Raw genomic sequence first — 45,071 nt, 5'->3', positions numbered from 1 at the left:
GGCGCGGGACGCCGTCCGCGCGCGGGCGAGTTCGCGCTCGACATGCGCGCGCATCGAGCCGGCCACCTGCTCTATCCCCAAGGCGGCGGCGTCTTCGCCCTTTGCGCGCAGCCGCCGGGCCTCTCCCAGCAGCGCCTGCAAGGGCGTCTTGAGACCATGGGCAAGGTCACCGGCGCGCGCCCGCGCGTTCTCGATGTCCGTCTCGCGTTGCGCGACAAGCCCGTCCAGCTCGGTGGCCAGCGGCTGCACCTCGCGGGGCCACTTCGTCCCCATGCGCGCACCACGATCCCGGCGCAACGCGGAGACCCGCGCCCCGAGACGGCGCAGAGGCGACAGCCCGAGGGTGACCTGCACCCATTGCGCGGCCACGAGCACGAGCAGGAGCAGGCCGAGATACGGCATCATGTCGGCCACGAAAGCGCGCGTCGCCCGGTCGAGTTCGCCGGCATCCATCGCGACGGCGGCGCGCGCCGAGCCACCGCCGAGCCGGGGCGGCAGCGCCACGGTACGCTCCAGCGCCAGCAGACCCGGCAGTTCTGGCTCCTCGATGCGGTGCACATGAGCCTCTCCGTCGCCAAGAACATCCTCTGGTAGCGCGAGATCATGATCCCAAAGCGAGCGTGACCGCAGCAACGTCTCCCCCGTGGAAACCTGCCAGTACAGGCCACCATAAGGGCGGGCAAAACGCGGGTCGGCCGGCGGGTTCGCAAGTACCAGCTGCCCGTCCCGCCACGCCAGCCCGGCAATGATCTCGTCCAGCTGCACGGTCAGTTCCGACAGCGCGCGCCGTTCGACATGCGTGGCGAAAAGCTGCGCCAGCCCCGCCGCCGCCAGACCGAGCGCGACGATCAGCGCCGCGACCCCGGCGGCCAGCAACCGCCAACGCAACGACAGCGCGCTCACGCGCCGCCCCCGTCCACATAATAGCCAAAGCCGCGCCGCGTGCCGATAACGCCGGCGCCGAGCTTGCGCCGCAGCCGCGCGATCACGGCCTCCAGCGCATTTGCCTCGCGGGCGTCGTCGTCGCCGTAAAGATGTTCCAACAGTTCGCCCGGCGGGATGATCCTGTCCCGGTTCAGCACGAGATAGGCCAGCAAACGGTATTCAAGCGCCGTGAGCGGCACCGGCACGCCGCGCACCGCCGCGGTCATCCGGTTGGTGTCGAGCCTCAGCTCGCCGATGACCTGCACCGCCCCGCCGCGCCCGGCCGCCCGGCGCACCAGCGCCCGGGCGCGCGCCACCAGCTCCTCCATCCGGAAGGGCTTGGGCAGGTAATCGTCGGCTCCCGCCTCGATCCCCTCGACGCGTTCCTGCCACTCGCCGCGGGCCGTCAGCACCAGAACGGGTGTCTCGCAGCCCCCCGCGCGCCAGCGCTTGAGAACGGACAGCCCGTCCATTCCCGGCAAGCCGAGATCCAGCACGATCAGGTCGTAGGATTCGGTATCGCCCAGGAACCACGCCTCTTCCCCGTCGGCGCAGGTTTCGGCTCGAAAGCCCGCGCCGTCGAGCGCCGCCGCGACGTCGGCGGCGATGCGCGGATCGTCCTCAACCGCGAGCGCGCGCATCAGTCATCATCCCCTTCGGCGTCTTCCCGCTCCAGTATCCGTGCGGTCGCCGCGTCCACTTCCAGCTCCACCAGACTCCCATCGGGCAACAGCAGTTCCAGCTCGTAGACCCATCTGCCGTCGTCGCGTTCGAATTCCACCTCGATCACGCGGCCATCCGTTTCCTCCTCGACGATCGAGAGGATGCGGGCAAGCGGCAGCACCTCTCCCCTCTGGAGGGCACCGCGCGCCCGGTCGTGATCGTCGCGGTCCGCAACGGCCGGCAGCGCGGTTGCGAGGACGAGGCCCACGAGCATCATGGAAATCCGCCGTTTCATGGGCACAGTCTCTAACGGCACGACGCTGACAGCAAGCTGACAGCACCCGTCAGGCTGCGATCAGGCGAGTCGGTGCAAAAGGGGTTTGCCAACCGCGGCGACGACGCCGCAACTTGAAAAGGAGCACACCAATGAAGACCCTGAAAATGTCCGTGACCGCCCTGGCCATCGCCGCGGGATTCGCTGCCGCCGGCGCGCAGGCATCCGAGGACGAGAACAGCATGACGGGCGACGTGCCGCCGCGCTCGGAATGGATGAGCGTCAGCGCGCTTGCGCAGAAACTCGAAAAGCAGGGCTATACCGTGCACGAGATCGAAGCCGAGCACGGTGTCTACGATGTCGAGATGACGGATGCGCAGGGGATGCGGGTGGAAGGCTACCTTGACCCGGTGACCGGCGACCCGGTTCGGCGCGGAGGCGATGACGACTGATGCCGCAATCACGCGACAACGCAACGATCCGGGTCTGGGACCCGCTGGTCCGGATCGGGCACTGGGTGCTGGTGGCGGCATTCGCCACCGCCTACCTGACAGAGGGAGAGCCGGAGTGGCTGCACACCTATGCGGGGTACGCCATCGCCGTCACCGTGGCCTTGCGCGTGGTCTGGGGCCTTGCCGGCCCCCGCCACGCCCGGTTTGCCGACTTCGTGACCGGGCCGCGGCGCGTGTTTGCCTACCTGCGCGGCCTGGCGACCGGCCGGGCCGAGCGCCATGTCGGCCATAGCCCGGCGGGCGGCGCCATGACCGTGGCACTGCTCTTCATGCTTGCCGTGACGGCGGTCTCGGGGATGGGCACGCTGGCCGTCGAAGAGGGACGCGGCCCGCTGGCCGGGTTCGTGGTGTCCGCCCCCGAAACCGGCGGCATCCGCGCATCGGGCGAGAACGAGGAGGACTACGGCGAGGACCATGAGGACGAAGCCGGCGAGGCATGGGAAGAGATCCACGAGCTCGCCGCCAACGCGACCCTCCTGCTCGTGTTGCTTCACGTCGGCGGGGTCATTTGGGCCAGTATCGCCCACCGCGAAAACCTTGCCCGCGCGATGGTCACCGGCCGCAAGCGCGCCTGACACACTACCGCTTCCCGGCGGTCCTCCCTAGGCCGCCGGGCATCGCGATCATCGCCCGGATATTTCGCCGGCCCTCAGCGCAGCACGTGCACCGCACACGGCGCATGACGCACGACGCGCGCCGCCGTCGTACCGAGGAAGTAGTCGCTCAGGCCCGGCTTGTGCGAGCCGACGACAATGCAGTCCGCCCCAATCCTGGCCGCATGGTCGTTTATGCTGCGGGCGGGATTTCCCGACAACAGGACCGAGCCGATCCCGGGGTGCTGCGCCACGCGCTCCGCAAGCTTGCGCTCGGCGTCGGCGCGCACGCTGGCGATGGTTTCATCGTCGAGATACGTGCGGACGGAACTGCTGGGCGGTTCGTAGACATGCACCGCCGTGATCTTGCCGTCGGGGCTGAGCAGATGCTGCGCGACCGCGAGGGCCCGGGCGCTGATACCATGGTCAAGCGCAAGACAGATGATGATGTTTTCATACATGGCGCGGTCCTCTCTCCTTGCTTCGGGGCCGGCCCGTTTCCCCGTCTACCAGTTCACGTTGTTCGGCAGCCACGTGGCGATCTCCGGGAAAAGGAAGATCAGGGCGAGCCCCAGAAACTGCAGCGCCACGAAGGGGCCCACCGAACCGTAGATATCCTTCATGCTGACATCATAGGGCAGCACGCCCTTGAGCCAGAACAACACGAACCCGAATGGCGGCGTGAGATAGGCGATCTGGATGTTCACGATCAACAGCGTGCCGAACCACAGCTTGTCGATGCCAAGGCCGTCGATGATCGGGATGAAAAGCGGCGTGCACAGCATGATGATCGCCCAGTCATCCATCACCATGCCCAGCACGAGGATGATGAGCATCATCATCAGCATCACGCCGACCTCTCCCCCGGGCATGGACAGGACCAACTCGGTCAACAGGTCCTGGCTGCCCATCGTGTTGAACACGTTGAGATAGATCGTGGCGCCGATCAGGATCCAAAGGCCCATGCCGCTCAGCTTCAGCGTGGAAATCAGGGATTCCCTGAGCACGTACCAAGTGAGACGGCCATACAGCAGGTTGATAAGAAAGGCCCCGGCGGCACCGAACGCAGCGGCTTCGGCCGGCGTTGCGACGCCGCCCCAGATCACCCCCAGGACGATCACGATAAGCACCGCGAACGGCCAGATGTTCACCACGGCACGCGCCTTTTCCGCGGGGGTGAATTTCATCTCATCCGGCAGCGCGGGCCCCAGATGCGGCTGGAGACGGCACCGCAGGCCGATATACAGCATGTAGAAACTGGCCAGCATCAGGCCCGGCACGATCCCGGCCATGAACAGATCCCCGATCGAGACCTTGGCAAGCAGGCCGTAAAAGATGAACGGAACGCTTGGCGGGATCAGCGCCCCCAATGCGCCGCCGGCCGCGATGGACCCGATGGCGATGGACCTGTCGTACTTGTATTTCATCATCGACGGATAGGCGATCTGGCCCATCGTGATCGTCGCGGGTGGGGTGATGCCCGTCACCGCGGCAAAGACGGTGCACACCTGCACCGTTCCCATCGCCAGACCGCCATGCACATGCCCGATCAGCTTGTAAACCGCGTCATAGGCCGCCTCGGCGATCCCCGAGAAGCGTATGAGCCCGCCCATGAAAAGGAACAACGGCACGGTCACGAGAACCGAATTCCACGGCGTGGAATAAAAGGCGCTTGGCACCGCCAAGAGCGCCCTTGGCTCCATCACGATCGCGAAGAGAACGGCGGTCCCGCCCAGCCCGAAGGCAACCGGAAGCCCCATGAAAAGCAGCGTGAAAAGCAGGATGAAATACAGCGCGGTTACAAGTTCGAGGCTCATGGGCGGTCCTGATCCGAAAGTGGCAGACCGATCGCGACGTGCGCACCGCGGCCCCCGGAATGGCCCCGCATCCGCTCAACCGGCCTTGTTGTTCCTGATGATCGACCGGACCCCGGGCGCGTCCCGGGAGAACCGGAGCATCGTGCTGGGCGCGCGCCCCGCGGGGCGCGCGCCGCCGGAAGTGCCGGCATTCAGTAGGCGCCGATTTCCTTGAGATACGCCTTCCAGAGCTCGACGCCCTTGGCGTTGCCCGCGGACTTCTCGGCGATCTGCGGCCAGACCTCGTTGATCGATTTCTCGCGCATGCGCGCGATTTCCTCGTCGGACAGCTCGATCACCTCGCCGCCCTCGTCGCGAAGGTCCTGCAGCGCGTCTTCCACGCCCTCGGCATGCATCCGGCTGGTCTCGAAATACACGTCCTTGAACACGCCCTCGATCTGGTCACGCTGCCACTGGGTCAGCGCGTTCCACTTGTCGAGGTTGACGTATATCTCCTGGTGCTGTGCAGGGTTCCAGCCCGGCATGATCGCGTAGTCGACCACCTCGGTGAAAGACATGTCGTCGATGCCGCCGGTATCCCAGTAGGTGCCCTCGATCGTGCCCAGCTTTATCGCGGTATAGATGTCGCCCGCATCCATCGACACCGGCGAGCCGCCCATGGTCGAGTGGAACAGGGCCTGCGGCCCGCCCGCGCGCATCTTGTGACCGGCAAGATCCTCGAGCTTGCGAACGGGGAACTTGGTGAACATCGCGTTCGGGCCCTGGTTGCTCCAGCCAACCCAGTGCAGGTTGCGCGCATGCGCGGCCTCCTGCACGATTTCGCCGATGCGGTAGTCCGGGTCGCCCCACATGGCTTCCCATGCCTGTTCCGCGCTGTTGGCCCCCATCGGCATGCCAAAGGCCAGCATTCCCTCGGGCATGTCGCCGCCATACACGGTGGCCCAGCCGGCATAGCCATCGGTCTGGCCGGCCGCGGCGGCCGCGAATGCCTCGGATCCGCTGGTCAGGGCGCCCACGGGTTCGACGCGGACCTTCACGGTGCCTTGCGTCGCTTCCTCGACGGCCTCCACCCACGGCATCACACCGTTATCCCAGCCGGCATCCGTCTGGTCGAAGGCAGGCTGGAAAACCCACTCCGTCACCTCGTCGGGGGGGCCGTCCTGCCCCGCGGCGATGGTTCCCGTCACCGCAATGGCGCCGGCGAGTATGGATGAAACCAAGAATTTTTCGTGCTTCACAGTCTTTACCTCCTACTGTTGGATTGACGTGCTGGTTGTTCTTTTTGTTTCTGGATATCCGCCCGTTGACCTCATGCTAGGCTGCTTCGTCCGCCTGCCCTCCGAATACCGTCCGCAAGTCGATCAGGAAGCGCTTGATGACGAGCATCGCCACGATCACGCCCGTGAACGGGATCGCGAACTTGATCGGGTATATCGGGATCGGCACCGCCGTCGGTGTTGTCTGGTTCAGCATCAGCGAAAACATCGCGGCGTCGTATCCTTTCCAGATCAGGACACCGAGAAAAAGAAAGGTGAACGGCGCCGTCATGACATCAAGGATGGCCTTCGTGCGGGGCTTGGCGTCCGCGTAGAAGAGATCGAGCTTGACGAACGCATCGTGCTTTAGCGCGAACACGCCGCCGGCGCAGGCCAGCAGAACCATCGCCGCCTGCATCGACGTGCCGATCCACATCGACGGTGCATTCAGCACGTACCGCATGAACACGTCCGTGACGCCGAAGATCATGCAGTACAGAACGATCACCCAGCCAATTCGCCCCATGAGTTCGGACAAGCCGTCGATGAAGATACGCAGGTGCCGCCCGATCATCGTGCAATCTCCGTAATGCCCGGCCCGATCCGGGCCGTTCCTTGCGTCACGATCAGCTTGACCGCCCGCGGTAGCATCAATCGGACGGGTCAGCATGAGAAAAGTCTGACCCAGCCTCTCGCCGGAAATATAGAACCAGTTCAGGATCACAGTACATCCAGTTGACTGCGCTCCCGGGCGCAAGAGCGGCCATATCCAGCCCGAAAGGCAAGAAAATCGGGGTGTCCACGGCCAAATCTCCCCACGCGGCGGGGGGCGGCCCGGCAGACTCCGGTGCCGGGTTGATATGGTCAATCCCGCATCGGCACATCGCGGCACGGCCTGTCCGTCGACGCATGGCCGTCATTTTGATGCACGCGCCACCCCCGCGATGCCGTGGGGGCCGCGTAGCGTTATGCCTTGGCGACCCACGCGCGCTGGTCGGCATGGCCCATGCCGGCCAGGATCGGCGTGGCGTTCTGGTGTCGGGTGAAATCCTGTTTGCTGCCGAGCCCGCGCCAGCCGGCCAGCACCAGCGATTGCGCCACCGCGCCCCCCAGCGAGGTGCCGGGGCCCGTGACGATGAAGAGGTCGGGCGCGAATTCGCGCGCCGCGACGGTGACGGCACGGGTGAAATCGTAAGTCTCGGTCACCTGGTGGCCCAGCGTGTAATCCCACAGCGCATGGGTGTCGGTGGCGCCGGGCCACCAGATGGCGCCGCGCCCGTCGATCATCGGCAGGCGGGGCTGGGTGAAGAGGGCGGGCGGCAGGGCGGCGCGGCCGTTTTCGGCGACGGGGCGTTGCAGGTGGGTGTGGAAGGCCGCGTGGCCCGCGAGGCGGAGGGGGAAGCGGCCGTCGATCTGCGGCACGGCCTGTTCGAAGGCGCGCAGGCCGTTGGTGTCGCCCGCCAGCACGAGCATGCCGCCCAGGTCGATGGAAAGGGCGAGGCTATGGTCGTCGCGGGTGTTTATGTCGGCGACTTGCGCCAGCAGCTCGGATTTGCGGGCGGGGTCGGGGTGCCAGTCGTTGTCGAGGAAGGGATAGACGAGCTGGCCGCCGATCAGCGCCGCGTGCATGAGCGTGCCCATCGTGTTGGCGATCTCGAAGCCGCCCTCCGCGGTGACCGCGCCGCCGCAGGCCAGCGCGGAATACCAGCCCATCGAGTTTCCGGTGACCGCGACGGGGCGGATTTCCTCGGTGTTGATGGAGAGAAAGTCACCCAGCGTGGCCGCATAGATGAGACCCGAGGCGTTGTCGCCCCGGGTGAATTCGGCTGGCGAGAAGCGGGCGGCGCCGTCGAGGGCGGTGAGGGGTTTCTGGCCCGCGGCCTGTCGGATGGCGTCGAAGCGGGCAAGCAGGGCCGCATCGGGGAAGTGGCGGGAGAGGTAGCCCAGTTCCGCCTTGTTGTAGGTGCCCCGGCCGGGGCAGACGATGACGGCCGTTTTCATGGTCTGCCCCTCACCAGCTGCGTGGCGGCCGCGACGATGCTGTCGGCCGAGGGCATGGTGGCGGCATAGGCGGGGCCGGTGGCGATGAAGCTGTCATGGGCCGTGAGGCGGGCGTGGGGCAGACCGGTGCGTTCGGTGAGAAGCGCCATCAGCGCCTCGGCCACGCCGCCGCTGCGGCGGGTTTCATCGACGATCAGCACGCGTTCGGCCCCCTTGATGGCGTCGAGCAGCGCGTCTTCGGGCAGGGGGGAGAGCCAGCGCAGGTCGATCACGCGGGTCTCGATGCCGTCCTCTTGCAGCCGTTTGGCGGCCTGGCGGGAGAGGTAATGGCCGTTGCCGAAGCTGACGATGGCCACGTCCGCGCCGGCGCCATGCACGCCCACCGAGCCCAGCGGCAGGGTTTCGCCGCGTGCGGGGTAGGCGCACAACCAGCCGCCATCCCCATCCTCGTGCAGATCGCGCATGGGGTAGAGGGCGATGGGTTCGAGAAAGACGACGACGCGCTGTTCTTCCCGCGCCAGCCGCACGCATTCGCGCAGCATCCGCGCGGCATCGGCCCCGTTGGAGGGGCAGGCGAGGATGACGCCGGGGATGTCACGGATCACGGCGACGGAGTTGTCGTTGTGGAAATGCCCGCCGAAGCCCTTCTGATAGCCCAGCCCGGCGATGCGCACGACCATCGGGTTGGTGAACTGGCCGTTCGAGAAGAAGGGGAGGGTGGCCGCCTCGCCCCGGATCTGGTCCTCGGCGTTGTGGAGGTAGGCGAGGAACTGGATCTCGGGGATGGGCACAAAGCCGTTCTGGGCCATGCCGATCGCCAGCCCGAGGATGGATTGCTCGTCCAGAAGCGTGTCGATCACCCGGTCGGGGCCGAAGCGGGTGACGAGTTTCTGCGTGACGCCGTAGACCCCGCCCTTGGCGCCGATATCCTCGCCCATCATGACGATCTCGCCATGTTCGAGCATCAGGTCGGTGAGCGCCCAGTTGATGAGGCGCGACATGATCTGCGGCTCTTCCCGCGCCTTGAGGTCGGCGCCGAAGGCCGCCTCGCGCGTGGCGGCGTCGGGGCCGTTGGTGGGGGCGCAGGGGCGCGGCGGGGGGACGAGGCTTTCCATCACGTCGCCGGCGGTTTCCAGGCGCGGGCGGGTCACGGCCTCTTGCGCGACACGTTCGACGCGGGCGCAGGTGTCGTTGTAGATCCCGAGCGCCTCGGCCGGCTCCAGCGCGCCGGATTCGGAGAGCAGGCGGACGGAGTGGAGGAGCGGATCGTTGGCTTCCTCGGCCTCGACCTCGGCGCGGGCCATGTAGGTGGTGGGCATGTCGGCCCCGGCATGGCCGTAAAGCCGCACGGTGCGGACATGCAGGAAGGCAGGCCTGCGGCGGGTACGCACGTAGTGGGCGGCCTGTTGCGCCGCGCGGTAGGTGTCGAAGATGTCGAGCCCGTCGCAGGAGACATATTTGAGCCCCGGGCGGTTGGCGAAGCCTGAGGCGATCCAGCCCTTCGGGGTTTTAACGGAAATGCCGATGCCGTTGTCCTCGCAGACAAAGAGAAGCGGCAGGGGAACCGACTGGTAGGCGGTCCACCCGGCGGAGTTGAAAGCCCCCTGCGCGGTGGAGTGGTTGGCCGACGCGTCGCCGAAGGAGCAGATGGCGATGGCGTCCTCGGCATACTGGCGGTGTTCGGGCGGGCGGCGGCGGGCCAGCCCGATGGCATAGGCCGCGCCCACCGCCTTGGGCAGGTGGCTGGCGATGGTCGACGTCTGCGGCGGGATGTTGAGCGCCTTTGAGCCCAGCACCTTGTGCCGGCCGCCCGAGATCGGGTCTTCGGACGAGCAGGCGAAGGACAGGAGCATGTCCCATGTCGTTGTCTGGCCGGGGACCTGGGCGCTGCGGGCGATCTGGAAAGCGGCGTCGCGGTAATGCAGGAAGGCCGGGTCGGTGGGGCGCGTGGCGGCGGCGACGGCAGCCATACCTTCGTGGCCGGAGGAGCCGATGGTGTAATAGCCCTGCCCCGCCTTCTGCATCGCCCGGCTGTGCCGGTCGAGCGCGCGGGAGAGGCACTGGGCGCGAAAGAGCGCCACCGCCTCCGTACCGGTCAGCGGACCGGCGGGCTGCGCCCCCGCGGGCAAATCACCTGCCGCCACCCGCCGCAGGAAGTTGTCATGCACGATCTGGGCCCTGTCCATTGTCCCTGTCCATCTCGTTCTCATCACATCGTCAGGCCGGGCAGTCGGCCAGCGCGATTGGCACAGGCCCCTGCCCTGAACCGGCAAGATCACGTCGCGGGCAATGCAGGCCTGCCGCCCTCCTTCTCATACCCGCGACGCCAGCGTGTCCTGCTTTCATCGGCTCGGCCGGGCACCCTGCCCCGTGGCATACTGCCGTGCTTTAGGGGGAGGAAAAAGGCGAAACCTGCACCCCGACACCGAAGAAAATCGCCGCGTGCCGGCGCGCCGCCACGGCCTGCCTCTGTTCACTCGATCACGCCGGTCAACGCGGGATGCCTGTCCTTTCCAGCGCGTCCGCCATCGTGCCGCGCAGGCTTGCGTCGGTGAACGGAAACGCCTTGAAGAAACGATCGACAGACGCACCCGGCCTGCGGGCACTGGCATGACCCGCCCAGTAGGCCGCCGCGCCTTCATTTCCGTCGAGCTGGTGCGCCATGGCGGCGATCAGGCCGATCAGGTAGTGCGCGCCGGGCGCGCGTGCCGCCTGATCCGCCCAGCTTGCCGCCGCCGCGGTGTCCCCCTCTATCAAGTGGGCAAAGGCGCGCGTGGCCTGCATCGCGTACTGGAACGGATCGAGCGGGCTGAGCTGGAGCGCGGTGTCGATATCGCGCCGGGCGTCTTGGCTGCGCCCGGCCATCGCCGCCGACCACCCGCGCGCGTAATGGCCGTGCGCAAAGCTGGGGCTGTAGTCCACGGCCCGGTCGAGCCAACCGCGCCCGTGCTCGGGATCGCCCTCAAGCCAGTAGGACCGCGCGAGCGTGAAGTTGCCGAACGGGTCCAGCGGATCGAGCTCGACGCTGTGCTCGGCAAAACGGCGGGCATCGGCGACCTGTGCCGCCCTGTCCGCGGTGTAGTTCAGAAACGCGTTCTGAAAGCTGGTAAAGGATCGCGCGGCCTGCACACGCGCGAAACCGGGCTCAAGCGCGGCGGCGCGCGCCAGATACGCCGCGGCACGTTCGTTGTCGGCCTTGTTGAAGCGGTACATGTGCTGAAGGCCGATATGATACAGCCCCCAGGCGTCGAGGTGCTTCGGCGCGCGCAGGCGGGCCGCCTCTGCCTCGTGCATCGGAATGTGCAGGTCCATGGCCGTCACGACGTGGCCGGTGATGGTGGCGCGCATTTCATGAACATCGTCGAACACGCCGGTGATACGGTCACACCAAACGACGCTCTTGCTGCAGGTATCGGTGAGCTCCACGGTGATCGCGATATCGCGCTCGAACATCTCGATGACGCCGGACAGGCAATAATTGGCGCCGAGCGCGGCCCTCACGGTGGCCGGATCCGTGGGATCGTCCCGGAACCGGAAACACGAGCCGCGGGCGAAAACCTTCAACCAGCGCAGCCGCGACAGCGAGCTGATGAGTTCCGCCGGGATCGCATCGGCGATCGCCGCGCAGCTTCTTGACGGGCCGACGAGGTGGAAAGGCAGGATCGCGATCGACGGCCGCCCCGCCGCGCCGCGCCCGGCCATCAATGGCGCGGTATCCTCGGCCGGCTTGGGGGCATGGGCAATCATCCGGACGGGCGCGACGAAACGGTATCCGCGGCCGCGCAATGTCTTGACCACATTCTGGCGCCTGCCGTCGTCCCCCATTGCACGGCGCAATTCCTTGATCGCCGTCGAAATCGCGTCGTCCGAGATGAAGCGGCCATCCCATACCGCCTCGACGAGGGTCTCCTTGGGCACCACGCGGTCACGGTTCTCCACAAGGCAACGGAGCAACGAGAAAACGCGCGGTTCCAGCGCGACATCCGCCCCGCCCCGGCGCAACGATGCGAGCGCCGTATCGAGTTCGAGGTCGTGGAACCTGTAGATCATGGGGGAATTTACCAAATCCGACGGATATCACCAAGTAATCCTCAGCCAGTCCACAAGTTGCGCGGCGCGTACCGTGCGACCCTGTGCAGGCGCGGGCCGGGTGGTCCCGCGGACGAGAGAACAAGAGCCGAGGACACCGGACACGACCTCGGGAACGGGAGGAAAGCACAATGGCAAACTGGCATATCGAAGGCCAATACATGGAAACCTGCAACTGCGATTTCCTGTGCCCCTGCATCACGTCCAACCTGACCGCGATGCCGACGGAGGGGAATTGCAAGGCCGCCATCGCCATGCGGATCGACAACGGCGAGAAGGACGGGATTTCGCTCGACGGCATATCCTTCATCGTCCTGCTGCACGCGCCGGGAGCCATGGCCGATGGCGGCATCAAGGTCGGCCTGATTGTCGACCAAGCCGCCGACGACGAACAGACCGCAGCGATCGGTGACATCGCCACCGGCGCCGCGGGTGGCCCGATGGAGGCGCTCGGCCCTCTTGTCGGCGAAATGGCCGGCATCGAGAAGCGGCCGATCACCTTCGTGTCCGACGGGTCGCGCTTCACGGTCACCGCCGGGGAGCTTGTCGACCAGGAAATCGAAGCCGTCACAAGCGCCGTGCCGGGCGGCGGGCCGGTCACGATCTCGAATGTGCCCCACCCGGTGAACTCGGATCTGGCCCTCGCCCACGCGACGAAGAGCCGGTTCAACGCCTTCGGCATCGAATGGGATGACGCCAGCGGATCTCGGAACGGGCATTTCGCGCCGTTTGCCTGGTCGGCGTGACCTGACCGCCGTGACACTGACCGCAAGGACAAGGCCGGCCCATGACCGCGCTTGAATACGCCCTGAAACGGGACCGGCTGATCGTGGTGGCCGGCCTGAGCGCCGTGGTGGCCCTTTCGGCCGTCTACACGGTGACCGGGATCGGCATGAACATGTCGGCCGTCGGCATGACGCGGATGGCAATCGAGATGCCCGGCATGGCGATGGCCCCCGCTGAATGGACGGGCGGCTATGCGCTCATGATGTTCCTGATGTGGTGGATCATGATGGTCGCCATGATGGTGCCGAGCGCAGCGCCCGCCGTCCTGTTTTACGCAAACCTCGCCCGCAAGGGCAAAAGGTCAGCGGCCCCCTACGGCCCGGCGGCAGCGTTCCTTTGTGGTTACCTTATCGCGTGGGCGGGTTTCAGTCTCGGGGCGACGGTCCTGCAATGGGGCCTCGTTCAGGCCGGGGCCATCAGCGGCATGATGCAACTCGTCCACGGGCCGGCGAGCGCGGCGCTTCTGGTTGTGGCGGGCCTTTACCAGCTCTCGCCACTCAAGCAGGCCTGCCTGCGGCACTGCCAGCATCCGCTGGTGTTTCTCATGCACAACTGGCGGCCCGGTGCCTCCGGCGCCTTGCGGATGGGGATGCGCCATGGCTGGTTCTGCCTTGGCTGTTGCTGGGTCTTGATGGCGCTGCTGTTCGTTGGCGGGGTGATGAACCTCTTCTGGATCGCCGGGCTCGCCCTGTTCGTCGGCCTCGAAAAAATCGCAGCAGGCCGGCCGTGGGTCACGAGGATTTCTGCCGGCGCGCTTGTCGCGGCGGGCGCCGGGCTCTGGATACTTGGCCCACAGTCGCCGCCAAGTCCCTGAAACGGCCGATTCTCGCCGGCGGCTAGCTGGCCGCTGCGAGGATTTCCATGCCCATTTCCTCGGTCATCTCGACGGGGTTGCCCTTGGCGGAGGGGTCCAGCAGGGCCATGGCGGCCACCCGGCGGCGATCGACGGGCTCCACGCCGATGTCGGACAGCCGCCTCGGCACCCCCAGCTCGGCCGTGAGCCCCTCGATCCATGCGGGCACGTCCTCTGCCTGTCCGCCAAGTCCGAGCCGCGACGAAAGCAGCGCCATGCGCGGCTCGATCGCCGGCCAGTTCTGGCGCAGGACATGCGGCAGGAGGATGGCATTCAGCACGCCGTGATGCGCGTCATGCAGGGCCCCGAGGGGGTGAGACAGCGCATGGACCGCGCCCAGCCCCTTTTGCAGGGCTACACATGCCATGCCTGACGCCGCCAGCATCTCGCCGCGGGCCGCGACATCTGACGGGTCATGGTGAACCCGCGGCAGCGCTTCACGGATCATCGACATGGCCTGCACGGCCAATCCGTCGGCCATCGGATGATAGCTTGGCGCGCACCATGCCTCCAGCGCGTGACTGAGCGCATCCATGCCCGTCCCGGCCGTCAGCATCGGTGGCAACCCCACGGTCAGCTCGGGATCCATGATCACGACCCGCGGCAGCATGTCGGGGTGGAAGACGATCACCTTGCGCGCGACCTGCGTGTCGGAAATGACGGAGGCACGGCCAAGTTCCGAACCGGTGCCCGCCGTTGTCGGGATGGCCACGACGGGCCGGATCGCCCCGGCATCGGCGCGGCGCCAGTTATCCCCTATGTCCTCGAAATCCCATATCGGGCGGGTCTGGCCGGCCATCAGGGCGACGGCCTTGCCCGCGTCCAGCGCAGAGCCCCCGCCAAGCGCGATGACGGCATCGTGCCCGCCGGCGAGAAATGCCTCGACCCCCGCCGCGACATTCTCGCCCGTCGGATTCGGTTGGACATCGGTGAAAAGCCCGGCGGCTATGCCAGCCTCCCCGAGCGCGCGGGTAAGGGCATGGCGCATGGGATGGTCGGCCAGCCCGCCATCGGTGACCAGCAGCGGGGCCGCGGCCCCAGTCGCACGGACAGCGTCGGCGATCTGCGCGGCCCGGCCGGCCCCGAACCATACGGTCGTCGGAAAGCCCCACGTTCCCTGGCTGGTCTCTTGCGTCATTTTCGCACCTCTTCTGAATATCCTCGCGGGTCGAAGCTGTCCTTCGGCGGCGCAAGCGGGGGATAGCATTGTTCCACCAGCTTGCCGATCCGGAGAACCTGCCGGTCCGCGAACCGGGGCCCCACGATCTGCAGCCCCACCGGCAGTCCGCCGGCGGTGCCGACAGGCACCGACAGCGCCGGGCACGGCCCGACCAGATTGAACGGGCAGGTCATGTCCAGCCCCCGGTAACGCCCGTCCGGTTCCGAGTGGTCGAAATCGGAATCGGTTTCGTCGTGCCGCGGCGCCATGACCGCGCATGTTGGCGTGAGCAGCGCATCATAGCGCCCGAATATCCCGGCAAGATCGCGCCAAAGTCGGTGGCGCAGCGCCTCCAGCCGGGGTACGTCGACACCGCGGCAGTCCAGCCCGGCCTCCATCAGCGCAACGACCTGCGGGTCCATCCGGTCGCGGTGGGTTCGCAGGGCATCGCCCCACGACGCGGCAAGCGTCACGCCCCACAACCTGAGCCAGGTGTCGTTGACCTCGCGGCTCCAGCCGAGGTCGACGGTTTCCACCACCGCGCCGGCGTCTCTCAGGCGTTGGGCCGCCTCGGTCACGCGCCCGGCGACCTCCGGCTCCACCCGGTAGTAACCGAGATCCGGCGACAGCGCCAGACGCGGCGCACGCGCCGGGTCGATCCGGCCAATGGCTTCCGGCGCGGGTTGCGACAGGATATCGGACGCGTCCGCCCCTTGCGTGACGGACAGGAACGACGCGGCATCGTCCACGCAGCTTGCCAGCGGTCCGAAATGCGACAGGATGTCGGGACCAAGCGGCAGGATGTCCATGGGGATGCGGCCGAGGCTGGGCTTCAGACCGACGACACCGCTGAACGCCGCGGGGATTCGGACCGAGCCGCCCATGTCCGTGCCCTCGGCAATCGGCACGCAGCCCGTCGCCACGGCCACCGCCGCCCCGCCCGACGAGCCGCCCGGGGTGCGTTCGGGGTCGTAAGGGTTGCGCGTCACCCCCCAGCGGGGGCTGTGGGTGAAACTCGAATAGGCGAATTCCGGGGTGGTCGTCTTGCCGATCAGAACCGCTCCCGCCGTCTTGAGACGACGCACATAGACGGGATCGGTATCCGGCACCTGCACGCCGGTGCTCCACGAGCCGCGGGTCGTCAGATGCCCGGCCGTGGGGGTGAAATCCTTGGACGCGAACGGCACGCCAAGCAGCGGCAGGCCGCTGACACCGCCACTGGCGATACGCCGGTCGAGCCTGTGCGCCGCCTCCATCGCGCCCTCCCGGTCGATGACGGTAAAGGCATTCAAGGGCGCGATCGCCTCCGCCCTGTCCAGCGCGGCACCGACCACGTCCACGACGCGAAGCTGCCCGGCTGACACCGCCCGGGCGATGGCGGCGGCATCGCGTGGCACCGGCCCGGTCATTCCGACCCCGCGACCGGTGCGGCGCGGCGCGCGGCGGCACGGCGCCGGAACACGTCAGCCACCCCGAGCAGGACAAGCGCCGGAACGAAGGTGACGGTCGCCAGGGCCGGGTAGACCGGGGATGAGCCCACCGCGATCCCGCTGAAGACGAAGGTCGGCAGCGTCCGCGCCGTGCCGGCGAGGCTGTAGGTGACGTAGAAATTTCCCCATGACAGCAGGAACGCAAAGATCGCGGCGGCAAAGACGCCCGGCCAGATGAGCGGCAGCGTGACCTCGCGGAAAACCTGCACGGCGTTCGCCCCGGCATCGCGCGCCGCGTCCTCCAGCGTGTCGTCGAACCCGTGCACCTGCACCGCGATGATGATCAGGGCAAACGGGGTGATGTAGACAACGTGCCCGACCACCGCCGTCCAAAGTGACGGGGAAAAATCGTACATGTTGCCCAGCACCGAGAACCAAAGCAGCATGACGACGCCGAGCAGCAGCTGCGGGAACAGCAGCGGCGCGAAGGTGAGCGCCTGAAACGCCCGCTGGAACCTGAAGCGCCACCGTATCCACGCGATCGCGCCGCCCGTACCCAGCGCCGTCGCGAACACCGTCGAGACCGTCGCCAGAAGCGCGGAGTTCTTGAGCGCGGGCCAGAAGTCGTTGTTTGCGAAGAGCTCGCCGTACCAGCGCAGCGAGAACGACTCGATCGGGAAGCTCAGGAACCGGCTCTCGGAAAAGGAAAACAGGACAAGCGTCGCGATGGGGGTATAGAAGAACACCAGCACCGCCACGACGCTGCCGTAAAGGACGGCATTGACCGCCCGTCTTTCAGCACGATCCGGTATCATTGTCCGGCCCTCCCAGGCGTTTTCTGCGCCCGCAGCAGCGCGCTCACCGCCACGGCAAGGGTGAGTGCCCCGATCACGATCACCACGAGTGTCAGCGCGGCGCCGAGCGGCCAGTTCACGCGCGTCTCGAATGTCTGGCGGATCAGTTCGGCGGCCATCGGCGACGTGCCCCCGCCCATCACCTTGGGCTCGAGGAACACGCCGAGGCTGAGCACGAAGACCAGCACGCCGCCCGCGATGATGCCCGGGCGGCTGAGCGGCAGCGTGACCTCCCAGAAGGTGCGCAGCCGCGATGCGCCCGCATCATAGGATGCCAGCATCAGATCCCGGTCGATGCGCGCCAGGGACAGGTAGATCGTGAAGATCGTGTAGGGCAAAAGGTTGTAGACCATGCCGATAAGCGTCGCCGTCGGCGTGAACAGGATATCCGTGGCCGCCGTGCCAAGCCCGATACCCTGCAGCATACCGTTCATGACGCCAGAACGGTCGAGGAACAGCACCCAGCCAAACGTCTTGAGCACGGCATCGGTGAGAAAGGCGAAGACGATGAGAATCTTGACGTGGTTCTCGACCGTGCGCAGGCGGTGCACGAGGGCATAGGCCACGGGCAGGCTGATCAGGATGCAAAGGGCCACGCAGCTCAGCGCCATGCCGAGCGTGCGCAGCATGATCGACCAGTAATGCCAGTGCGAGAACACGTCGCGCCACGTTTCCAGGTCCCAGGTCCAGACCAGCCGGTAATACTGGGTGCCCTGGAAACTCAGCAACGCCGTCATCCCCAGCGGAACCAGAAAGAACACCACCATGAGGACCGTCAGCGGCACCGTGGCGATCAGCAGGCCGCTATCCGTGAGTGGTTTGGGCTTGACCTCCATGGTTCAGCTCCGCTTGAGGACGAAACCGTCCGCGGTATCGAACACCAGCGATACCGTATCGCCCACATCCGCGGGTGGCCGGGCGGTTCCCAGGATCTCGGCGATGACCGGCTCGTCTTGGCCCTGCGCGATGACCCTGTACTGGATCGACGCGCCCTTGATGAAAAACTCCTCGACCCGGCCGGCGATCACGCAGGTTCCCGCGGCGGGGGGCGTGTCGCCGGGGTGGAGGCGTATCATCTCGGGGCGGACCATCAGCGCCGCACCGTCGTCGCTGACCGTTTCGCAGACCTGACCGGGGCCAAGCACGGGCTGGTCGCACTTGATTGCCTCGTGACGGAACGTGCGCCGGTCCGGCGGGCCCGAGAGCTCCACGTCGAAGAGGTTCGTCTCGCCTATGAAGCCCGCCACGAAATCGTCGGCGGGCCGGTAATAGATGTCGGTGGGGCTGCCAGTCTGCAGAATGCGGCCGCCGCGCATCACGCAGATGCGGTCGGCCAGCATCATCGCCTCTTCAAGGTCGTGCGTGACGTGCACGAAGCTGGTGCCGACCGTTCTGTGAAGGTGCTTGATCTCGGTCTGCAGCGCCTTGCGCAGCTTCACGTCCAGCGCGCTGAGTGGTTCGTCGAGAAGAAGCACGCTGGGATTGGAGATCATCGACCGCGCCAGCGCCACGCGCTGCTGCTCGCCACCCGACAGCTGGGCGGGAAAGCGGTCGAGATACGCTTCCGGCAGATGCATGAGGTCCATCATCTCCGACACGCGCCGCCGCGTCGTCGCCGCGTCGGTCCTGGCCAGCTTGAGCGGAAAGGCGATGTTCTGCCGAACGGTGCGATGCGGAAAGAGCGCGAGCTTTTGAAAGACCATGCGCGTGGGGCGGGCGGACGGCGGCACGCCAACCACGTCGCGGCCCTGTATCTGCAAGCTGCCGCGCGTGGGGTGCTCGAAGCCCGCGAGGATCTTGAGCAACGAGGTCTTGCCGCAGCCGGACGGGCCGACAAGTGCCACGAACTCCCCGTCCCTGACCTGAAGCGCTATGTCGTAAAGAGCCTGGAAGCTGTTGTACAGCTTGTCGATGTTCCGGGCATCGATGATCGGGGCCTCGGTTTGCACTGTCGGAATCCTCGGCATTTTGGCTTGTTGTAGAGGGGCATCCCGCCCGGACAGTCCGGGCGGGACGATCGCGGCTCAGTCCGCGGCGGCGAGCTCTTCCTGGAAGATCGCCAGCATCTCGTCGACATTCGGAGCGATGCTGTGGAAGTGGCTCTTGTCCCAGGCTTCCCACATGTAATCCATCTGCAGCACTTCCTTCTGCCGGTCGGTGAAGCGGTTCTCGGCATCCTGGCTGGGGACCAGGTTGCAGGTCGCCTCCGTCCAGGCCAGCTCGACGGCCACCTCGGGCGAGACGACGTGCCGGACAAGCTCCTTGGCGAGTTCGGGATTGTCCGAGCCCTTCAGCATGCCGGTGGCCTCCATCCAGATGATGCCCTGGTTCAGGCCGTCCTTGGGCTCGGGCACGATCGACATGATGTGGTCGTTGCCGTCCTTGCGCAGAGCCGAGGTGCAATAGGTGCCCCCCCCGATAAGGGCGCGGAAACTGCCATCCATCAATCCCTTCTGTGCAACGGACAGGTCGGCCACCAGCGCGCGCGTGTTCTTGAAAAGGGCGCGCAACACCTTGCGGATCTCGCGCAGCTCGGCGTCATCGAGTTCCTTGTAGGGGTTGATGCCGGCGTGCAGGGCCATCGGCATGATCGGCCAGTCACCCCAGTCGAGAACGCAGATCTTGTCCTTGTAGGCGGGATCGAAGCAGGGGTCGTAGCTCGACCATGTCTCCAGCGAGTCGAACTCGGTGTTGACCGTGGGTCCAACCCAGCCCCAACGGCTGGGCAGGCCGGTCGCCTTGCCATCGTGACGCAGCGGCTCGAACGGTGCACGGAACTGCGGGTAGAAGCTCTCGTAGACGTCGGCGAACTCTTCCTCGTCGATGTACTCGCAGATGCCGGCCGGGCCCATCCGCGCGATCCAAGGGCTGTCGCTGGCGACCACGTCGAAATCCCGGTAACCGCCGGCGGCGAGCTTGGCGAACCCGCCCGCGCTGTCGGTAATGAGGTCGATGGACACGTTCGCGTCGTGCGCCGCCTCGAACGGATCTATGATGCTGGGCTTGTCATATCCTTCCCAGCACATGAAGCGCATGGATGTCGCGGCTTGGGCCGGAAACGCCCCGAGCCCGCCGGTGGCGGCGCCGAGCGCGGTGGCCGCACCGCCCTTGAGGACGCTGCGGCGTGTCGGGGTGTTGAAACGGGTTCTGGATGTCATTGCTGGTCTCCCTGTGTGGTTGGTGGGTTTGGCCGCCCCGGTCAGGCGACCTCGATGTAGCGTCCGATCTCCCACGGGCTGACGTGGGACTCGTAATCGGCCACCTCGAAGCCGCGCATCTCGACGAAAGTGTTCACGAAGGTGTCGCCGAAGATCTCGCGCGCCGCTTTCGACGCGTTCAGACGCGCTGCCGCCTCCGACAGCGTGCGTGGGAATGACATGCCGTCAGGCGGCGGGGCCGCGTAGCAATCCCCCGCGGCCGGCTCGGGCGGTGTCACGGCGTTCTCGACGCCCCAGAGCCCCGCGCCGATGAACATGGCCAGCGCGGCATAGGGGTTCGTGTCCGCCGCGGGCACGCGGAATTCAAGCCGCGTGGCCTGCGGGGTATCGTTGATGACGCGCAACGCCGCGGTGCGGTTCTGGATACCCCAGCTGGAATGCACCGGCGCCCATGCCCCGGGCACGAGGCGCTTGTAGGCGTTGACCGTGTGACTGCACAGCGCCAGCAGCTCGGGCATGAGCGCGACCACGCCACCGATGAAATGCCGGGCCGTGCGGCTCAGCCCGTCGGGCGCCCCTGCATCGGCAAAGGCCGGTTCGCCGTCCGACAGGTTGCGCAGCGACAGGTGCAGATGGCCCGACTGGCCCGAGAAACCCGGGTCCAGCTTGGCCATGAAGGTCGCCATCAGGTGACGACGCATGAAGAACGCCTTGGCGAAGTTCTTGAAAAGCGCCGCGTCATCCGCGGCCCTGATCCCCTCGGCGTGTTTGAGCGGCGCCTCGAAGCAGCCCGGACCAAGTTCCGTGTGCACGGAGTCAAGCTCGATCCCCATACGCTGCATCACGGCCTCGAAATCCTCGAGCAGCCCGTGGTGACACGCCTCGGTGAGCAGCGAATAGGTCCGGTTGCCCGGGGCGAAATGCGAAAAGCCCGCATAGTCCTTGTCACGCAGCGACGCCGGCGTTTCGTCGAGCACCATGAACTCGAATTCAAAGGCCGAGTGCACGCTGAACCCCGCCTGCCGGGCCCGCTCGATCATGTTGCGCGCCTGGTTGCGCGGGCTGCGCTCTCCGAACGGCGGGTCAAAGTCCGCGATGCACAGCGCGTCGTTTTCCGCAAACGGGTAATCGCGCCACGACACCGGGTCGATCGAGGTCGCCCTGTCGATGAACGCCCCCGTGGATTGCGGCGCTTCGGCGGTGTTCCAGTTGTAGAGCACGTCGCAGAACAATCCGCCCGCCTGTGCGAGATTGGCCGCCTTGTCGCCCTTTACCTTCTTGTGGCGAAATGTGCCGTCGGCATCGAAAATGCCGATATGGACGTGATCGGGGTCACTGGGTATGGTTTCGGTGCCGGCTGCGGTGTGTGCCTCGCCTTCGCTGCGCATTCGTGACTTCCGCCCTGTTTGGTCATAGCTTTGTCCGAAAGGTTAAGACAGCGCACAGCGTCGGGATATACCCCCAGAGTAGTAAGGCCGGATGAAACCACAGGACCGTACCGAGCGAACGTCATGCCACGCGGACACGCGGTTTGCGCAGTTCGCCGACGGCCTGGCCGAAGCCGTGCAACGCATCGGCGATGACGGCTTTCCCGCGGCGCTGGACGACGCCATACGCTGTCTTGTTCCCTTCGACAATTCGATGGTCTTTGCCTATGCACCCCGCAAGCAGCCGATCGGGGTTTGCACCGATCTTGCCAGCGACAGCGAAACCGCCATCATCGTGGACGCCTACATCCTCGGCCCGTACCTGCTGGACCCCTTCTACGAGGAGGTCCGGCGCGGCCGCCGCGCGGGGCTGGCCCATCTGGGGGATATCGCCCCCGACGAATTCACCGAGACCGAGTACTTCGAACGCCACTACCGCCGGACACGCATCACCGACGAAGTCGGGTTCTTCATGGGATTGTCCGATGACGTGACCGCCGTGCTGAGCATCACCCGGCGGCATGGCGGCAAGGGGTTCTCGCCCGCGGAGATTGCCACCCTTCGCGACATCTCCGGCGTGGTCTGCGCGCTTGGCCTGCGCCACTGGTCGGACCTGCCCCTGCGGTTTCTCGACGCCGGCGCACAGCCCCACGGCATTGCCGCGGGGCCGGTCGAGGAAGCGTTGCGGCATCTTCGCCGCGACACGCTGTCAGACCGGCAGGCCGAGATCGTCGAGTTCCTGCTGAAGGGACATTCCACGGCCTCGATCGCACTGCATCTCGATATCAGCGCCGAAACCGTCAAGGTGCATCGCAGGAACGCCTATGCAAAGCTCGGGATCTCGTCGCAGGCCGAACTGTTCTCGATCTTCATCGAGCAGCTGAGCAGCATGATCGGCGTGCGGGGCTGACGGGCCAAGACCCGTTTCCTGCCGTTTCGCCCCGCCCGGCGCGGGGGCCGCGCGCGCCGCAGCCCCGTCGCCGCGTCTTTGCACCCGGCTTTCGAGTGTCCGTTTGACATGCCAAGGATAGCTCTTTAGTCACCGAAAGCGATTGGCACACGCCCGGCTGTGCGTGCGCCGCGGCGACGCCAAGCTTGATTTTTCCCCGGATGGGGGTAATTGAATGATCGGAATGCACGAACTGGCCGGAACGATGGACGCCAACGATCTGTCTCACATTGCGAAGCTGCGGCTGCTGGTGACGTCGATGGAGGAGGATCTGGGCCTCGACAAGCTGAGCGGCGACGAACGCAGCCTGCTGTATGCCATGTCGGCACTGTCGTCCGATGGCGCCAACGAGCTGCGCAGCGACGATCTCAAGCGCCACCCCCTGTGCCGGAAACTGAGCCATCCCACGTTTTACCGCGCGCTGAGATCCCTGCTCGACAAGGAGCTTGTATCGCGCAGCGGCCCGCGCAAGACGGGCACCTACAGCCTGCAAATCCCGGGGCTCGACAAGATCGAGGGGTGAGCGGGGCGCGGCCGGATGGTGCCGCCGTTGTGTTCCGAACCGCGTTGCGTGACCCGAAACGCTTTTGCCATGCGCGCGGTATGGATGCCCGGGGCGCATGTTTGGCACCCGGCGTGTAAGAGGTGCGTGCGCCACGGCACGGCCGGATATCGGCACCCACGGGTTTTTGGATTCTTGTCATCAATGCGCTATTTTTCGTGCGAAGGCATTGTAATTACCTCTTTGATACTCTCAATACGAGAATGTAGAGCTTAGATTCTATCGCATTTGAACATGCCGGCCCTATTGGCGCAAACAGCACGCCGCCCCGGGGTTAGCGGCGGCCAGCAAGAGCGACGACAATTGATTAAGGCAACAGCATTTGCAAGCCTGGCCTATCTGGGCCTTTACGGCATCTGGTACATGCTCAACGGCACGGCGAGCGCGGAAGAGCTCAACAGTGGCGCCGTGACGACGGTCGTACCCTTTTTCCCGCACGGGGTGAAGCTGATCGCGGCATGGCTGCTAAGCTGGCGGTCCATTCCCGCCCTGCTGCCCGCGGCGCTCGTTCATGCAGGGTCTCTCTGGCACGTGTTCGATTTCAGCATTGCGGAAATGCTCGTCTTTGCCATTGTATCAGCCTCCGCCGCCTACCTCGCGTTCGAGACGTTCCGCGCCACGCAGCTTGACCTTTATGCCGACGCGGGGATGGACATCCACTGGCGGCGCCTGCTGCTGGTGGGTATCGTGGCGTCGCTCTACAACAGCATCGGCATCGTTCTGGTCGGCGACTCCGCCATGAATCTCGAGAACGAGGTAGTGCTGGTGCTGAATTTCGTGACGGCCGACCTGTTGGGGCTGGTTCTGGTGCTGCTGGGCCTCTGGGTGGTGCTCAAGAAGATCTAGCCAGGACCACGAGCGCGGACATCCCCGCCCGCATGTTGCCTTCTTGAGACGATGGCCCCCGCGCCGGGGCCACTTTCCTGCCATGATTCCGGCCGTCATGCCCCGCGCCACGCGCCGCCGGCGCGGCCGCAGGAGCCGTATTTGGAAACAATACTTTGAATTAAGGTGGCTCTGTTCACGAAACATGGGCCAGTGTGGCACAAAAGGGGTAAGAATTGGGCAACTTTCGGTTTTGCGGCTAATACTTAATGGTTACTATCAAATTGAGAATCGGGGTCGCCAACTTTGCGGAGCCGCGCCGGACACGGCGACCCTCGTCCGGCGCCCAAGATCCCGCTTTTGGGATATTTAACATTGGAGATTGAAATGAACCTCAAACTTGGACTCAGCGCCGCCGCCCTGGCCACCGCATTCGCCGGTCCGGCGATGTCGGCAGAAACCGTGAATATTGAAGTGACAGTCGAAGACATTGCCATGCTCGAGGTTGAAAAGCCGACCGGTACCATGACGCTTGACGTCAACAGTCCGGCTTCTTCAATGGGATTTTCCAACCCCGCCAACGTTTGCGGCGCCACAAATCTTGCGCGAGTGCGTCTGAACACCAACCACGACATCGACTATCTTCAGATGGAATTCCCACGAGTCCGCAATATTCGGCTTGATCCCGATGTGCCCGGTTCAAACTGGCCCAACGAAATCGACGACCGGTCGCTCTATGAGTGGTTCGGCCGTGCCGAGAATGGCAATAACACGATCTTGGGCGTTTATCCATTTGCTGCCCAAGATGACGGCAGCACGTGTTATGTAGGCTGGCACAACGAACATAATGGCTACTCCATTTCCAGCAACACGAACGGTGTCTGGCAGGTGGGGAAGAACTTCAGCTCGAGCAGCGCCGGTACAGAGTTCACGAACGGTACACATGTTGTCGAGTTTGGCGTCTCAACAGATTGGGATGACACGCGTATCGACCAAGATGTGTTTGCTGAACCCGGTGTCTACACCTTCGCGATGCAGGCAACCATCGTTCCGAGTCCCTAACCCCGTATGCAGGCGGCCGCAAGGCCAGTTAAGGTGGTTAGTTATGCGCAGGCGGCAGCTAATTGCCGCCTGTGTCTCCGGGAGGATATATGCTGCGTTTCGCCCTTCTGAGTCAGTTAAGCCTATTTTGCCTGGCCGCGGAAACCGTTGTTGCGCAGGATATGGTCGCCATCGACGTAACCGTCGAGGAAATCGCGATCCTGGAAGTGCGCGAGAACGAGGGCGCGATGCGGATCGACGATTCCAGCCTGACCTTCATGGGCAATCCCTCGTCGGAGGGTAGCGTGTTCAACACGGCCGATGGCGACCATGCCGGTATCGCGCTGCGCACCAACACCTGCCTCGATTTCGTGGTGCTGGAATTCCCCCGCGCCACCGGGTTCCGGGGCGCACCGCCCGGCATCTATCTGGGCGCCGCGACAGGACAGGGCACCGGCAACACGCTGGGCGTCTGGCCCGAGGCCTATGTCGTCGACACGGCGACGGGCACGCTCGACACACCCGGCGGGGCGCATGACGGGTCGGATTCCGACCTGCTCGTGCGCGGACCCGACGGGACACAGGCCGAGTTCTGCAACGGCGTTCACGAGATCGCCCTCGGCGTGCGCACCGGATGGGACCTGACGCTGCAATCCGAGCAGCCGCTGGCGCCGCCCGATACCTACCTCATTCCGATGACCGGCACGCTGGTGCCGTGAACACCTGATTTAAAGATTTTTACAAGGGGTCTATCATGCGCATTCTTTCAGGACTTGCCGTTGCCAGCCTCTCCGCCACGCAAGCCGGCGCCGTGGAGCACGTCAACATAGACGTGGTGGTACAGGAAATCGCCGTCATCTCCGTCGTAGAGGACAGCGCATCGACCACGGTCACCGACAGCTCGCCGACCTATGCGGGAGACCCCAGCCCTGTCGCGAACACCGACGACATGGCGCACCTGGAACTGATGACCAACTACTGCGTGGACGGGGTGGAGTTCGAGTTCGACACTGTCTCGAATATCCGTCCCGACCCCGGGGCGTTCTACGGCCAGGCGGTCGGGCAAAGCACGGGCAACACCCTGGGAACCCTGCCCTTCGTGCGCTACGCATCCGGCGTGGCGACCTTTGGCAACTTCCTGACCCTGAATGGATCGCCCGTGGACGCGCCTTTGACCGTGTCCGGAACAACGGGCGGATTTTGCGGCGGCGTGCACGACATCTACATCGGCCTCGTGACACGGTGGGATTTCACCCTGCCCGGAGAGCCCCATTTCGCCGCCCCCGACACGTATACGATCCCCATCACGGCCACCCTGAGCCCTTAAGATGCACGTAATGACGAGAACGGTCGGCCGACGCTGTCTGAGACTGTTGCTGGCTGGCGTCATCGCGGTCTGCGCCGCCCCGGCCGCCGTACAGGCACAGGACCCCGCCGGAGAGAACGGCGCCAAGCCTGACGTGCAGGTCGAGGTGCAGGTCCAGCTGACGGCGCAGTTGAAGGTGCTCACCCCGTCCGGCGGCGGGCAGCTCTCGACCGGCGGAACGGGTTTCGTGGGCGATCCGTCCCCCAGCGGCCCGACCGACAACATGGGCCGCATCCGGCTTTTCACCGATCACTGCGTCGGCGGCGTGGCGTTCGATTTCCCGAAGCTCGGCGGAATAAGGCCAAGCCCCGGCGCGTGGTACGGTGCGGCGACCGGCCGGAACAAGGGGCACACGCTGGGCGTGCAGCCCTTCGTGCGCCATGCCCGGGGCGTTCAGAGCTACGGCAGCCTGTCGGCCATGAACGGGGCGGCGAATGACCGGCCGCTCTTCGTGCCCGGGCCCGGCGCGGGATTCTGCAACGGTGCGCACGATTTTTTCATCGGTCTCGCCACCCGGTGGGACCTGACCCTGCCGGGACAGCCGCGTTTTGCCGAGCCTGACACTTACAGGATACCGGTGACGGCGGTGATCGTCCCGTGACGGCAAACCCTACGACGCATCCCCGACCCAAGCGAAAGAAGGATCGAGAAAATTGATCGCCCGTATCGCCACGCTGGCCAGCACTGTTCTGATCTTCCTCGTCACGCTCGGCGCGGCCCTGCCCGCGGCGGCGCAGCAGAACCTGTCCGTCCGGCCGATGAAGGTCGAGGCCGACATCCCAGCCAACCGCAACGCCCGTGTGGTTCTGCGGGTCAACAACCGCCACCCCACGCGCACCGAGCCGCTGAACCTGTCGGTGGTCGACCTGACACAAGCCCCTGACGGCTCGCTCCGGATCGTGCGTGACGAGATGCGCGCCGAGATGGACCCGGAGAGCTTGCGCGCCTCCAGCCGTGACTGGGTGGAACTGCCGGCGGAGCGGATCGAGGTTCCGCCCGAGACGACGACGGAGATCCCCGTGCTGTGGCGGGTGCCCCCGGATGCGCGCGGCGCCTATGCCTCGGCGGTGATGATCCGGACCGACGCGCCGCCCATGCCCGAGGGCGAGGAAGGCGAGCAATCGGCGGTGTTTGCCATCAGCTTCGGCTTTCTCATTCCGTTGATCACCGAGATCGAGGGCCGCCCCGTCCGGCAGGACATTTCCATCGCCGGTCTTTCGATGACCCGGGACGACGGCAAGAACGAGGCCGGCGAAGAGGTGCGTGAACCGACAACGCGCGTGACCATGGAGATCGTGAATGACGGCCGCACGTATTCCAGTCTAGACGGCGAGATCGCCGTCGAGCGGCGCAGCGGCGAGCACTGGCGGACCGTCACGCGCGGCGATCTTGCCGACAAGGACATCCTCCCGGGCCTGACGCTGAAGCTGTCCAGCGATCTGGGCCGCCGCCTGCCATCGGGCCAGTACCGGCTTCTGGGAAATCTCGAAGTGGATGGCCGCAGGCTCCCCCGCTTCGAGCGCGTGATCGATTTCGAGGGCGACCCCGAGATCGACGAGGTGGCCTACGACACCACGCTGACACTGTCGCCACCGCGCCTGAGCCTGACGGCCCTGCCGGGCGCCACGCGCACCGGCACCGTCGAGATCGGCAACCCCGGCGCGGAACCCCTTGAGGTTTCGGTGAAGATCGAGACCCCCAAAAGCCTGCGCGGCATGGCAATGGGCGACCTGATGGGAGAGCAGCTTTCAGCGGCGGGTTGGACAATGCTGCGGCCGGCCAAGCTGACCTTGCGGCCGGGCCAGAAACGCAACATCCGCGTCATCAGCCGCATGCCGCGCGAGGCCCGGCAATTGCCGAACTACTACGCCGATATCCGGCTCGAGGGGAAATACATGTCCGGTCAGAGCGCGGGCGAAACACGCTCGCGGCTGCATGTGCGCCACGAACAGGTCGAAAACAGCGTTGACGCCGTCATCGACAGCATGTCGGTATCGCGGGGGGATACGCCCGCATCCTACATCCTGCAATCACGGCTGGTGAATACCGGGACCGTGGACATCGCGCCCGTCCTGCGCGGCGAACTGCTCATCCCGGATATCGGGCAGCGCGTCAAGGGCTGGCGTCTCGGTGGCACGGACGAGGCCGTGCTCCCACTGGGCACACGGAACTACGCGGGCACGGTCGACCTTGGCCCGGTCGAGGCGGGCGAATACGTCCTCCGCGTTCTTGCCGAGCAAGACGGTGCGCGGATTTCCGAGCGCACGCTGCGGGTCAGGATCGAGGCCATGGAAGACAACGAGGATGGTCAAGAACGGAAGAGGCTGACAATTCTGAACGACGGATGACCCCGGTGGCCGTGGTATTCCCGTACGGCCGTTTGCAACGGGTTTCCCAGATATGGACATTTTTGCACCACACTGATCCTGTATCCGCTTGATACGGCCTTCCCTAGGATGGTCGCACACGCGGAAAAGGCAGGTCAGCGATGGCAAACGCGATAAGGGTCGGAATCTGGTGCTTTCTGGTCGCGGCGCTGTTTCCGTCAGCGGTCCTGGCGGGGGCCCAGAATGACAGGGTGACAGTCTCGATTGCAATCAAGGTCGGGCCGATCGCCGAGGTCTCCTTTCCCGAGGGCACGGATTTCGTTTTGCGCGTGCCCGAAGCCGGGGCAACGGTGGCGCATTCCGGCCCCTCCGGCACTCGGGACGCCTCTGTTGCCGCGCCGGTCGAGATACCCTTTACCGTAAGGGGCAATGCCAAGGCCATTGTCCACGCCGAGGCGTCGGAGAAAATACCATATCGGAACGGGACACATGTTGGTGTTGCGCGGATGCTCACGAACAGCGAGCGCATCCTTACCTACAGGCTCGACCTGCGATTCCCAAAATCGAATAGTATTCTGAATCAAGGACATATTGATGAATATTCTCGTGACAATATTGACACATCCTCGCGCTACGCGCAGCTCGACGTGGCGCCGGGTCCTTTCAATGGAATTGTCTCCGTGATACCGACACATCCCAAGGTGGCGCGTCCGACGAACGGGACTTACCGCGGGTCCGTGAACCTGACGATCACCGCCACGGAATAATTCTGGCTGGTACCCGGAGGCCCTGATGCCGAAATGGATGCCTTTGTTCAAGGTTGTCGTTTTAACCATTTTCCAACTGTCATTTTCGCATTCGACACAGGCGCAAGAGCAGAAGCTGGTCGATAACGTCTTTTTCCAGACCGATCTCCGCCAGGCGCTTGAGGACATATCCGCGCAGACGAACGAGAACATCATCGCCGACCCCAGCGTGCAGGGCATCGTGTCCGTGACGCTGGAAAAGGTGACGATCGAGCAGGCTCTCGATCTGGTACTTGCCGGAACGGGATATCAGGTGCTTGAACAGCCGGGCTATTACCTGGTTTTCAACCCCGACCCGTCTGCCGAGGCCTTTGCCGAGGTCGCAGAAACAAGGCTCGTGAGCCTCGACAACCTGAAACCCGGTTCCGCGCGCGGGCTGCTCGCCCAGCCTCTGCAGAAATATGTCAGCGTTGACGAGGAATCGGGGCGGCTCGCGGTCTCGGCCCCGCCAAAGCTACTGAACCAGATCGTTTCGGATCTGGAGAAACTGGACAGGCGCGACGAGCAGAACACCAGTTTCTATGCGCTCAATCACGTCAAGGCTGAAAACGCGCGGGAACTGCTGCCGCCCGACCTGCAGCGATACGTGCGCGTCGACACGCAGCGCAATACCGTGGCCATCACGGCCCCCGACGAGAACCGGCTCGCGGCCATCGCCCTGCTGCGCCGGCTGGACGTTCCACGTGCCCCCTCGGCAACCGAGGTGCCGGACGTCTACCCGACGCGGTTGGTGAAGCTGGACAGCTCAAGGGCAGAGAGCGTGGTCGCGCTCCTGCCAGAGACGCTGGCCCAGTATGTGAGGGCGGACGCGCAGTCGAATTCCCTCGCCGTCAGCGCCCCGCCGCAACTGATGCACCGCATCATGGCCGACGTCGAGACCATCGACATGCCGCGCCAGCACGTCATGCTGGATGCGCGGGTTGTCGTGCTCGAGCGCGGCGACCTGCTCGATTTCGGGACGGATTTCCAATGGCCCTCGATCGAGGCCGGAACGCGCAACGCCGACGATGACAGCTGGCCGTACGAAGTGCGGATCGGGTATACGCCGAGCCGCAGCTTCACCAACGCGCTTTCGCTGACGCTGAACTTCCTGTCGGCCAACCGGCAGGCAACCATCATCGCCAGCCCGCAGGTTCTGGCACAGGATGGCACCACGTCCCAGATCCGCGTCACGAGCGAGGAATTCTTCGAGATTCTCACCGAGTCGGAAACCACGACGGCGGTGCTTGGACAGCTCGAGGAGATCGAGACCGGAACGATCCTGTCGATCACGCCGCGCGTCGGGCAAGACGGGAACATCACGCTCGAGATGGATCTCGAGGTGTCGGACGTTACGGGGCGCGGCGAAAACAACCTGCCGGTCGTCAGCCGGCGCTCCGCCCAGAGCACCGTGACCATCCAGAACGGCGGGACGGCGGCGGTCGCGGGGCTGGTGGACGCGCGCGCGCAGTCCAACCGCAGCGGCGTTCCCGGAACGGCGAACCTGCCGCTCATCGGGTACATGCTCGGGCGCCGCGATCTGGACCATCAGGCGCGGCAGGTGGCGATCTTCGTCACCGCCCACCTCGTCGACGAGAACGGAAAGAGGTTCCGGACCGGCGCCGGCCCGACCGCGCAGATCCGCGACATCACGGACGAACAGTACCGCACCGAACTCGAGGCAGCCCTGCATCGGCTGGGGGGACAGGAATGACCGACATCTTGCCCGCAAGAGCGCGCCACGGCGCGCGCGTCACTTTGCGTTCGCCGGTCACGGCCGCGCTCCTGCTCGTGGCGGTGCTGGCGGGATGCTCCGACACGGACCGGAGCTTCCGCCGCGCCACCGGCGAGGTGAACACCATCACCGTCGGCGACCCGGCAGAGATCAGCGCAATGGTGCTGGCCCGCACGATGCTGCGCGCCGGTTTCACGCGGGAGGAAGTGCTCGACAAGGGGCCGGGCATCCGCCGCTCACTCGCCAGCAGCGGGGGCGCCGAGGCGCGACGCGACGGGGAAATCGTTGCGCTCTTTTCCCACAAGGAAGGCGAACTCTACGTCACCAGCAAGCATAGCGGAACCTTCGTGGTCGATCTCTAGCCACGGACCCCCATCGAGGGGACCGGCCCGTGACTTACCAATGCGCGCCTGCATTGACCGAGATATCCTCCATCGTGAGGCTCGGCGCATCGTCCGAGCACGCCAGTGCCACGACGGCAGCGACCTCTTCTGGCTGCACCAGCCGGTTCTGAGGATTCGACGCGGCGATGGCAGCGATCTCTTCTTGTGCGCTCCGCCCTGTCTGGCTGGCCATGATTGCCGCGCTGTTGCGTAGCATTTCCGTCTCGACCCAAGTCGGACTTACGGAAACGCAGCTGACACCGTGCGGCGCCCCCTCGAGCGCGACCGCGCGCGTCAGGCCGACCAGCCCCGCCTTTGACGCGCAGTAGGCGGGATGGTCGGCGACCGCCGCGCGCGCGGCGGTGGAGGCGATGTTGACGATCCGGCCCCAGCCCCTTTCCATCATCTGCGGCAGGCAGGCCCGGATCATCAGGAACGGGCCGGTCAGGTTGGTGTCGATGCAATCGGTCCAGTCCTTCGTGCCGTGGCCGCTCACCGTGTGGTGATGCGTGACACCCGCTGCGTTCACCAGAACGTCGATCGGCCCGCATTCTTCGCGCACTGTCCTGCAAAAGCGATCCACCGAGGCCTCGTCGCACACGTCGAGATGCCGGACCAACGTCCCCGGTGCCACCTTGTCGCGCGCCATGGCTTGATAGTCGCTGTCACCGCCGCGCCGGGCCCCGATGGCAACCGTCATCCCGCAGGCGGACAGTTTTTGCGCAATGGCCAGCCCGATCCCGGCCAACCCGCCGGTGACCACCGCCACTCTGGAACCTGTATGTGTCATGACAACCTTTTCCTTGCATTGCTCTGCGTCGAACGACGGCCCTTGCACGCCATGAATGTCTGCCCGGCAAGCCAAGCACGCCACCGCGGCAGCGGCGACCGGGCCGTGTGAAACCGCCCCGTGACCGCGCATGTGCCTTTGTGGACCACAAGGCGCGGGATGGAAACCGCCGGGGTGTTGCCCGTTGGATGCCGCCGCAAAGAGTGTTAGCAGCGTGGCGGGGCCGTGCCGTCATGCGGATACCGGGACCGTCTGCAAACCATGCAGACGACGGGACCGGAGGCTCACAGAAACACGAGACACCCATGAACCGAACGGCGAGTCACATATTCGGCCCCGAGCTGCGCGGGACAATCGCGCGCAACGTCAAGACATTCAGCCCCGCGCAGGAGGTCTGGCCCGGCCTTCGGCAGGCGGCCGTTACCGTGATCATCGCCACCGACAGATCCTCCAGCAGGGCGAGCGTCATCGTGACTCTCAGGCCCGGCAGCATGCGCCGCCACGGCGCGCAATACGCTCTGCCCGGTGGTCGGCTTGACGCGGGTGAAACCGCGCTGGAGGCGGCGATGCGTGAAACATCGGAAGAGCTGGGACTTGAGTTGAAAGAAGAAGACATCATCGGGCGTCTCGATGACTTTCCCACGCGGTCGGGCTTTTGCATCACGCCCTTTGTCGCATGGTGCGAAGACGTGACGGCACTCACCCCCGACGCGTCCGAGGTGGCGGCGGTGTATTTCATCCCCCTCGAAGAGCTCGAAAGCCCCGCCATACCGCGGCTGGAGCCGGACGCTCACGGCGATCAGCCAGTCATGTCGGCCTATTTCCCGACGCTCGGGCACGACATGTTCGCGCCGACAGCCGCGATCCTCTACCAGTTCCGCGAAATCGCGCTGGAGGCAAGGACGACACGGGTTTCGCATTTCGAACAGCCCCGTTTCGCCTGGAAATAGTCTCCGCGGCGGATCTTGTCGCGGCGGCTGCGGCCAACCGGGCCGACGGGTTTCCGGTCAGGGCGAGCGGACCAGCCCAGCCGCGGACGGGGCTTTCGATGGCCGCCGCATCTGCCGCGCGGCTATTTCGGACAGCTCCGTGTAGAACGGCCTGTGGAATGCCTCGTAATCCGTGTATGGCGCTCCCAGCGCGGCCAGCTCGGCATCGGCGTCGCGGTTATCGTCCTGCCGTTGGATCGCCCCGCGCTTCAGGACCTCGCCATGCCAGCCAACGACGGATTGCCAGCCCTCCGGAACCGCGTCATCCCACTCGAAGGCATGCGCCATGAACGGCAACCCGATGTGATCCCAATACCGTTTCAGCGTCTCGCGCGGGTCGTCGCGCAACTGGTCCGCGGTCATGACCAGCGGCTCATGCCCCTGATCCCTCAATGCGTGGTAGAGCCGGTGCTGCGCCTCGATGCCCAGCTCGGTACTGGTGAAACCGGGATCGCGCCGTTGGTAGGACAGCGCCGCTTCGGCCGGATCCCGCACCAGAAAGGCATGGCTCATCAAGGCCGCGAACCCGTGGTCCTGCGGCATATCGTTTACCACGTAATAGGCCATATCCTTGAAAAACAATGGCTTAACATCGGCGCGCGCCACGATCATGTCGCGGATATCCGCATAGGTCTGCGGATGATCGGGCTCGGGCGCGAAGTCGGGGAAAAGCCGCTCGGTACGGTTCAGGTAATAGTGGTACATGAAAGGCTCATGCAGCACCTCCAGATCGCCACGCGCGCGCATGATGCGCTCGAACGCGGTCGACACGGAACGGGGATGACACCATAGCGCGTGGATCTTCATGGCATCATGTTCGGCCAACATGCGTCGGGCGTCAATCGCTTGCAGGGCTCGGCACCGGTGCCTCCGCGCGACGGGCACGGCAATATCGCCACCTGCACGCAGCGTGGGCGACGATGCTCTCCGGATGGTGTCCAGCCGGTGCGCGTCCGCCCGCAAGTTGCACGCCCACGCCTGGTTCACGTGCGTTCGCCGAATTCCTCCGACAGCCATTCTGCGAAAGCCACGGATGCAGGGGTCGAGGCGTGACTGGATGCACGGAGCAGGAAATATGCCTCCGAAAGGACGGGCGCGTGATCAAAGGGGCGGACCAGCCTGCCCGCATCGAGCAGATCCGCCGCAACGGAATCATGTGCCATGGTGATCCCGGCACCGTGCAGGGCGGCCTGCATCGCGATCACGAAGGTGGATGCGATCGTGACCTCGCCCTCGCGCGCAAACGTCTTGCCCCGGCTCTTGAACCATGTGCTCCACGATCCGGTAAGCCCCGCGCAATCCAGCAGGCGCGCAGTGTCAAGGTCGACGGCGCCATCCTGGTAGTCCGGGGCACAGACGGGAAAATACCGCTCCCGCGACAACCGCAGTGCGCTGGCCGACATCTCCTCCTCGCGCCCGAAACGGATTTCCATGGCGGCATTGTCTGCATGGCGCTCGGGGTCCCAGATCGGGGTGACGATATTGAGCACCAGCCAGGGGTAACGTTCGTAGAGCCGGTGCAGCCGCGGCGCCAGCCACAGCGCCGCGAACCCGAGATTGCACTGCAAGACCATGTTGCGGCCCCTGTCGCCGCCGGTGAAGGCCAGCGTGCCCGAGGCCAGCAGGTCGAACGCCTCGCGCACGACGGGCAGGTAGTTGCCGCCGGCCTCGGACAGCTCGATCGCCCGGGTCTTGCGGATGAAAAGCTCACGGCCAAGGAACCCTTCGAGGCTGCGCACATGCTGGCTGATGGCCGACTGCGTCATGTTCAGCTCGGAGGCTGCACGGGTGAAGGACAGGTGGCGGGCGCTGGCCTCGAAGGCGCGCAGCCAATTCAACGGGGGGAGGGGATCGGTCGACATTGCAGGCATAACCTACGCATAAGCAGAACTGATGCAACATCCCGGAATCCATCGTTTGTCAGGCCCGGGCACGCCTGCAATACACGCGGCGAAACCAGATGGAGAAGCCGGAATGCTGGACACGCGCGACACCTCGAACCTGCCCAATCTCGCCGAGAGGACCGACCTCGCGGCCGCGTTTCGCTGGACGGCCAGGCTTGGCATGCACGAAGGCGTGGCCAACCATTTCAGCCTTGCCATCAATGACGACGGCACGCGGTTCCTGATGAACCCCAACCAGATGCATTTCGGCCGCATCAAGGCCAGCGACCTGATCGAGGTGGACGCCAACGACCCCGGCACGCTCGACCGTCCCGGCGCCCCCGATCCCACGGCATGGGGGCTGCATGGCGGCCTGCACCGCCACTGTCCGCACGCGCGGTGTGCAATGCACGTGCATTCCATCCACGCGACCGTGCTCGCCTGCTTGGCCGACAGCACGCTGCCGCCGATCGACCAGAACTGCGCCACGTTTTTCAACAGGTACGTGATAGATGACGGCTATGGCGGACTGGCCTTCGAGGACGAGGGCGAGCGCTGCGCACAGCTGTTAACGGACCCCAAGAAAAAGGTCATGATCATGGGTAATCACGGCGTGATGGTCATCGGTGACACCGTGGCCGACACCTTCAACCGCCTGTATTACTTCGAACGCGCCGCAGAAACCTACATCCGGGCCCTTCAGACGGGTCAGCCGCTGCGCGTCCTTTCCGAGGAGGTGGCCGAGAAGACCGCCCGCGAGCTGGAGGATTATCCCGGCCAGGCGGATCGTCATCTGGCCGAACTCAAGGCCCTGCTCGACGCAGAGGGCGCCGACTACGCCAGCTGAGACAACCAAGACTCAAGGAGAAAACGATGAGTGAAACCGGTGTCCGCATCGCGGACAAGGGTCTGTACGTGACTCTTGCCGACGGAGAGACCTACTTCAACTACTTCTGGCTTCGCGATGCCTGCCCCACCACGATCGACCCGCAGACGCGCGAGCGGGTTTTCGACGTGACATCGCTCGATGCCGCCCCGTCGGCAAAGATCGCAAGCCTCGGCGACGGGGTTCTGGAAATACATTGGGCCAACGAGGACCATGTCAGCCGGATACCGGTCGAGAAACTGGAGGCGTTCGTGGCCAACGGCCAGCGCCCCGACCCCGCCGACATGCCCCGCCGGTTGTGGTATGCCGGGTTCGACCGCGACTTCACCCGTGTGGCGCAGGCCGATGTCGAGCACAGCGAAGCCGGCCGCGCCAAGCTGGCCCGCGCCCTGATCGAGGACGGGATCGCGCTCGTCACGGGGATGGAGGACAGCGACGAGAGCCTTCCGCGGCTGGTCAACCAGCTCGGACCCGTCACGCCGACGGCCGAGGGGCATTTCTTCGAGGTGCGTCTCGAGATCGCGCCCACCAACCTCGCGTTCACGGCCGGGCCGCTGGAGATGCATACCGACCTGCCCGGCGAGGAAATGGCACCGGGCGTGCAGTTCCTGCATTGCCGTGCGAACTCGGTCGATGGGGGACGCAGCCTTTTCCTCGACGGTGCGGCCGTTGCCGAAGCGTTGCGTGCCGAGGATCCCGAGGCATTCGACCTGCTGTCCAGCCACGCGGTCCCGTTCTTCTACCGGCATGACGGGTGGGATTACAGGGCCCGGCAACGCATCATCGAGCTGGACGCGCGCGGCAACGTCTCGGGCGTGACGATTTCCCAGCACCTGCAGGACGATCTCGACCTGCCGCAAGACGTGCTGGACGTCTATTACCCGGCCTTCTGCAAGTTCCTGCGGATGATGCAGGAGGACCGCTTCGTGTGCCGATTCCGGCTGAACGCGGGCGAATGCATCGTTTTCGACAACCACCGCATCGTCCATGGACGCGAAGGATTCAGCGCCGAAAGCGGACAGCGTCACCTGCGCGGGTGCTACACCGACCGCGGCGCCGCATGGAGCACGTACCGCACGCTCGCCGGACGCGAAGCCGCCTGAAACGGGCACGAAGCCCTCGCCGCCGGGTGATGACCGCCCGGCGGCGGACGCGGGGGCCGGTGATCTGGCGCGCGGCATGGGCGTTGGGGGCGACGCGGACGCGAAGGCCGCGCCACCATCATGCATCCGCCCGCTTTTCCCGCGTCCCTGCGCCCGGATAATGCCCGCCACGCCCGCAGCTGACGCAGCGTTATCCAATGGCGGGCCGATTTCCTGCGCTGCTCTGTTGATGCAACGACAAAGTTGGCTATCCTGTTCGGCATTGTGCCGGTCCGGGGACCGGATATGACAACAGGGAGTACGACATGAAAACAACGGGTATTCTGGCCGTGGCGCTGATGGCCGGCACGGCGATCGGCGCATCCGCGGAAACCTTGCGCTGGGCGCGCGCGGGCGATTCTCTGACGCTCGACCCCCATGCACAGAACGAAGGTCCGACGCACACCCTCGCGCACCAGATCTACGAGCCGTTGATCATCCGTGACATGACCGGCGCGTTCCAGGCCGCACTGGCCACCGGCTGGGCGCCCAAGGAGGACGATCCGAACGTCTGGGTTTTCAACCTGCGGCAGGGCGTCAAGTACCATGACGGGTCCGACTTCACCGCCGAGGACGTCGTGTTCTCCATCAACCGCGCCAAGTCGGAAAACTCCAACATGAAGGAGCTTCTTTCCTCGGTGGTCGAGGTGCGTGCGGTCGATGACCATACGGTGGAATTCGTCACCGACGGGCCGAACCCGATCCTGCCGGCGAACCTGACCAACATGTTCATGATGGACAAGGGATGGGCCGAGGAAAACGACTCGGTCGATGTCCAGCAGGTCGAGGCGGGCGAGAAAACCTTTGCCTCCACCAACGCCATGGGCACCGGCCCCTACAAGCTGGTCAGCCGTGAACCGGACGTGAAAACCGTGCTTACCCAGAACGAGGATTACTGGGGCATGGACCAGTTCCCGATGGATGTCACCGAGATCATCTACACCCCCATCCAGAATGCCGCGACCCGCGTCGCCGCGCTGCTGTCGGGCGAGGTCGATTTCATCCAGGACGTGCCGGTGCAGGATCTCGGCCGCGTGGCCGATACCGAGGGTCTGGTGGTCAAGACCGCGCCGCAGAACCGCGTGATCTTCTTCGGGATGAACATGGGCGCCGACGACATCGCCAATGACGACGTCGTGGGCAAGAACCCTCTTGCCGACGTGCGCGTGCGCCGGGCGATGTCGATGGCGATCAACCGCGAGGCAATCAAGCAGGTGGTGATGCGCGGGCAAAGCCAGCCGGCCGGAATGATCGCGCCGCCCTTCGTGAACGGCTGGACGGAAGAAATGGACAACTCCGCCAAGACCGACATCGATGCCGCCGAGGCGCTGATGGAGGAAGCGGGGTATCCCGACGGCTTCTCGATCCAGCTCGATTGCCCCAACGACCGCTACATCAACGACGAGGCGATCTGCCAGGCGGCCGTGGGCATGCTGGCCCAGATCGACATCACCGTGAACCTCGACGCCAAGCCCAAGGCCCAGCACTTCCCGCTCATCACCAACGGCGAGACGGATTTCTACATGCTTGGCTGGGGCGTGCCGACATATGATTCCGAGTACATCTTCAACTTCCTCGTGCACACGCGCGGCAGCGAACGCGGCAGCTGGAACGGAACCGGCTATTCCAACCCGGAGGTCGACGAGATGATCGTGTCGCTCGCGTCGGAGACCGACCTTGAGAAGCGCAACGAGACAATCCAGTCGATCTGGAACGTGGTGCAGGAACAGCAGCTCTACATCCCGATCCACCACCAGGTGCTGAACTGGGGCATGGACGAGTCGGTGGACATCGAGGTCAGCCCGGAAGACGACCCGAAGTTCAAGTTCTTCAACATCAACTGATGCCTTCGGGGCGGGCATGCGCCCGCCCTGTCCCGGCCGCGCCCGTGCAAGCGGGGCGCGGCCTTTTGCTCTGAACGGGGACCGGAATGTTCGCCTACATCTTACGCCGCGTGATACAGTCGGCGCTGGTGCTCCTGGTCGTGGGGCTGGTCGCGTTCGCCATGTTCCGGTTCGTCGGTGACCCTGTCGACAACATGCTGGGACAGGAGCGCACGCAGGCCGACATCGAACGGCTGCGCGAGCAGCTCGGCCTCGACCAGCCCTTTATCGTGCAGTACTGGCGTTTCCTGGAACAGGCCGCGCAGGGCAATTTCGGCCTGAGCTACCGCCAGGGACGGCCGGTCGCGGAAATCCTGCTGGAACGGCTGCCCGCGACGCTGGAACTGGCCTTCGTCTCGGGGCTCATGGCGCTGGTCGGCGGTATCGCGCTCGGCATTTTCACGGCGATCAGGCGACGCGGCGTTGCCGCGAACGTCATCATGACGGCCTCGCTCATCGGCGTGTCGCTGCCCACCTTCCTGATCGGCATCCTGCTCATCTACCTTTTCTCGGTCGAGCTGGGCTGGCTGCCCAGTTTCGGGCGGGGCGAGGTGACGCGGATCGGGGGCTGGACCACCGGTTTCCTGACGGAAAGCGGGCTCAAGGCGCTGATCCTTCCGGCGATCACGCTGGGGCTCTACCAGATGACGCTCATCATGCGGCTGGTCCGCACCGAGATGCTCGAGGTGTTGCGCATGGACTATATCCGCTTTGCCCGGGCGCGCGGCATACGCGAGAAATCCGTGAACTTCCGCCACGCGCTGAAAAACACGCTCGTTCCCGTCATAACCATCACCGGTCTCCAGCTGGGCAGCATCATCGCCTTTGCCATCATCACCGAGACGGTTTTCCAGTGGCCGGGGGTGGGGCTGCTCTTCATCAACGCGATACAGTTCGTCGACATACCCGTGATGGCCGCCTACCTGATGATGATTTCGGTGATGTTCGTTGGCATCAATCTGATCGTTGACATGCTCTATTTCGCGATCGACCCGCGGCTGCGCGTGGACCGCGCGGCAGGAGGACATTGAGATGGCGGACATGACCAGCGAAGTCCGGCCCTCGCGACTGCGCCGGGCATGGGACAGCGACATCGCCTATTCCTTCCGGCGCACCCCCTTGGCCGTGGCATCGGCCGTGGTTGTCTTGCTGTTGATCCTCGGCGCGCTGTTCGCGCCGCTGGTGGCGCCGCACGATCCTTTCGATCCCGGCACGCTCAACCTGATGAACGGTTTCACCCCGCCCGGTCAGGCCAACCAGTTCACCGGCGAGTTCTTCCTGCTGGGCACCGACGACCAGGGCCGTGACGTGTTTTCGACCATTCTTTACGGCATGCGCATATCGCTCTTCGTGGGGTTCGCGGCGGTGTTGCTGGCGATGGTGCTGGGGGTGATCCTCGGCCTGCTGGCGGGGTATGTGGGCGGCTGGATCGAGACGATCATCATGCGCGTGGCCGATGTGCAGCTCACCTTCCCGGCGATCCTCGTTGCGATGCTCATCTTCGGCATCGCCAAGGGGATCACCCCACCGGAATACCGCGACCAGATGGCGATCTGGGTGCTGATCCTGGCCATCGGCCTGTCCGACTGGGTCCAGTTCGCCCGGGTGGTGCGCGGCGCCACCCTCGTGGAGAAGAACAAGGAATACGTGCAGGCCGCGCGGCTGATCGGGCGTTCGCCCGTGGCCATCATGCTGCGTCACATTCTGCCAAACGTTCTGAACCCGGTGCTGGTGATCGCCACCATAAGCCTCGCCCTCGCGATCATCGCCGAGGCGACGCTTTCGTTCCTCGGCGTCGGGGCCCCCCCGACGAAACCATCGCTCGGCACGCTCATCCGCATCGGACAGGAATTCATGTTCTCGGGTGAGTGGTGGATTCTCTTCTTTCCCGCCATGGCGCTGCTGGCGCTCGCCCTTTCCATCAACCTGCTGGGCGACTGGCTGCGCGATGCCCTGAACCCGAGGCTCAGATGACCGACACTGCCGTCCTCTCCGTCCGCGACCTTGTCGTGGAAATCCCCACGCGGGCCGGTGTGCTGCGCCCGACCGACGGGGTGAGCTACGACATCCACGCAGGCGAGATCCTGGGCGTGGTGGGCGAATCCGGCGCGGGCAAGTCGATGACCGGCAACGCGGTCATCGGCCTGCTCGACCCGCCGGCGCACATCGCCGCGGGCGAGATCCGTCTGAACGGACAGCGGATCGACAACCTGCCGCGCGACAAGATGCGCCGCCTGCGCGGGAACAAGATCGGCATGATCTTCCAGGACCCGCTGACCTCGCTCAACCCGCTGCTGACGATCGGCGACCAGCTGACCGAGACGATCCTCGAACATCTCGCGGTCAGCCAGTCCGAGGCGCTGGAGCGCGCCGTCGCCGCGCTGGAAGAGGTCGGCATACCGGCCGCCCGCGCGCGCATCGACAGCTATCCGCACGAGTTCTCAGGCGGCATGCGCCAGCGGGTGGTGATCGCGCTCGCGCTGTGCGCCGAGCCGGATCTGGTGATCGCGGACGAGCCGACCACGGCGCTGGACGTGTCGGTTCAGGCGCAGATCATCGCGCTGCTCAAACGGCTGTGCCGGGAACGCGGCGTGGCGGTGATGCTGGTCACCCACGACATGGGCGTGATCGCCGAGGCCGCTGACCGCGTGGCCGTGATGTATGCCGGGCGCCTGGCCGAACTCGGACCCGTGCGCGAGGTGCTGACAACCGCCCGGCACCCTTACACGGCAGGGCTTATGGCCTCGACCCCGCTGGCCAGCCAGGGGCACCAGCGGTTGCGGCAGATCCCCGGCGCGATGCCACGCCTCGGCACGCTGCCGCCGGGCTGCGCCTTTTCGCCCCGCTGCGAATACGCGCAGCCGCGCTGCCGGCAGGACCCCGGCCCGACGCTGGACGCCTGCGACGGCCGCGCCGCCTGCTGGTTCCCGCTGAACGCCGACGCGAAAGAGGAGGCCGGCGCATGAGCGCGATCATCAGCATTCGCAACCTTTCGCGCGTCTTCGACGTGTCCAAGCCGTGGCTCAACCGCGTGCTGGAGCGGTCGCCACGGGCTTTGCTGACGGCTGTGTCCGAGGTCAGCTTCGATGTCGAGGAAAACAGCGTCTACGCGCTGGTCGGCGAGAGCGGCTCGGGCAAGTCGACGATCGGCAAGATCGTCGTCGGGCTGGTGCCGCCGACGGATGGCGCGGTGGAGATCGAGGGCGTGGACCTTGCCAGTGAACGCGACCCCGACAAGATCGAGACCGTGCGCGCGGACATACAAATGATCTTCCAGGATCCCTATGCCTCGCTCAACCCGCGCTGGCGCGTGCGCGACATCATCGCCGAGCCGGTCGCCGCGCGCGGCGGGGGCACCGACGGTCTGGCCGAACGCCTGCTGGAGCAGGTCGGACTCTCGGCGGCGGATGCGGGCAAGTACCCGCACGAATTTTCCGGCGGGCAGCGGCAACGCATCTGCATTGCCCGCGCGCTGGCCTCCGGTCCCCGCATCATCGTCTGCGACGAGCCGACCTCGGCGCTCGATGTCAGCGTTCAGGCCCAGGTGCTTAACCTCATGAGCGACCTGCGCGAAGAGCTGGGGCTGACCTACCTCTTCATCAGCCATGACCTGACCGTTGTCCATCACATGGCCGACAGGATCGGGGTGCTCTATCTGGGCCGGCTCGTCGAGGAGGCCCCCCGCGACGTGCTGTTCGACGACCCAAAGCACCCCTACACCCGGATGCTGTTCGATGCCGCCCCGCGTATGGACGCCTTCGGCCGCGAGGTGGACCCGCCCAAGGGCGAGATTCCCGATGCCATCAACCCGCCGCCGGGCTGCGCCTTCCACCCCCGTTGCCCCATCGCCGTGGAGCGCTGCAGCCGGGAACGCCCCGAAATGCGCACGATCGGCGATACGCGCGTTGCCTGTCACCTCGCGGAGTAAGGCCGGGCGTGCGCCGTATCAGTCAAGGCGCACCGGCGCGCCATGGGGCGTGACGCGGTAGGCCTCGCACCATTGTCGTTCAAGTTCGCTCAACGCGTCCGCGGATATGCCCTCCTTGCGTTCCAGAAGGGCAACGAGGGCGGCGAGCACTGCCTCGTGATACGTGTCGGCGGTGTCCGCGGCCCCCTCGCGCTCTTGCCGCGACCTTTCCGCGCCCAGGGCGGCAGACCATTCATCCGGCGCGATGATGCCGTCCTGCACCAGTTTGTCGGCGATCGCACAGGCCGCCGCGTGCCACGGCGCCTCGAACGGGACGTCACGCCGGGCCATCGGCACCCCCGGCTGCGCGCAGATATGTTTCCCAAAGGTCCAGGCACACGGTGTGGCCGGGCCCCGTATCCCGGGCGAAGAGCGCATCGGAAGAGAACGCCACGGTGTAGAGATGCACCGCCCGCTCGGTCCCCCGCGCCATGTCATCGGGGAGGACAAACGCCCCGTGATGCGTCCGCACGCGACCCACGGCATCGCGCGCATAGCGCGGCAGCCGCGTATGCCCCGGCCCGCCATGCGCAAGCGTCCTCACGCTCTGGCCCGGCCGGAACAATGGCCCGGCCGTGGCCGGGCGATCGAAGCATTGCATCATCTCGCGATCCATGGCGACGGCCGCGGACACGTCGCGGCGCACGGGCGTGGCCGGGTCGTCCGCCTGCCCCGTATCGAGTTGCTCGGGCGTGATGATGCCCTCGCCCGCAAGCAATGCCGCGTGAACGAGTGCCCAGTTGGCGAAATAGGGGGTACCCATATATTCGTCCTGCGGACAGAGCTCTCGCACGCGGCGGGCCCAGTCCAGCGGCCAGTCATACGTCGTTTCCATCATGATCGCCTGGCTGGACGCCTCCCATTCGTGATGAAACGCGACATAATCCTCTTCCACCTCCACGGCCCCGAAACCGTCCAGCCCGCCGAGATCGTGCACACCGCTCATGGCCCGGTCCCTCGCGTCGCGGTTTCGGGCGAGAGGTCACGCTGTGTCCCGATCATGGCGTTTCGCGTCACAAGGGCGCGCAGGCGTTCATGGGTCCAGCCATCCGTTCCCCGTGGCCGTTGCGGCAGCACGAGATAGCGCAACTCTGCCGTGGAATCCCAGACCCGGATCTCGACGTCCGGCGAAAGGTCCACGCCGAATTCACGCAAGACACCGCGGGGGTCGCGCACGACCCGCGCGCGATAGGCCGCCTGCTTGTACCAGTCGGGCGGAACGCCGAGAACGGCCCACGGGTAGCACGAGCACAGCGTACAGACGATCACGTTGTGCACGCGCTCGGTATTCTCGACCACGCGCAGGTGACACGACTCCTGCCCCTCGTAACCGAACGCCCGCAGAAAGGCGGTGGCGTCTTCGAACAGCCGGGCCTTGAAATCCGCGTCCACCCACGCTCGCGCGACGAGGTCGGCGCCCCTGTGAGGGCCGATTTCGTCGCGATAGGCTTGGGTCCACGCCTCGATGGTGTCTGGACTTATAAGGCCCTTGCGCACCAGCAGGGTTTCAAGCGCCTTGACCCTCAACTCCGGCTCGGAGGGCATGTGGTGGCGCAGCTGCTTCAGCCGCTCCGCCGCCCGCGTCTCGTCGAAATCGGTCATCGCCTCAGCCCCTGCATCGCCCCTGCCCCGGTGGCACCGCCATCGCCGCGCCCGGGTTCGGCGCCCTCACTCGGCCGGATGGGATGTCGCACCGGGGTGCTCGTTCGCGGGGTCGGGCCAGATCCCCTCGATCCGCACGTCGTTCTGCTCCAGCAGCGGG

General features: G+C 65.6%; 45 protein-coding genes and 1 pseudogene. 23 read left to right on the top strand and 23 right to left on the bottom strand.

What is annotated here, in order from left to right; translation table 11 throughout:
* The 3 genes and pseudogenes from ACH13J_RS13060 to ACH13J_RS13050 form a co-directional block, all read right to left on the bottom strand.
* A pseudogene (locus ACH13J_RS13060) lies at nucleotides 1–903 on the bottom strand (sensor histidine kinase); the annotation flags it as partial.
* On the bottom strand, nucleotides 900–1,565 hold the full coding sequence (locus ACH13J_RS13055) for a response regulator (protein WP_397543781.1): 666 nt from the start codon (nucleotides 1,563–1,565) through the stop codon (nucleotides 900–902). The pseudogene ACH13J_RS13060 and the gene ACH13J_RS13055, both read right to left, overlap by 4 nt.
* On the bottom strand, nucleotides 1,565–1,882 hold the full coding sequence (locus tag ACH13J_RS13050) for a PepSY domain-containing protein (protein ID WP_397543780.1): 318 nt from the start codon (nucleotides 1,880–1,882) through the stop codon (nucleotides 1,565–1,567). The genes ACH13J_RS13055 and ACH13J_RS13050 overlap by 1 nt, the downstream gene beginning before the upstream one ends.
* Before the next feature lie 131 nt (nucleotides 1,883–2,013).
* On the opposite strand from ACH13J_RS13050, the gene ACH13J_RS13045 reads away from it, so the two are divergent.
* Nucleotides 2,014–2,313, top strand: coding sequence for a PepSY domain-containing protein (locus ACH13J_RS13045; protein WP_397543779.1), 300 nt, complete (start codon nucleotides 2,014–2,016; stop codon nucleotides 2,311–2,313).
* Nucleotides 2,313–2,948: a cytochrome b/b6 domain-containing protein gene (locus ACH13J_RS13040; protein WP_397543778.1), complete on the top strand. Its 636-nt coding sequence runs from the start codon at nucleotides 2,313–2,315 to the stop codon at nucleotides 2,946–2,948. Before ACH13J_RS13045 ends, ACH13J_RS13040 begins: the two co-directional genes overlap by 1 nt.
* A gap of 74 nt (nucleotides 2,949–3,022) precedes the next feature.
* Here ACH13J_RS13040 and ACH13J_RS13035 read toward each other — a convergent pair whose 3' ends face one another.
* From ACH13J_RS13035 to ACH13J_RS13005, 7 genes are all read right to left on the bottom strand, one after another.
* Nucleotides 3,023–3,427 carry a universal stress protein gene (locus ACH13J_RS13035; RefSeq protein ID WP_397543777.1) on the bottom strand — a complete coding sequence of 135 codons (405 nt, stop codon included), beginning with the start codon at nucleotides 3,425–3,427 and terminating at the stop codon, nucleotides 3,023–3,025.
* A 45-nt stretch (nucleotides 3,428–3,472) separates the two neighbouring features.
* Entirely contained in the window at nucleotides 3,473–4,783 is a 1,311-nt protein-coding gene (locus ACH13J_RS13030; protein ID WP_397543776.1) for a TRAP transporter large permease subunit, read from the bottom strand.
* A gap of 191 nt (nucleotides 4,784–4,974) precedes the next feature.
* Nucleotides 4,975–6,003, bottom strand: a complete 1,029-nt coding sequence (locus tag ACH13J_RS13025) for a TRAP transporter substrate-binding protein DctP (RefSeq protein WP_397543775.1) — start codon at nucleotides 6,001–6,003, stop codon at nucleotides 4,975–4,977.
* Nucleotides 6,004–6,097: 94 nt separating this feature from the next.
* Nucleotides 6,098–6,613 (bottom strand): TRAP transporter small permease subunit, encoded by a 516-nt coding sequence (locus ACH13J_RS13020; RefSeq protein WP_397543774.1) that lies wholly within the window; start codon nucleotides 6,611–6,613, stop codon nucleotides 6,098–6,100.
* A 392-nt stretch (nucleotides 6,614–7,005) separates the two neighbouring features.
* Nucleotides 7,006–8,040 (bottom strand): ACP S-malonyltransferase, encoded by a 1,035-nt coding sequence (locus tag ACH13J_RS13015; RefSeq protein ID WP_397543773.1) that lies wholly within the window; start codon nucleotides 8,038–8,040, stop codon nucleotides 7,006–7,008.
* The gene (locus ACH13J_RS13010) at nucleotides 8,037–10,226 is read right to left on the bottom strand and encodes a thiamine pyrophosphate-dependent enzyme (RefSeq protein WP_397543772.1); all 2,190 of its coding nucleotides are present in this window, start codon (nucleotides 10,224–10,226) and stop codon (nucleotides 8,037–8,039) included. Before ACH13J_RS13010 ends, ACH13J_RS13015 begins: the two co-directional genes overlap by 4 nt.
* 304 nt (nucleotides 10,227–10,530) lie before the next feature.
* Nucleotides 10,531–12,090, bottom strand: coding sequence for a winged helix-turn-helix domain-containing protein (locus ACH13J_RS13005; RefSeq protein WP_397543771.1), 1,560 nt, complete (start codon nucleotides 12,088–12,090; stop codon nucleotides 10,531–10,533).
* 170 nt (nucleotides 12,091–12,260) lie between these two features.
* Here ACH13J_RS13005 and ACH13J_RS13000 point away from each other — a divergent pair, with 170 nt between their 5' ends.
* Together ACH13J_RS13000 and ACH13J_RS12995 are read left to right on the top strand one after the other, a co-directional pair.
* Nucleotides 12,261–12,875, top strand: a complete 615-nt coding sequence (locus ACH13J_RS13000; protein ID WP_397543770.1) for a DUF1326 domain-containing protein — start codon at nucleotides 12,261–12,263, stop codon at nucleotides 12,873–12,875.
* 41 nt (nucleotides 12,876–12,916) lie between these two features.
* On the top strand, nucleotides 12,917–13,729 hold the full coding sequence (locus tag ACH13J_RS12995) for a DUF2182 domain-containing protein (RefSeq protein WP_397543769.1): 813 nt from the start codon (nucleotides 12,917–12,919) through the stop codon (nucleotides 13,727–13,729).
* Nucleotides 13,730–13,751: 22 nt separating this feature from the next.
* On the opposite strand, the gene ACH13J_RS12990 is transcribed toward ACH13J_RS12995, so the two are convergent.
* The 7 genes from ACH13J_RS12990 to ACH13J_RS12960 form a co-directional block, all read right to left on the bottom strand.
* Nucleotides 13,752–14,906, bottom strand: coding sequence for an iron-containing alcohol dehydrogenase (locus ACH13J_RS12990; protein ID WP_397543768.1), 1,155 nt, complete (start codon nucleotides 14,904–14,906; stop codon nucleotides 13,752–13,754).
* A complete protein-coding gene (locus ACH13J_RS12985; RefSeq protein WP_397543767.1) occupies nucleotides 14,903–16,336 on the bottom strand; it encodes an amidase family protein in 1,434 nt (477 codons plus the stop codon). The genes ACH13J_RS12990 and ACH13J_RS12985 overlap by 4 nt, the downstream gene beginning before the upstream one ends.
* Nucleotides 16,333–17,172, bottom strand: coding sequence for an ABC transporter permease subunit (locus ACH13J_RS12980; RefSeq protein ID WP_397543766.1), 840 nt, complete (start codon nucleotides 17,170–17,172; stop codon nucleotides 16,333–16,335). Before ACH13J_RS12980 ends, ACH13J_RS12985 begins: the two co-directional genes overlap by 4 nt.
* Entirely contained in the window at nucleotides 17,169–18,047 is an 879-nt protein-coding gene (locus ACH13J_RS12975) for an ABC transporter permease subunit (RefSeq protein WP_397543765.1), read from the bottom strand. Before ACH13J_RS12975 ends, ACH13J_RS12980 begins: the two co-directional genes overlap by 4 nt.
* Before the next feature lie 3 nt (nucleotides 18,048–18,050).
* Nucleotides 18,051–19,160: an ATP-binding cassette domain-containing protein gene (locus ACH13J_RS12970; RefSeq protein ID WP_397543764.1), complete on the bottom strand. Its 1,110-nt coding sequence runs from the start codon at nucleotides 19,158–19,160 to the stop codon at nucleotides 18,051–18,053.
* 75 nt (nucleotides 19,161–19,235) lie between these two features.
* Nucleotides 19,236–20,369, bottom strand: a complete 1,134-nt coding sequence (locus ACH13J_RS12965; RefSeq protein WP_397543763.1) for an extracellular solute-binding protein — start codon at nucleotides 20,367–20,369, stop codon at nucleotides 19,236–19,238.
* Between the two features lie 41 nt (nucleotides 20,370–20,410).
* Complete coding sequence (locus tag ACH13J_RS12960) at nucleotides 20,411–21,757, bottom strand: glutamine synthetase family protein (RefSeq protein ID WP_397543762.1); 1,347 nt, start codon at nucleotides 21,755–21,757, stop codon at nucleotides 20,411–20,413.
* 91 nt (nucleotides 21,758–21,848) lie between these two features.
* Between ACH13J_RS12960 and ACH13J_RS12955 the strand changes: the two genes are divergently transcribed.
* The 11 genes from ACH13J_RS12955 to ACH13J_RS12905 all read left to right on the top strand — a co-directional run bounded on the left by ACH13J_RS12955 (nucleotide 21,849) and on the right by ACH13J_RS12905 (nucleotide 31,748).
* Nucleotides 21,849–22,706: a helix-turn-helix transcriptional regulator gene (locus ACH13J_RS12955; RefSeq protein WP_397543761.1), complete on the top strand. Its 858-nt coding sequence runs from the start codon at nucleotides 21,849–21,851 to the stop codon at nucleotides 22,704–22,706.
* A 214-nt stretch (nucleotides 22,707–22,920) separates the two neighbouring features.
* Nucleotides 22,921–23,268, top strand: coding sequence for a hypothetical protein (locus tag ACH13J_RS12950; protein WP_397543760.1), 348 nt, complete (start codon nucleotides 22,921–22,923; stop codon nucleotides 23,266–23,268).
* Between the two features lie 342 nt (nucleotides 23,269–23,610).
* Nucleotides 23,611–24,153, top strand: coding sequence for a hypothetical protein (locus ACH13J_RS12945; protein WP_397543759.1), 543 nt, complete (start codon nucleotides 23,611–23,613; stop codon nucleotides 24,151–24,153).
* A gap of 366 nt (nucleotides 24,154–24,519) precedes the next feature.
* Nucleotides 24,520–25,194 carry a hypothetical protein gene (locus ACH13J_RS12940; RefSeq protein ID WP_397543758.1) on the top strand — a complete coding sequence of 225 codons (675 nt, stop codon included), beginning with the start codon at nucleotides 24,520–24,522 and terminating at the stop codon, nucleotides 25,192–25,194.
* A gap of 161 nt (nucleotides 25,195–25,355) precedes the next feature.
* Nucleotides 25,356–25,892 carry a hypothetical protein gene (locus ACH13J_RS12935; RefSeq protein ID WP_397543757.1) on the top strand — a complete coding sequence of 179 codons (537 nt, stop codon included), beginning with the start codon at nucleotides 25,356–25,358 and terminating at the stop codon, nucleotides 25,890–25,892.
* Nucleotides 25,893–25,927: 35 nt separating this feature from the next.
* Nucleotides 25,928–26,500, top strand: coding sequence for a hypothetical protein (locus ACH13J_RS12930; RefSeq protein ID WP_397543756.1), 573 nt, complete (start codon nucleotides 25,928–25,930; stop codon nucleotides 26,498–26,500).
* Nucleotides 26,501–26,510: 10 nt separating this feature from the next.
* Entirely contained in the window at nucleotides 26,511–27,140 is a 630-nt protein-coding gene (locus ACH13J_RS12925) for a hypothetical protein (protein WP_397543755.1), read from the top strand.
* A gap of 52 nt (nucleotides 27,141–27,192) precedes the next feature.
* Nucleotides 27,193–28,887, top strand: a complete 1,695-nt coding sequence (locus ACH13J_RS12920) for a hypothetical protein (RefSeq protein WP_397543754.1) — start codon at nucleotides 27,193–27,195, stop codon at nucleotides 28,885–28,887.
* Between the two features lie 140 nt (nucleotides 28,888–29,027).
* Nucleotides 29,028–29,633 (top strand): hypothetical protein, encoded by a 606-nt coding sequence (locus ACH13J_RS12915; RefSeq protein ID WP_397543753.1) that lies wholly within the window; start codon nucleotides 29,028–29,030, stop codon nucleotides 29,631–29,633.
* 25 nt (nucleotides 29,634–29,658) lie between these two features.
* Nucleotides 29,659–31,365 carry a secretin N-terminal domain-containing protein gene (locus ACH13J_RS12910; RefSeq protein WP_397543752.1) on the top strand — a complete coding sequence of 569 codons (1,707 nt, stop codon included), beginning with the start codon at nucleotides 29,659–29,661 and terminating at the stop codon, nucleotides 31,363–31,365.
* Nucleotides 31,362–31,748, top strand: a complete 387-nt coding sequence (locus tag ACH13J_RS12905; protein WP_397543751.1) for a hypothetical protein — start codon at nucleotides 31,362–31,364, stop codon at nucleotides 31,746–31,748. Before ACH13J_RS12910 ends, ACH13J_RS12905 begins: the two co-directional genes overlap by 4 nt.
* Nucleotides 31,749–31,782: 34 nt before the next feature.
* Here the strand turns inward: ACH13J_RS12905 and ACH13J_RS12900 are convergent, their stop codons facing one another.
* The gene (locus tag ACH13J_RS12900; RefSeq protein ID WP_397543750.1) at nucleotides 31,783–32,559 is read right to left on the bottom strand and encodes an SDR family NAD(P)-dependent oxidoreductase; all 777 of its coding nucleotides are present in this window, start codon (nucleotides 32,557–32,559) and stop codon (nucleotides 31,783–31,785) included.
* Nucleotides 32,560–32,864: 305 nt separating this feature from the next.
* Between ACH13J_RS12900 and ACH13J_RS12895 the strand changes: the two genes are divergently transcribed.
* A complete protein-coding gene (locus tag ACH13J_RS12895) occupies nucleotides 32,865–33,509 on the top strand; it encodes an NUDIX domain-containing protein (RefSeq protein ID WP_397543749.1) in 645 nt (214 codons plus the stop codon).
* Between the two features lie 57 nt (nucleotides 33,510–33,566).
* Here the strand turns inward: ACH13J_RS12895 and ACH13J_RS12890 are convergent, their stop codons facing one another.
* Together ACH13J_RS12890 and ACH13J_RS12885 are read right to left on the bottom strand one after the other, a co-directional pair.
* Complete coding sequence (locus tag ACH13J_RS12890; RefSeq protein ID WP_397543748.1) at nucleotides 33,567–34,376, bottom strand: sulfotransferase-like domain-containing protein; 810 nt, start codon at nucleotides 34,374–34,376, stop codon at nucleotides 33,567–33,569.
* Nucleotides 34,377–34,531: 155 nt separating this feature from the next.
* Nucleotides 34,532–35,410: a LysR family transcriptional regulator gene (locus ACH13J_RS12885; protein ID WP_397543747.1), complete on the bottom strand. Its 879-nt coding sequence runs from the start codon at nucleotides 35,408–35,410 to the stop codon at nucleotides 34,532–34,534.
* 112 nt (nucleotides 35,411–35,522) lie between these two features.
* On the opposite strand from ACH13J_RS12885, the gene ACH13J_RS12880 reads away from it, so the two are divergent.
* The 7 genes from ACH13J_RS12880 to ACH13J_RS12850 all read left to right on the top strand — a co-directional run bounded on the left by ACH13J_RS12880 (nucleotide 35,523) and on the right by ACH13J_RS12850 (nucleotide 43,270).
* Complete coding sequence (locus tag ACH13J_RS12880; RefSeq protein ID WP_397543746.1) at nucleotides 35,523–36,278, top strand: class II aldolase and adducin N-terminal domain-containing protein; 756 nt, start codon at nucleotides 35,523–35,525, stop codon at nucleotides 36,276–36,278.
* Between the two features lie 26 nt (nucleotides 36,279–36,304).
* Complete coding sequence (locus ACH13J_RS12875; RefSeq protein ID WP_397543745.1) at nucleotides 36,305–37,420, top strand: TauD/TfdA family dioxygenase; 1,116 nt, start codon at nucleotides 36,305–36,307, stop codon at nucleotides 37,418–37,420.
* Nucleotides 37,421–37,725: 305 nt separating this feature from the next.
* Nucleotides 37,726–39,303 carry an ABC transporter substrate-binding protein gene (locus tag ACH13J_RS12870; RefSeq protein WP_397543744.1) on the top strand — a complete coding sequence of 526 codons (1,578 nt, stop codon included), beginning with the start codon at nucleotides 37,726–37,728 and terminating at the stop codon, nucleotides 39,301–39,303.
* Between the two features lie 86 nt (nucleotides 39,304–39,389).
* The gene (locus tag ACH13J_RS12865) at nucleotides 39,390–40,373 is read left to right on the top strand and encodes an ABC transporter permease subunit (protein ID WP_397543743.1); all 984 of its coding nucleotides are present in this window, start codon (nucleotides 39,390–39,392) and stop codon (nucleotides 40,371–40,373) included.
* A 1-nt stretch (nucleotide 40,374) separates the two neighbouring features.
* Nucleotides 40,375–41,316, top strand: coding sequence for an ABC transporter permease subunit (locus ACH13J_RS12860; protein ID WP_397543742.1), 942 nt, complete (start codon nucleotides 40,375–40,377; stop codon nucleotides 41,314–41,316).
* Nucleotides 41,313–42,308, top strand: a complete 996-nt coding sequence (locus tag ACH13J_RS12855; RefSeq protein WP_397543741.1) for an oligopeptide/dipeptide ABC transporter ATP-binding protein — start codon at nucleotides 41,313–41,315, stop codon at nucleotides 42,306–42,308. The genes ACH13J_RS12860 and ACH13J_RS12855 overlap by 4 nt, the downstream gene beginning before the upstream one ends.
* Nucleotides 42,305–43,270 carry an oligopeptide/dipeptide ABC transporter ATP-binding protein gene (locus ACH13J_RS12850; RefSeq protein ID WP_397543740.1) on the top strand — a complete coding sequence of 322 codons (966 nt, stop codon included), beginning with the start codon at nucleotides 42,305–42,307 and terminating at the stop codon, nucleotides 43,268–43,270. The genes ACH13J_RS12855 and ACH13J_RS12850 overlap by 4 nt, the downstream gene beginning before the upstream one ends.
* Before the next feature lie 18 nt (nucleotides 43,271–43,288).
* On the opposite strand, the gene ACH13J_RS12845 is transcribed toward ACH13J_RS12850, so the two are convergent.
* The 3 genes from ACH13J_RS12845 to nthA are packed head-to-tail and all read right to left on the bottom strand — an operon-like array spanning nucleotide 43,289 to nucleotide 44,911.
* Complete coding sequence (locus ACH13J_RS12845) at nucleotides 43,289–43,600, bottom strand: hypothetical protein (protein WP_397543739.1); 312 nt, start codon at nucleotides 43,598–43,600, stop codon at nucleotides 43,289–43,291.
* Complete coding sequence (gene nthB, locus ACH13J_RS12840) at nucleotides 43,587–44,255, bottom strand: nitrile hydratase subunit beta (protein WP_397543738.1); 669 nt, start codon at nucleotides 44,253–44,255, stop codon at nucleotides 43,587–43,589. The genes ACH13J_RS12845 and nthB overlap by 14 nt, the downstream gene beginning before the upstream one ends.
* Nucleotides 44,252–44,911 (bottom strand): nitrile hydratase subunit alpha, encoded by a 660-nt coding sequence (nthA, locus tag ACH13J_RS12835; protein ID WP_397543737.1) that lies wholly within the window; start codon nucleotides 44,909–44,911, stop codon nucleotides 44,252–44,254. Before nthA ends, nthB begins: the two co-directional genes overlap by 4 nt.
* Nucleotides 44,912–45,071 lie beyond the last annotated feature (160 nt).

The organism is Roseovarius salis (genome assembly GCF_044472985.1).
In the GTDB taxonomy this organism is placed as follows: domain Bacteria; phylum Pseudomonadota; class Alphaproteobacteria; order Rhodobacterales; family Rhodobacteraceae; genus Roseovarius; species Roseovarius salis.
Note: the sequence above shows the minus strand (reverse complement) of the source record. Positions and strands in the feature narration are given on the sequence as shown.

Excerpts from the sequence above, each read along its gene's own strand:
- ACH13J_RS12940 (WP_397543758.1), top strand. The coding sequence starts at position 24,520 with ATGAACCTCAAACTTGGACTCAGCGCCGCCGCCCTGGCCACCGCATTC.
- ACH13J_RS13020 (WP_397543774.1), bottom strand. The coding sequence starts at position 6,613 with ATGATCGGGCGGCACCTGCGTATCTTCATCGACGGCTTGTCCGAACTC.
- ACH13J_RS13015 (WP_397543773.1), bottom strand. The coding sequence starts at position 8,040 with ATGAAAACGGCCGTCATCGTCTGCCCCGGCCGGGGCACCTACAACAAG.
- ACH13J_RS12935 (WP_397543757.1), top strand. The coding sequence starts at position 25,356 with ATGGTCGCCATCGACGTAACCGTCGAGGAAATCGCGATCCTGGAAGTG.
- ACH13J_RS12915 (WP_397543753.1), top strand. The coding sequence starts at position 29,028 with ATGGCAAACGCGATAAGGGTCGGAATCTGGTGCTTTCTGGTCGCGGCG.
- ACH13J_RS12950 (WP_397543760.1), top strand. The coding sequence starts at position 22,921 with ATGATCGGAATGCACGAACTGGCCGGAACGATGGACGCCAACGATCTG.
- ACH13J_RS12905 (WP_397543751.1), top strand. The coding sequence starts at position 31,362 with ATGACCGACATCTTGCCCGCAAGAGCGCGCCACGGCGCGCGCGTCACT.
- ACH13J_RS12890 (WP_397543748.1), bottom strand. The coding sequence starts at position 34,376 with ATGTTGGCCGAACATGATGCCATGAAGATCCACGCGCTATGGTGTCAT.
- ACH13J_RS13000 (WP_397543770.1), top strand. The coding sequence starts at position 12,261 with ATGGCAAACTGGCATATCGAAGGCCAATACATGGAAACCTGCAACTGC.
- ACH13J_RS12875 (WP_397543745.1), top strand. The coding sequence starts at position 36,305 with ATGAGTGAAACCGGTGTCCGCATCGCGGACAAGGGTCTGTACGTGACT.
- ACH13J_RS12960 (WP_397543762.1), bottom strand. The coding sequence starts at position 21,757 with ATGCGCAGCGAAGGCGAGGCACACACCGCAGCCGGCACCGAAACCATA.
- ACH13J_RS12925 (WP_397543755.1), top strand. The coding sequence starts at position 26,511 with ATGACGAGAACGGTCGGCCGACGCTGTCTGAGACTGTTGCTGGCTGGC.
- ACH13J_RS13055 (WP_397543781.1), bottom strand. The coding sequence starts at position 1,565 with ATGCGCGCGCTCGCGGTTGAGGACGATCCGCGCATCGCCGCCGACGTC.
- ACH13J_RS12880 (WP_397543746.1), top strand. The coding sequence starts at position 35,523 with ATGCTGGACACGCGCGACACCTCGAACCTGCCCAATCTCGCCGAGAGG.
- ACH13J_RS12860 (WP_397543742.1), top strand. The coding sequence starts at position 40,375 with ATGGCGGACATGACCAGCGAAGTCCGGCCCTCGCGACTGCGCCGGGCA.
- ACH13J_RS12990 (WP_397543768.1), bottom strand. The coding sequence starts at position 14,906 with ATGACGCAAGAGACCAGCCAGGGAACGTGGGGCTTTCCGACGACCGTA.
- ACH13J_RS13010 (WP_397543772.1), bottom strand. The coding sequence starts at position 10,226 with ATGGACAGGGCCCAGATCGTGCATGACAACTTCCTGCGGCGGGTGGCG.
- ACH13J_RS12865 (WP_397543743.1), top strand. The coding sequence starts at position 39,390 with ATGTTCGCCTACATCTTACGCCGCGTGATACAGTCGGCGCTGGTGCTC.
- ACH13J_RS12975 (WP_397543765.1), bottom strand. The coding sequence starts at position 18,047 with ATGGAGGTCAAGCCCAAACCACTCACGGATAGCGGCCTGCTGATCGCC.
- ACH13J_RS12845 (WP_397543739.1), bottom strand. The coding sequence starts at position 43,600 with ATGGCCCGGCGTGACGTCCCGTTCGAGGCGCCGTGGCACGCGGCGGCC.
- ACH13J_RS12955 (WP_397543761.1), top strand. The coding sequence starts at position 21,849 with ATGAAACCACAGGACCGTACCGAGCGAACGTCATGCCACGCGGACACG.
- ACH13J_RS12900 (WP_397543750.1), bottom strand. The coding sequence starts at position 32,559 with ATGACACATACAGGTTCCAGAGTGGCGGTGGTCACCGGCGGGTTGGCC.
- ACH13J_RS12985 (WP_397543767.1), bottom strand. The coding sequence starts at position 16,336 with ATGACCGGGCCGGTGCCACGCGATGCCGCCGCCATCGCCCGGGCGGTG.
- ACH13J_RS12910 (WP_397543752.1), top strand. The coding sequence starts at position 29,659 with ATGCCGAAATGGATGCCTTTGTTCAAGGTTGTCGTTTTAACCATTTTC.
- ACH13J_RS12965 (WP_397543763.1), bottom strand. The coding sequence starts at position 20,369 with ATGACATCCAGAACCCGTTTCAACACCCCGACACGCCGCAGCGTCCTC.
- ACH13J_RS12855 (WP_397543741.1), top strand. The coding sequence starts at position 41,313 with ATGACCGACACTGCCGTCCTCTCCGTCCGCGACCTTGTCGTGGAAATC.
- ACH13J_RS12870 (WP_397543744.1), top strand. The coding sequence starts at position 37,726 with ATGAAAACAACGGGTATTCTGGCCGTGGCGCTGATGGCCGGCACGGCG.
- ACH13J_RS13005 (WP_397543771.1), bottom strand. The coding sequence starts at position 12,090 with ATGATCTACAGGTTCCACGACCTCGAACTCGATACGGCGCTCGCATCG.
- nthA (WP_397543737.1), bottom strand. The coding sequence starts at position 44,911 with ATGACCGATTTCGACGAGACGCGGGCGGCGGAGCGGCTGAAGCAGCTG.
- nthB (WP_397543738.1), bottom strand. The coding sequence starts at position 44,255 with ATGAGCGGTGTGCACGATCTCGGCGGGCTGGACGGTTTCGGGGCCGTG.
- ACH13J_RS13035 (WP_397543777.1), bottom strand. The coding sequence starts at position 3,427 with ATGTATGAAAACATCATCATCTGTCTTGCGCTTGACCATGGTATCAGC.
- ACH13J_RS12850 (WP_397543740.1), top strand. The coding sequence starts at position 42,305 with ATGAGCGCGATCATCAGCATTCGCAACCTTTCGCGCGTCTTCGACGTG.
- ACH13J_RS12995 (WP_397543769.1), top strand. The coding sequence starts at position 12,917 with ATGACCGCGCTTGAATACGCCCTGAAACGGGACCGGCTGATCGTGGTG.
- ACH13J_RS13040 (WP_397543778.1), top strand. The coding sequence starts at position 2,313 with ATGCCGCAATCACGCGACAACGCAACGATCCGGGTCTGGGACCCGCTG.
- ACH13J_RS12930 (WP_397543756.1), top strand. The coding sequence starts at position 25,928 with ATGCGCATTCTTTCAGGACTTGCCGTTGCCAGCCTCTCCGCCACGCAA.
- ACH13J_RS12895 (WP_397543749.1), top strand. The coding sequence starts at position 32,865 with ATGAACCGAACGGCGAGTCACATATTCGGCCCCGAGCTGCGCGGGACA.
- ACH13J_RS12980 (WP_397543766.1), bottom strand. The coding sequence starts at position 17,172 with ATGATACCGGATCGTGCTGAAAGACGGGCGGTCAATGCCGTCCTTTAC.
- ACH13J_RS13050 (WP_397543780.1), bottom strand. The coding sequence starts at position 1,882 with ATGAAACGGCGGATTTCCATGATGCTCGTGGGCCTCGTCCTCGCAACC.
- ACH13J_RS12885 (WP_397543747.1), bottom strand. The coding sequence starts at position 35,410 with ATGTCGACCGATCCCCTCCCCCCGTTGAATTGGCTGCGCGCCTTCGAG.
- ACH13J_RS13030 (WP_397543776.1), bottom strand. The coding sequence starts at position 4,783 with ATGAGCCTCGAACTTGTAACCGCGCTGTATTTCATCCTGCTTTTCACG.
- ACH13J_RS13045 (WP_397543779.1), top strand. The coding sequence starts at position 2,014 with ATGAAGACCCTGAAAATGTCCGTGACCGCCCTGGCCATCGCCGCGGGA.